Here is a 57,671-nt window from a genome sequence, read left to right as displayed (position 1 = left end):
CCTGACTTGTACCTAAACTTTTAATCGTGACTTTACCACCTGGTAAAATATCCAAATCACCAGTTTTGGCTTTATTCTCCCACAAATCATCCTCTAATTGAGTGAGAAAATAGGTTTTCCCCCCTTGTAATTCAATAATATAGTCATTGGTAGTGTCTGCATTGGCTATTAAAATCGCATCTCGTAATGATAATCCACCAGTAGTGGTTCCATCATTTTGATCGGCGGTCGTATTAACGGTCAAAATAATTGGTGCAGATTTTTCTACAGAAATATTATTTCCTGTGATTGTAATATTTGCGAAGTCATTTTCAGTTGTAATTCTTGCTACTTCTTGCGTTGTCAAATCTACTCTAAGAACTAATGCTGAGAAATATTCTCCCTCATCTCCAGGAGTATCATTCTGATTAACTTGAGCATCGACAGAATGCCCAATTTCTTCTAAAATCACCGCAACCAAAGCATCTAAACTAGCAGAAGCAAAAAAGCTTTCAGATAGATATAGCGTTTCTCACACCTGTGTGGCACAGTCAAACCTTTGCTGATTAAGCTTTTCACCATCGACAATGTACCTCTTGCGAACAGGAAACGCTATATATCTTATTGGTGCTAATCCCATAAGCGCCATTTGCACTACCTAAAACACTGCTGTTGACAACCTCAATCTCAGGAAGTTGACTAAAATTTCGACTTTGCCACTGCTGTCGTAATTCTGTCGCCTTAACCACATCATAACTTGTGCCAAAAGCGATAGCCAAATTCGCCCAAAAATCATCAGATTGAGCGAAATTGAACAAAACATCGTCAATAGGAGGAAAAATCGGCAACAGGGTAGAAGTCATGACATTAACTGCAAAGGTTTATTGCTAACAGTTTTAGCCCAACAATCCCCAATCTTTCAAGGGGGATATAACAAAAATTTACAGAAAACGGGTTTCTCAAAGAAAACGGGTTTTCTAAATAGTTTCTCGAAGAAACCCGTTTTCTAAAATCACAACTTAATCTAATTCATTTGCAGTTTGCAAAACCTCCTCATAAAGTTGATGACTGATGCGAAAATTTGCTTGGCTAATTAGAGACTCCATTATCGGTTTAACCTTAGCAATCAATCCTCTATTTTTAGCGATTAAAAGAACTCCTAGAACCCCCGTAATTGACAGCCCCAAACGCACAGCCTCCCTCCGTCCAAGACGCTCATCAATTAACAATTCATCTGCTTTTAATTCTAAGGCAAGAGCGATTGCTTCTGCTTCGCCAAGATCTAAATTATATTCATTCCTCAAACAAGCCACAAGTTCTAAATTAGTGGCTTGTTTAACCTGTATCCACTTCAGAGAAATTATCGCTTTAATGCGGATATCTTCCTCAGTTAAATTGGCTAATTCATTGGCAACTGCTTGGGGAATGACAACATTAGTATAAATATCTTTTAAGATTGACAGATAACCAACAAGAGCAAGACTGCTGAGAGGAGAAGTATCGCTAATAATAATCATAGCCAACCTTTCTCTTTTAAATGCTTAATATCTTGCTGAAACTCAGCAACATCATAGTGAATACAAATTCCTCGTTCAGAAAGCATCCGTTGAAACTTGATTTGATTAATACCTAATAACTCACTTGCTTTTCCTAAGCTAATCTTATCTTGTTGGAATAACATAACAACAATTTCCTTCAACAGTTCATCCTCTGATAAACCACTTGCTTTAATCACTTCTTGGGAAATAACTAGAGTCATATTTTCTCCGTATTTTGATAAGAATTATACAAATGCTATCCTATGTTTTGCGGTCTGTCAATTCCCTTTGGCAGACCTCACTTCTAACTGTTAACTGTTAACTGAAATTCCCTCTCCGAAGCAATCTTACCCCTTGTCATGGCGAAGATGCGATCGCTAACATAAACTAGGCAGTTAAAGTAATTAACCAATTGATTAAATCTTCAACCGTAGAGAAGTCGAATAAAGCTTCTCCTAATACTTCGACATCATCAATACTTAACTGCATGATTTTAGTTTCTAATGCAGGATTAATTTCCCCTAACTTGCGTTTAAGTTGGCGAATAATAAACGTCTTTTCGCGTTCGATACCTTGTTCAATACCTTGTTCGATACCTTGACGCATCCAACTGGTAGTAATTTGCATAACTCCCTCCTGTACGGGTTGACTAAATGTGCTAATCTCTTCTTGAAATTGTATCTCTTCGACCGGATTTAGATTGAGATAAGTATCAATAAATCCAGAAATTAATTGCATTCTCGCCGCATCTAACCGTAAAGTTATTAACAAGCGCAGACATTCCGCCTTAACTTTTGCTCGCTCTTTGTCGGCAATGTTCATCTTAGCCATCAAAGCCGAAGCAACTGGATTCGGCTGATTGAGAAAATCTCGCCAATTTAATCGATTTAATTGCACGACTTGATAGTTAAATTCTAATACCTTGAAATCGGGAAAATCGACTACATATTGACTAATTGCTTCTTTTTTTGGCTTTGAATAAGAAAAAATTACAATGGGATAAATCGGTAAGACAAATTTCTCATGAAAGCGAGCAAAATAAGTAAACATTCGCCGGTTAAACCACTGGCGGGAACTTTCCTGCGCCTCCAGATGAATCAGAAAAAAAGATTCTTTTCCGCGAAACTTAACTTGTGCGACTAAATCGCTTTCATGCCTTTCTCCTTCCGTGACATCGGTAAATACTTCTTTGTCTAAAAAAGTAATCGAGTCCCTATCTAAATAATCCATCACTTGAGGAAAAAACAACTCAACAAATTCGACAAAAAAGGTGGAGATTAACTCCTTAAATAAGCGATCATGGTCAATATTATTAGTCATGTAATATAATTTTAACGAATCTGAGCGGTGAATGACTACCAGAAAATAACAACTTTTTGATTCTAACAAGTTTAAGGTTACTTTGTCTCCTGATACTAAATCTGGTTATTAAAGACTGATTATTTATTCCCCTTTTTGCATGAGGCATGAGTAGAAAACGGGTTTCTCCGAGAAACCCGTTTTCTGTGCGTTACTCAGTAATTACTACCACAAGCTACCGTTTAGTTAATGTTAGTTTCGCTTCTTTGCGGGGGGTATGGGAGAATAAATAAAGGCAATCTCCTGACTTGAAAGAGGGTGTAGGGTGTGGGTTGTGGGGTGTAGGGAAGGAAACCTCTTTCATCTGTGGGGGTGAAAATTTTTTCATCGGGACTGAATACTGAATACTGAATACTGAATAAGTACCTAAGCAAAATTAATTACACATATCTAACCACCTCTTGCCTCTTGCCTCTTGCCTATCTTCACTAGGAAATTAATTTTGCACGACTACTTACTGACTCCTGACTCCTGATTACTGTTTACTGATAACTGATAACTGAAAAGTTTCGCTAATCTTTAGATAAATTGCCAGAAACATACCAAGTAAAACCACCGCCGATAACTGCCATAACTGCTAAAGCTAATAATACCGGTCGGAGTCCGAATTGAGTTTCGGCGATACCCGCCACGGCTAAGGGTAAAGAGAGGGCAATATTAACGGCATTATTTTCTAAACCAAAGACTTTACCGCGCATTTCGGGGGGTGTATCTGCCTGTAGGGTGGTTTGCATGGGAACCCCGACTAAAGCGGCAAAAATCCCTAATAAAGCGGTCATAGCGAAGGCTAAAATTAAACTCTTTGTGGCTAGAGATAAACCGATTAAAGCTGCCGCCATACCCAGGGAACCCCAGAGACTTAATTGGGTGTGGGAGAATTTTTGGCCCCAATAACCCAAAGTAATCGCACTAACTGCCATTCCTGCACCACAGGAGGCTAATAAAAAGCCGAATTGAGAGGCTTTTAACCCGGGTAGTTTTTCCGCCATACTGACGGCTAATACCGATAGAGCAGCAAAAATACAGAATAAGATGACTAATTGAATCAGGGCGTTACGAACTTTATGATTTTTGTTGAGGTAACGAATGCCGTCGCGGATATCTTCCCAAACATGGGGCTGTTCTGCGGTAGGAATGACATATTTTTCGTTAGTTCGCAGGATAATTAGAATTAAACCGGCAATTATATAAAAAGCACCGACAATCATCACTTTGCCAATATCAAATTGTCCGGCTCTCGTGCCGAAAATGCTATCGGCAAAAGCTAATACCGGTTCACCGATGGCAAAACCGATAATTAATACCGCCATGGTGGTTAAAGTGTTGAGGGAATTAGCGGGTAGAAGATGACGACGTTTTACCACTAATGGCAGGGTAGATTGTTCGGCGGGGGCAAAAAATTGGGTTAAGGTGGAGACAAGAAAAGTAATGACTAACAACAGGAAAAAACCGAAGGGTAAGTTAAATTCTCCTTGTAGCCGGTAATGCCAATTTCTTAAACCGTCAGGCAACCAACCGAGGGGAACGGCTAAAGTTTGCTCGCGCACTAACCATAATAATAGGGGTATGACGAGGACAAAAGCCCCGCGTAAAAGGTTAGAAATAACTAAAACTTGTTTTTTTAACCATCTATCAACATATACACCCGCCACCGAACCCACTAACACCGCCGGAATTGTATTAGCAATCATTATCGCTGATACCCAGCCACTAATCGATTGATCGGCTTTTTGGTAATGGGTGGCAATTAGGGAGATCATCAGGACTAAATAGAATTTATCCGCTAATTGGGAAAAAATTCCCCCCGCCCAGAGAATGAGAAAGCGCGGGTTTTTTAGCACTGGGGCAAAACCCTGACTAGGATTGGATTTGGGCGCACGTTTAGGCAAGCGGTTCATGGTTTCTGCGTCGGATTGCCTCGGTGAGGAATCGGAAGAATTAAAAACAGGAGTGGAGGAGTCGCTAGAATTAGCGTCGCTAGTTTCTGAGTCAAACAGTTGCATTATGATGATTTTTGCTATCTGTTTAAAATTCTAAGGGAGATAAACCCTCAACTAATGCCGAGGAGCGAAAAGTTTTTCCTAGATGATATTGAGTATAGCGGCGCAGCAGGCGATCGAGGTTAATCCAAGCTAGTTCTGAGGCAGGGTTTTCTGGTGGGGGAAAATCTGTTTTTCCTAGGCATTGCAGTAATTGCAGTTCTTGCAACGTCAGTTTACTATCGATTTTGGGCGGGTTGATTGTTTCTGTGAGGGCAGCTAGATCTATTATTCCCCCTGCCTCGAAACTAAATCCTAGGCAATTGTCCCCAATTAAAGCTTTTCCCGTCAACAGGCAGTTATGGACTTGCGGCACTAAGCCGGCAATTATTAAGAAATGAAAAATTGCTTGACAAAGATAGGGAAGTATGTATTGATTCTCGTCGAGGACTTCAATTCTGGCCAGATGGCCGCAGATTAATTCGTATAATTCCCTCTGGGGTTGTTCGCTCAGTGCGATCGCCAAAACCAGTTCGCAGAGGTATTGGCTAACGGTGAGTTTGGCGAGATTTTGACTTAATTTGGGATAAGATTCGATAGTTTCGGCTTGAACCACCTTATCTAGGGATTTTCCTGCGACTATTAACAGATTATTGACCACAAACAGTTCACTTCTACCCCGCAGGGAAGATTTATACTTGCGCGCACCGGGAGCGATGGCTCTAATTAAACCATATTCGGCGGTCAAAATAGTTAAGAGGCGATCGGCCTCTCCGAAGGCCATTCCTTGCAGATTGATTCCAGTAGCTTGATAGGTACGAGACATCATTTAATAATTAGGGTTTGCCGAACAAGTTTGTTGGTGGGGACAGGGTGCGGGGTGTGGGGTGTAGGGTGTAGGGTTTTACCGATTTTGAGGGGGTCAATTACCTAATTTTCAGGGAAAAAGTCCCTGAATTTTCCCCCCGATCACTCCCATACCTGGTACTTTTTGATTGACAAAAGGTCTAAAAGTCTTACCCAACAAGGTTTTTAGATTTTTTCGGCAACCCTAGCTAATTGTCTCCCCAAGAAGACTTGAGCTAATCACCAGGCAAAAGTGAATCAGTCAGGACTATGGGGGAGATGCTATGGAGGTTAGCGGACTCGAACCGCTGACATCCTGCTTGCAAAGCAGGCGCTCTACCAACTGAGCTAAACCCCCGATCTGGTTTTTAGGACACTTTCGTTATCATAACCTATAGTGAAAAATATTACAAGTTAATTTTCCCTTTGCTTGCCATGTCTTATCTAGTCGCCACTTTTTACCAGTTTGTGGCTTTGTCAGATTATCGTCAAAAACAGCCAGAAATACAAAAATACTGCCAAGAAAGAGGAATTAAAGGAACTATTCTTCTGGCAGCCGAGGGGATTAACGCAACGATCGCCGGGAACAGTCAAGCGATCGCCGAGGTGATTAGTTGGTTAAAAACCGATACTCGTTTAGCTAATCTAGAGGTGAAAGAGTCTGTTTGTGATTATTTGCCCTTTCAACGCTTAAAAATTCGCTTAAAAAAGGAAATTGTGACTTTCGGTCAACCCAAGGCTAATCCTCTCGAAAAAACAGGAATTCATCTCAAAACTGAAGAGTGGAACCAATTGCTGAAAGAGCCGGACGTGGTAGTTATCGATACTCGTAATAATTATGAAGTGGCACTCGGTACTTTTGCGGGAGCGCTTAACCCAGAAATCCAGCATTTTCGCCAATTTCCTGAGTATATTTACGACAATTTTGATCCTATTAACAATAAGAAAATAGCTCTTTTTTGTACGGGGGGAATTCGCTGTGAAAAGGCGGCAGCTTTTTTATTAAATCAAGGCTTTTCTCAAGTTTATCAGCTAGAGGGAGGTATTTTGAAATACTTAGAAGAAGTTAGTCCCGATCAGAGTCTTTGGCAAGGAGAATGTTTTGTTTTCGATCAAAGAGTGGCCCTAACAGCTAATTTAGAGGTAGGACATTATGAAATGTGTCCCGCTTGCGGTCATCCCATCGATGAAAAAGATAAACAATCCCCCAATTACCAAGCGGGAATATCTTGTCCCTATTGTAGTTGATTTTATCCTATCGTCCTGCTCCCATCTCCCTACTTTTCTAGGTTCTGGTTACTTTTTTTTGCGGATTTGTGTACCAGAAATCATGTCATGAAGGGCGCGTTTTTTCTTTGTCCAGGCTGCCAGTAAAAAGCCCAAATATAAGGGAGCAGTGGAGATAAATTTTAGTAAGTAGCGGCGATTGGCTCTCGCAAAAGATATGCGTCTTCCTTCGCTATCGGTGACGGATAAATCAAAAAACATTTTACCAATAGTGGCTTTAAAAAGATATTCTAAGAAAACATAATATAACCATTTAATCACTATTCCTAAACCGAGAGCAGTCAGGATGGCAATATGCTCGTGAGTAAAGTTAATTTTGGCTTGAATATTATAGATAATTGCCGCTATAAATAAAGCAAAACCAAAAATTGTTGTTCCAGCTGCACTTAATCCTGCTGCGTAGTAAACCCAGATTTCTTTGGCTATATCAAAATCAAGGTTTAAATCTTGAAAAGTTGACCATTGTTGTAAGCGAAAACAGATATAACCACCTAATAAAGCGGCGATAATAAGAACGATAAAAGAATCAATTAAAGAGGCTTTTAAACGGAGCCAAAACCCGGCATGACTGGGAGAAATTGCAGCGAGTAAAGAAATAAGTGCAGGATTGGGAATAGGAATAATTTTAGGTTTTTCAAGAGAAGAATTTTTAGTTTTTTTAGTTTTTTTAGTTTTTTTAGTTTGATGGGGATTGGCTTTAATATCAGTAATAATTTTTAGCAAAGTTTTGGTGTCTTTAGGTCGATCAATAGGTTTTTCTGCCATTAAATTATCGATAAAATCTGCTAATCGAGAAGGGATATTTGGGGCATATTTACGCCAGTTAAATTCATTGGTATTAATATTATAAATTTTCGGGTCACTGGGTTCTTTACCGGTTAACAAAAAGACGAAAGTTTTGCCCAAAGCATAAAAGTCTGACTGGGGGACAGAGTGACCGCGAGATTGTTCGGGAGGAGCATATCCGGGGGTATAAATTCCTGTATTTTTGCCTCCTGCTAGGACGGTTTTAGTGACTTGTCGCGCCGCTCCAAAATCAATTAAAACTAATTGACCATCGGGTTTTAAGATAATATTAGAGGGTTTGATGTCGCGATGATAGAATTTATGTTTATGAACTTCGTAGAGAATATTAGCTAACTGAGTTAACCAATCACAAGCGAGATTATAATCAATCGGTTTAAATCCTCTTTGTTTTTGATATTCTTCTAAGTCAATACCAGCAATTTTCTCCATAACTAAACAGTGTAAAGCAGTTTGACTCTCCCGGGGATGATAAATAAAATAGTTTTCTCCTTTGGGAATACCGGGGTGATTTAATTGTTTTAAAAGATTGGCTTCCTGTTGAAATAAATCAATAGCTTTACTGGAATCGTAGGTAAGAACTTTTAATACTTTGGGTATTTTATGTTCATCTATCACTTCATAGGTATTACCAAATCCACCTTTGGCACTCAATAAATTTGTGACTCGATATTTACCATTTAAAAGCAAGTCGGAACCACAGGATTGACAGTAACGACTCTCCGTGATACTTTTCGGTTTAGGACAATGAGGATTAATACAAAAACTCATGGATTTTATTGGTAGAGTACAAAATAAACTTGATGATTAAAATATCCCCTGATATATTTAAGGTTTATTGCCAAGAAAAAAGCCGCGCAATCCCAAAGTTACCACGGCACTTAAAAAAGCTACAATCATGGGGATAATCAGAGATTTAAACCCTTTCAAGTCCGCAATATCTTTAACTAGGATTGCATAACTATCTTCGACTTTTTCCAGTCGTTTATCCATCGCTTCGACTTTCTGATCAAGAGTTTTAATATCTCCTTTGATTTCTGTGACTTCCACCTTTAAATCATTAACATCTTTTTGGAGACTGTCAAATTTTTGATTAACATCTTTTTGGAGACTGTCAAATTTGTGATCCATATCTCTTTGGAGATTGTCGATTTTCTGATTAACATCTCTTTGGAGGGTGTCGATTTTACTCTCGATCCTTGTCAGGACAGATTCGAGAGAATAGGTAACGGTTTCGCTAGTTTGTGTCATAATTAAAACCCTCTGGTCGATATAGCCAAATATAATTAGGTTATGCTGAAACAGTTTTTCGTGGGGGTGGGGTGTCGGGTGTGGGGTTTTAGCCATTTTCAGGTGGTCAATTACCCAATGTTCAGGGAAAAAGTACCTGAATTTTCCCCCCTGATCACTCCAATGGCTGGCACTTTTTGAGGGCAAAAAAGCCTAAAGATATTATCCAACAAAGTTTTTAGATTTATTCAGCCAGCCCTAATTATTCCCCTATTGCCTATTGCTAGGAGCCAAGGACGATTTTGCTACCGGAAAATTTTCAATTGTGGCCAGAGATCGATCGTGGTAATTTAAGAAAGCGATCGGGGAACTCTAACAGGGAAGATCCCGACCCTAGCGAGGGAGTGCCTGTTTAACTGTCTGTCCTATGTACAAGTCTATTACTGTTTTAACGCTGCTGACGGGAATTATTGCCGTTGATGTGGTTTTTGCTCAATCCACTGTTAATCTTCCCATCACAGTTAAACGGGGAGAATCCTACGAAGGATTATTGACTAGAGCATCGCAATTAGCAGAGAAAACTATCATCAGTCGTTTTAATCAACAACAGGGTCTTAATAAAATTGATTTATTGATAACGGCCGAAAAATCAGGGGCGATCGCACCTCTCCTCTCGGTGAAGGTATCCCGTCAAGATTGGTTTGGCCATCCCAATATTCAACGCTGGGCTAATGTTTTTCCCTTTGGCAAAGCTCTCCTCGGTTTTAGCTCTCCCGCACCCGTCGTCACCCCGAAAAGTCCCCCCGCTGCCGTTAATCCCACGCCATCTCCAGCACCATCTCCCAGTGCTACCACTCCTCCTCCTCCTGCTGCTTTACCCTTCGAGGACGAGCCGAATAATGCTCCCCCAATCCCCATTCCTAACCAAAGATTAACCACTCCAGCTAATCGTTAATCGATAGGAAAAGGAGGGGCTTTCGGCAGATATATTGACTTTTAAGTGGCAAAACGGGGCTGAAACCAGTCTAGGGGAAAAATATCATCTTCTTGGGCGGTTTCTGTCCAACCGGTGACGCTCTCAAAACAAGTCCCCGTCAAGTTAGCACCCCTCAAGTCCGCTCCCTGTAGATTTACCTCTTGTAAACGCGCTCCCGCTAGATTAGCACCCGCTAAATTGGCCCCGCGTAAATCACTACCCGTCAGACGTGCCTCGCTAAAATTAGCCCTTTCTAAATTAGCCCCCTGAAAGTCCACCTCTTTAAGAAAAGAGCCGCTAAAATTGGCTTCCCTTGCGGAAATCTGACGACATTTAGCGCCACTTAGCCGCGCCTCTTGCAAATTAGCCCAATTGAGATTGACTTTATCTAGGGTTGCCTCCAAGAGATTAACTAAGTATAAATTCGCCCCGCATAAATTCGCCCCCCGGAGATTAGCATGGGAAAGATCCGCCCCACTTAATCGCGAGTTACGCAGGTTTGCCTGTACCATAAAGGCCCCAGTGAGATTAGCTTTGGTTAAGTCCGCTTCCACTAATTGCGCTTGACTTAATTTGGCATAGGTTAAATTCGCCCAATTCAAACTCGCTCCCCGCAGATTTGATTTAGTCAGAAAAGAGCGACTCAAATTAGTTCCGCACAAATTGGCCGCTGCAAAATTGACAGCGATCAGAGTCACTTGTTGTAGGTCTAGACTCATCAAGTCAATGGCTAAAAAATCCCGCTCTCCTTGTTCGTAGAGTCTTAGTAACTGATTAACTTTCATCTCCCTTCTTCTACTTTAAGATGGTGGTTAAGAAGTAATCAACACAAGCACCCAAAAACTTCGTCTGATAACTAACTCCGCTTTTAGATGAGAAATTTACGAGGCTCTCCTTTGAGTTTATGTAAAGTTTTTTATCGATTTTTTAAGGGAAGATAACCCGAACAGCAAGTTAATTTTCATCATAGTTAAGTAGCTTGGCTAAAACAGTTTGACTGGTTTTTCCAATTCTACCCCAGTCCATCGGGTAATTAGTATCTGAAACTACTCTTGTTAAAAAACTTATCTATTGTTTAAACTCGATTATATTTAGGGCTTGCGGCAAAAAGTTTGTTGGTGGGGTTAGGAGTCAGTAGCCGGTCGTCAGTAGCCGGTCGTCGGGAGTTTCAGGCTTTGTTGCCCTCTCTTGTTTGTACCAATTTATGTACTACAACAAGGATAATGCCAGGTTTTTGAAGGTCTTAATCCTATATTCTTGCACTAACATCGGATTTTAACAGGTCAAAAGTCTTATTTTAAAAGGGTTTTACCATTATTCAGCAAGCCCTATTTAACCCAGTCAATTCTCCCTATTTTCTCGGATCAGGGCGGTGGAGCCGAGAGGACTTTCAGGGTATTTTTACCCAAATCAATAGAGACGTTGTCTAGCAACGTCTCTACAAAAGTGGTATTTAATCAAGCTACTCAGAAACAGACAGAGGGGAAACCTTTTGGGCTTGAGCGAGATAGTACCATCCCGACGGGACAAATACCAGTGCGCTTAGGGTGGTTCCGATCACCCCAATGGAAATACAGAGAGCGAGGGGTTCCCAAAAAGCGCCGCCGTAGAGAAATAATGGCACAAATCCCGTCACGGTGGTTAAGGTAGTGGTGAGAATGTGACGGGTGGAAGCAATGACCACTTCCCGGATTGCCTTTCGTTGGCGTTGAAGATGGGGGGGTAAAGCTTGTAAAGCCGCTACCACGACAATAGAATCATTAACGGAAACCCCAACTAAGCCGATAGTGCCTAAAATCGACATGAATCCTAGGGGATATTCAAATAACCAGAGGGAAAATAAGGCTAGTCCAATTGAACTAATACCGACGACAGTAACTAGGGCAGCAAGACGGAAGGAGTTAAAAGAAAGAACAAGGGTTGATAGCATTAGAATCGCCAAGACTCCCACACTAGCAATTAGATTAGCCACAGCTGTATCTCTTTCTTCTTCCTCTCCGCCAAATTCGAGCCGATACCCTGGCGGAAGAGAAAATTTGCCCGATTCTAAGTTTTGGCGAAATTCGTCTAAAACCGTTGCAGCGATCGCATCAGCTTGAACATAGGCCTTCACCGTATTAATTCGCTTGCCATTTCGTCGAGGAATCGTGGCTAATTCGGGGAGAAAATCAAATTCTGCCACGGAGGAAAGGGAAATATTAGCCCGTTCAGCAGTGGCGGAATTACCGAGAATATTTAAAGAGGCAATTTGTGGCAGTTGCTCGCGATCGCGATTAGCGACTCGGACTCGTACGGGTAATTCTTCCGTTGCTTCTAAAATCGAGCCACCCACAGAACCTTCTAAAAGGTTATCCAATTGGCTGGCGATCGCCGCATTATCCAAACCAATTAGTCGAGCTTTTTCTTCATTAATTTTTAAGGCTAATTTAGCTTGAATTTCACTTAAATCAGCAACAGAATAGGTTATTTCGGGTATTTTTGCCAGTTCTTCCCGTAGGGACTCGCCAATTTTCCTTAACATCTCCAATTCTGAGCCATAAACCCTAATTTCGATCGGGGCGCCCACCGGTGGACCCTGTTCTAGGGGGCTAACTAATACCCTAGCCATCGGTAGAGCTTGACTTAATTGTTTTTGTAAGGTTTCGATCAATTGGGGTTCATCAGAAACTTGCCGAAGTTGAATCAATGCTTGGGCAAAATTAGGAGAGTCTTTGACGCCATCGGAGAGATTATAGTAGAAGGGGGGAGCATTACGCCCTAAAAACCAGTGAACTTCCGCAATTTCTCGATGATCTAGCAGTATTTTTTCAGCTTGAGCCACTTTTACCTGAGTTACTTCTAGGGTTGTGGTGGGGGCCAGTTCGATTTCTAGGGTTAACTGATCTCGTTCTGCCGGCGGAAAGAATTCTTCCGGGAGAGTGCTGGCGACAACAAAGCCAGTAATTGGGATAATCAAGCCAATAACCAGACCTAATACGGGAAAATAGAGAATTAACTTCAAAATTTGGCGATACAAACTCGTTAGGAGCGGTAAATTAATTCCCGTATCCCACCAATGGGTTTTTGTCTGATGCGAGCGATGAGTCAGTTGATATAAACGTAAACTGAGGACAGGAATAATCGTTAGGGACAAAATTAGAGAACTAACCAAGGCTAAGATCACTGTTTGGGCGATAGTACGCACGAATTCGCCAGTGCCTCCTTGCAAAAGAGCGATCGGCATAAAAGACAAAATCGTGGTTAGGGTAGAAGCTAAGAGGGGAATCCCTAACTGTTTAACGGTTTCAGCAACAATATGTTCGTGAGCTATTCCGGTCCGTAGTCCTTTTTGCAGTTCATCGACAATCACAATAGCGTTATCGATCAAAAGTCCCAAAGCAATAACAATTCCTGTCACCGACATTTGATGTAGGGGGATTTGCCAGAGATTCATACCGGCAAAGACCATCAGGATCGATAAGGGCAAGGATGCACTCACCACCAAGGCGGACTGCCATCCCATCATCACAAAAGCTGTCCCCATGACACAGAGTAACCCTAGGATCATGTTGCTGAATAATCCATCGAGTCGGTTAGCCACATAACGATTTTGGGCAAAAATTATCTTGAGGCTCACACCTTGGGGGAGAGAGGGTCGAAACAGGTCTAACTTGGCCTGGGCTGCCGTGGTCCATTCGTCTATGCGTTGCCCCGATTCCATCATAGCGGCCACCACAATAGCGGGTTTACCGTTAATAATGGTTAGTTCTGGTGGTGGTTCTTGAATTCCCTTGGTAACTAGGGCGATATCTCCTAAACGGGTAAATTGTCCCTCATTACTGTAACGAATCGGAATTGCTCGAATCCGAGAGAGTGATTCTAAACTGGTATCGACTTCCAATAATAAATTATTGCGATTACTGCGAAGTTGTCCGGCGGCGACCTTGGCATCACTGGTTTGAATTTGTTGGGCAACTTCGACGGCGGTTAGGCCCAGGGAGGATAATTTCACCGGATCGATTTCGACTAAAATTTCCTCGGCCGGAACCCCGACTAACTCGACCCTTTCGGTTCCCCAAAGGGCTTCTAATTCATCGAACAGTTCTTGGCCAAGTCGGCGTAAAATAGCGTAATTAGGAGCGGTATCTAGATCCCAAAGGATGGCAGTCAATAAACTAAAGGCTTTACTATATCCTTCTTCGTATAAGGGTCTTTGGGCTTCTGGGGGTAGTTCCGGGATGACATCGGTAATCCGATCGCGAATGCGTGACCAGACGGGATCCACATCAGTCACTTCATCTTTAAGTTCAATATTGACCGTGGAACGCCCTAATTCTGAGGAGGACTCAATCAGGCTAATTTCTTTGATGCTAGAGAGAGATTGTTCAATTTTTTCGGTCACTAGGGATTCGACCCGATAAGGACTGGCACCGGGTAAATTGGTGGTAATGGTGGCACCTCGATTAATTGTTTCGGGATCTTCCATGCGCGGCAAAATTTGAAAGGAAGACAATCCCCAGACAATAATCAGAATTAAGGTCAGAATTAGTAATCTAGGTTTACGTTCAAATAAGTTATTCATTGGAGATTATTAGGGATAATAAAGCTGATTAATGACCACTGACTACCAAATTTCCACCATTTGCCCGGGTACGATGCGGTGAACCCCTTCGACGATCACTCGATCACCGGAGGTGAGAGTCCCGCGCACCAACAAGCGATCGCCTTGAATCGCTAGAACTTCTAAATCTTGGCGTTTGACGGTAAACTGTCGAGGATTATCGGGATTAGCTTCTCCTAGAACATAGGAAGACCATAATCCTCTCGTGCCTTGTACTAAAGCTTCTGTGGGCAACCAATAGCCCGATTGTGGAACTGATTGAGATAATTCTAGGCTGACCACTTGCCCCGGAATCAGGCCCTGAGTCTGATTTAAACTTAAAATAACCGTGGCGGTACGGGTAGTTGGATCAATTTGGGGCAAGGTTGAAGTGACTTGTCCTGTTACTATTTTGTTACCAATTTTTAAACGATGTTTACTGCCAATTGGTAAGTTTTCGGACTGGTCAATGGGAACCCCTATACGCGCTTCCAGTTTATTACTTTCCACTAAACGAACGATCGGATTACTTGCAGAAACAACAGTGCCAATATTGACGTGAAGGAGGGCAATAGTGCCATCGTAGGGGGCTTGAAGTTGGCTTTTCTCAATCTCTAATTTAATATTCTTCAGTTGGGCATCAAATTGGTCAATAACGGCTTTTTGCAGAGAAATCAATTCGGGACGAGTACCGGCCTTGAGTTCATCTAATTGACTTTGGGCTTCATCAATTCTCGCTTGTTGTGCATTAACATCTGTTTGCACTTCTTCGAGTTGTTCTCTGGTAATTGCCCCTTCTTGATACAATCCTAGCCGTCTTTGGTATTTAGATTGGGCTAAAGCTAATTGTTCCCTGAGATCGCGGACTTTTGCTTGGGCTGCGGCGATACTTTCTTTCCTGGAACCAGCTTGTAATTCTTGCAGTTTAGCCGTGGCTTGCGATCGCTGGGCGATGAGTTCTTGTTTTTGTGCTTCTAAATTGCGTGTATCTAGAGTAGCAATTAAAGTACCTCGGCGTACCTCTTGACCCTCTTGAACCAATAAACTAATTAATTGTCCCGAACGCTCAAATCCTAGTTCACTTGTCCGTTTAGCCACAATATTACCCGTATAACGGCGCGGTTCTTGGTGATGGGTGACAGGACTTAAAGTTAAGGTTCGCACAGGTAAGGCTGCCGTCTTGCTCTTATCGATTGCTAACGAAGCGGTTTCTTCTGAGGTGGTGGATTCAGAGGTGTCTTCTAAGAGGACATTACGCAGGGTAGGATAGGCAAAAACCGAGGTGGCCGCTAGGATCCCAGTAATAATTAATCGCCAGGGCAATCGCAGTTTTTTGATAGCAGTTTCTTGCTGTTTGGTGATGGGATTGGGGGAAGTCATAATCCAGTTCCAAATGAGTAGGGTTTAGTCAAAAGTAATAACAGATTAGCGAGGAAAGAACTATTTTTTGATCGCATAAGGCCGGAGGACAAAAGCCGCTGCTAGGGATAATATACCGGCGCACAAAAAGGCAATTTGTACCCCCCAGGGGTTATCAGGAGTTTTCCCGAAAGAAAGGATTAATCCTGTTAGAAAAGACCCCGCACCTTGGCTAAATTGAATTAGGAGACCCCTAGTTCCAAAAAATATTGCTTCTCGTCCCATTCCCTGTTGCTCCGCATCTTGATCGATAATGTCCGATAACATGGCATTCGGCAGACTAAAAAAGCTGGCTAGGGCTAAATTAGCGATGATTGAAAGGATTAACCAAGGAATCAAAGAATCTTGCCACCAAAAGCGACCACAGGCCATGGCAATCATACCCAGGCCAACCCAGATTAAAGAACCTTGAAAAACCAGTTTTTTGCCATATTTTTGCGCTAAGGGTAAAACTAGGGTAAATCCAGCTAAGGCACTCCCCACGATAATAGTATTAATCACGGCGGCAAAACTTACCTCTCGTTTGAGGAGAGCAATTACTAAAAAAGTCGGAATCACCGAGATAATACTAATCACCATCCACGCCAAGATCATGGTGATCATATATATACAAAAAGTCCGATTGGTAAAAGCCGCCGTTAAGGTGGTTTTAAAGTTAGGATATTTCCCCTTAGAAGGACTATATTCTTCTTTTTCTAGCAAGGGCATAGCTAGAGTAATTAGCCCAATAAGACTAATAGCAATACCCATCCCATGAAAGCCATAACTATCAGTTAACCAAGGGGCAATAATCCCACCAATGGTGGCACCAACTAAACCAAAAATTCCGATTTGAGTTGATAATTTAACTCTTCCTTCTGGGCTTTTAGCGAGAGTGGGCAACCAGGCTAAATAGGGAACATGGTAGGATGCCATGCCCACATAAAACACCCAAAGCATGGTGACTAAATAAATGAAGTAAGTGGTTTGATTTAAGTTATTAGGGGGATTAAACAACAGGATAAAACCACCAATTAAAGGGACTAAACTGGCCAGTATAAATGGTCTTCTTTTGCCCCAAGGACTCCAAAAGCGATCGGAAAAATAACCGACTACTGGCTGCACAAAAGCCCCAGCAATACGGCTAATCATTATCGCTATCCCCACTAAAGCAGAGGGCAATAAAATGGATAAGTTATAGTCATTGGGAATGCCCGGGTCGTAGCGATAAATTAGCATGGTTAGAAGGGCATTATTAACGATAAAGTTACCAAACCAACCAGTGATATAAGGAAGATAATCTATTCGGAGATGTTGCCATTTGCTAGAAGTGCTAGAAGTCATTAGAATTGGGGGAGAGATGGGTAGTTAGCAGTAGATTGTTAGGCTTATTTAAAGAAATTCGTAGCGACCGGGTGAGAGAATGTGATTGGGATCCAAGCTGTCTTTAATTTTCTGGATTAAGCAACTATAATCGTCTTGGGCTACGGGTAAACTATTCATAGAGTGGGTACTAAGACGGTAGGGATAATAGCCTTGATTGATCAATTCTGCCAACATTTCATCGTGACAATTTAAGGCTTTTTGGTCTTCTCCTTCTAGCAATCGATCATAAAAAATGGCAGCATTGATGTTGATATTGCGCTCGGTAATACAGTTAATGCCGATATTAGGTTCATAACCATATTTTTTAGCGATGCTGCTGATAATATTGAGAGCATTTCTGAGATGATTTCCCAGAAAAGGAACAGCGGGAACACACCAAATCATGCCACAGGCATCCAGGTCTAAATTCAACTTATCGGTGGGAGGCGTTTTTTTGCGCCAATAGGCCATCTTCAGCACTTTTTCGGTAATCATTCCTCGTTGGGGATTTTTGTGATAAATTAAATCCACCTTGTCCTTAATTTCCACACCAGTAAATACTTTAAAAATGGGACTCATTTTGCTGGCCATTTTGAACTTATTTTCATCAAAAAACATAAGTTTATTGACAATTCCTTTCAAGGCTTTTTCAATTAGGTTTCTTTCGACTTTTCCCTGTTCTGGTGAAGCCGAATATAAAGCGCCTTCTCCTATCCAAACACCGCCGCCCCATTGATGACTTAATTGTTCTAACAAATCGGGGGGTAAAGGAGTTTTTTCTTGGCATTCCTGCCAGGGATATTGTTGTTGAATGGACAACATTCGGTAGTTATTATTGATGTGGAAGGTGGTTTTAATTACGCCTGCCATTTTCAGTTGACGTAGTTTATCGATCAATAACTCTAATTTATTTTCTTGATCGATGCTATAGAAAAAAGCCTGAAAATATTCAGGATAGGGCGTTAACCAAAAAGTCATTTTGGTGACGATTCCTAGGTTAGATTGGGTAAAAATTCCATCAAAATAGGGACCGACTCCCCAACGATTGACCGCCCCTATTTGGGAATTTTCAAAGCGATTAAATCCCGTATGAACACATTCACCGGTGGGCAAAACTACTTCCATTCCACAGACATGATTAAAGCGATCGCCCAAAGGTCCTTTGGCTTCACCTCGTTCGAGAATATTGCCAATAATACTAGAATCAGGAGTCGAACCGGTGACACTCATTAATAATTTATTGCCATTTTTTTGCAAAAAATCGTAGAGTTGTCGCTGAGTAACACCCGCTTCAATAGTTACATAAGCTAGGGTTTCATTGTAATCCAAAATCTGATTTAATCGACTCAAATCCATTAAAACCGAACCGGTGCGGCTAGGAACTCGCGAACCATAACCCCAATTTTTACCTGTACTAATAGGATAGACAGGGGTTTGATAGCGATTAGCAATTTTTAGAGATTCTTGGACTTCTTGACGATTACCCGGGCGAATAATTGCCGGAATTTTAGCATCGGTTTCGTAGGTAGCGGTCTCGGCTTCTAGGCGTTTTTTGTTATCGGTGCTGACATATTCGGAGCCTAATAAATTTTCCCATTCTTGTAGAGCGTTAGTTAAATTGTCGCTAATAATATTTTCGGAAACAATTAGAGAGTCCATAGTATTTTTTTTCTCCTTGAAATTCAGGTATGAGGGGTAATTAAAGGGCCCTAGGGAACCGGCCCTGCTATCCGTGGCAATTAACTTTTAAGCGGTTGCTGTTTGCGAGAGAAAATTGCGCTAAAACTAGGAATAAAACGGGGAGTATTGGCGAAAACTGCTTGATAATTGGTGTCTTGACTCAAAGCTTCTTCTTCAGCCGGAATGCGTTGGATTAATAACCAAGCATTCAGGAGACTAAAGACTATAGATGTCAGATAAGCGGTATGAAACAAGGGAACCACCGCTAATTCCGTGATCATGGCCCACCAGTTAGGATGACGGATATATTGATAAATGCCATTGTCGATCACGGGTGTCTGAGGAACCGTGACCACCTGATGAATCCAGCGATCGCCCAAGGCTTCAATGGAGGCATAGCGGAGCTTTTGAGCTAAAAAAGTAGTAATTAGGGAAAATAAAGCCAATGCTGGAATAAAAGGTCGATCGAGCAGATAAACTTCCCCGATCATGCAAAGCATCCAGCTAGATTGGAAAATCTTGACGAATCCCACATAATTAGAACTATGCAGTTTGCCACCTTCCGCTAAGACTTTGGCCATATTCTGTTTACTCAGACGAGTAACGCGCACTCGTTGGACAATAATGTAACTAATCAGGGCAATGAAAACTATTTGGCTTAACATCCTTAAATATCCTTAGAATTGAACTAAAATGGCTTCTTGAGCAAATCCAGGCCCCATGGAAATTATTAATCCGTAGGAACCCGTGGGAGGATGGGGACGGGAAAGGGTTTCATCGAGAATGCAGAGGATAGTAGCAGAGGCAATATTGCCAATTTCTGCCAAAATATCCCAACTAACCTGTAAAACATCCGGTTCTAAGTGAAATTCTTCAACTATTGCATCGAGAATCTTTGGACCTCCCGGATGCACCATCCAACAGACAATTTCCTCGAGGGAAACTCCTGTTTTTTCCAGTAAAGATGTCACCGCTTTTCTCACCCCACCCTTGACGTAATCAGAGACTTCTGGGCGAAGAATTTGGCGAAAACCGTAGTCTGTTAAAGGTAATGCCATTAAATGCTCTGTGTGGGGCATTAACAGCGATTGAGTGCCGATAATCTTCAGTTTTGCTTTACCTTGCTTGACTAAGGGATGTTCATCTCCCGCTAAGAGCACAGTACCGACTCCATCACCAAATAAAGCCGCTACCACAAGGGTCATAATGATATTGCTATATTGAGAGGGATCTTCGGGTAATTGTCCCAATAATTCCGTTAAATCGCTATGAATTGACCCTTGCCAAAGGCCAGAGGAGGGATCGGTGGTAAACAAGATCGCTGCTTCGGTGGGATGTCCTTGCAGATAATCGTTTACTCTGGCTAATCCTTGGGCGCCCCCCAAACAGCCGACACCCGATAACGCTTGCCGCTTGATATCGAGGGAAAAATCTAGACGATTGAGGAGTAAACTTTCTAGGGAAGGAACGGAAGGAAGAACAGTAACGGAGGTAACTAGGGAGATTTCTTTAGGAGAAAGAGCGGCTTTTTTGAGCAAATTAGTTACTGTCGATGTTACTAAATCCATAGTTAGATCGACCATTTGACGAAAGGGTTGGGCGATTCCGGGAGGATTATCGGCATCGAATTCATCTAGGGGAATAGTGAAGTATCGCCCTTGAATTTTGACATTACTGAAAAAACGATGAATTTGTTCTAAATCAAAAAAGGTTTGTTCCTGGAAGTCGAGTTGATTTTCTCGGCAATAATCTTGAAGAAGATTAGCACAATGATTTCTGATATTGACTTCTAGAACTTCTTGGGGATAGTAATGTTCTGGAAAACCAGTAGCTGTCTCAATAATGTAGGGCATTGGAGTTAAGAGAGAGGGATTTCAGGGGGTTAATTATGGTGGGAGATTTAAGCCAGTAATCGGCGAGCTAATCCTTGGGCTTCGCGTATATAACCCAATTTGTCAATCACTAAGGAGTGAGTACCGCTATGGTGTTTATTGTCGGCGCTTAAATTGGCACTAATTTGACGTTTTAGCTTTTCAAATTTATAGACAAACCGGGATTTTTTATCCTGAGCTTGTAGATAAGCGGCCACTAAATTACTTTGTTCTTCAAATACTCGCCAGTGGGTGCCAGTGGGATGAACCATTCCGATGACAAACAGGTTATTTTCCTCTGGGTGAAAAACATTCATATAGAGGTTAGGCTGGGTGGTTCCTTCTTGCCAATTTAAATCAGATTTGTCAATAAAAGAAAATTCAATTTTGTAACCAGTGGCGTAGATAATCAGATCAATTTCTTCTGTACTGCCATCGGCAAAAATAACTTTCTTTCCGTCTAATTGTTGAATATTAGGCTTATGGGTGACATCTCCATGCACATAATAACGATAGATTTGTTGGTCACTATTGGGAATAATTAGACCGTTACTTTTACAGTCTGTAGGAATATTGAGTTTTTTGAGATTAACTCCTTGTAAGAATAGAGCTATTGGTGATAATAAAGCCATCATTTTCATGTGTTCTTGGGCTGGAATTAGATTCATGATTGGCGTGTTAATCATCACCCATTCTGGGGGCAAACCGAACAAAAATTTCGGCATACAGAGAAAGCCACGACGGGTACTATGGAAAGTTTTACTGCCATTAATAGCCGCTTCGACGACTAAATCCATGGCTGATTGTCCCGCTCCAACTACTAGGACTTTTTTAGCATTTAGTTGAGCGGGATTATCATAATCTTTTGAATGGATAATTTCCCCGTCAAAATGCCCAGAAAATTGAGGAATATTCGGTTTACTATGATAACCACTAGCGATTAAAACCCCTCGGTATCGTCTGGTTTCTTGGTTGCTAAGGGTGACATCCCAAAAGTTACCCACCTTTTTTGCTTTCTCCACGCTGAGATTAAATTCCATGAAATCATAGAGATTAAAATGAGCGGCATAATTGCGAAGATATTCATAGACTAACCGATGATTGGGATAATCTGGGTAATCTTTTGGCATGGGAAAATCGGAAAAAGGTTGTGTGGTTTTATGACCAATCAGATGTGTATTTTTATACATTGGACTATCGGGACGATCATAAATCCAAATACCCCCAACATCCTGGGCAGATTCGATAACATTAAAGGGAATTTTGGCTTTGCTTAAGGCTCTAGCCGCCGCTAATCCTGCGGCACCAGCCCCAATAATACAGTATTGCTCTTTGTAATCTAAAGTCATGATTTTTCTCCCTTGAATAGTTGGTTGATTAGGCAGTCATTTGTTCAGGAAACTCTCGTAAACTTTGGCCAATTATTTTCATAATTTTCTCCGTATGTTGATTGATAAAGAAATGTCCTCCCGGTAAGGTATGCAGGACAAAATCTTGATTGGTTTGCAGTTGCCATTGTTGTAATTGATCGGCAGAAACCTTGGCATCGTTGTGGCCTCCAAAAACGGTAATAGGACAATTTAAGGGTTGACCTTGTTGATAAGAATAGGTCTCTAGGAGTTTGAAATCTGCTCGTAAAATTGGCAAAAAAGCCGCCATTAAATCGGGATTTTTGAGGAGAGTTTCTGGAGTTCCTTGAAAATGACCTAAAGCTGTTAAAAATTGCTCATCTCCCAGACGATGAATGGGTAAATCGGGATTGACAATTTGAGGCGCTCGAAATCCAGACATAAATAAATGTTGGGGTAGATTTTGCCGAGTTTTAGCTAATTCTCTGGTTAATTCAAAACTGATTAAAGAACCCATGCTATGACCAAAAAAAGCATAAGGTTGGTCTAAATAGGGAGTCAGAATCGGAATGAGACGATTAATCAGGGATTTTAGCGATGTAATCGCAGTTTCCTGAAGACGCGTTTCGCGTCCGGGTAGTTGAATCGCCCACAATTCCACTTGCTTGGGGCAGTAATTCAGCCAATTTTGGAATACGGAGGCACCCCCACCAGCGTAGGGAAAACAAAATAGACGAATGTGGGCGTTAGGATTAGCTTGTTTGCGAATTAGCCAAAGTTTCGGATCATTAGAGATATTTTCGGCTTTAGTCGTCTTGATTGGTTTTTTCTGTTTTGAGGGGAGAGGAGTTTTATTGCTAGTTGCAGGTTGGGAATTTTGGGTGATTAAGTTGAATATTTGCGGTAAAAACTGCTCAATACTCAATCCCGCTAGGTATTCTACGGGAACAATAATTTTTAAATCCTCCTCTAGTTGACGTCGTAATTGACTGGACATGAGAGAATCTAAGCCTAAACTAGAGAGCGGTTGCTTGCTATGTAGCTTAACCATGGATAAACCGGTAATCTGTTCTAAAACACCGATAATGTAGGTTTCTAGTTGTTTAAGCTGTTTCTCTGCGGGTGTGGCCAAAAGAGAGTCAAGGGTAATTAGATGACCAGAAGATGATGCGGTGGTGGTTTTGACAACTTCTGGCGGTTGCGGCGGTGTTTCTAGGAGATATTTCGACAATTTAGGCAATAATTGCGCTTCTTCTGGGGTCAAGTCGCCTGTTTTTAGCCAATAACTACTTCTTTCAAAGGTGTAGGTCGGTAAGATACAGGGTTTACTGTCTTGATTGGCCGTTATCTCTTGCCAATTCAGGGCGAATCCCCGCAGATAAAGCTGACTGACACTCTCGAGGATTTGTTGTCGGTCAGAGGTTTGACGACGCAAACTGGGCAACCAAAGACAAGGATAATTTTTATCCAGTAGGCTGCCCATGGCCGATAAAACGGGATGAGAGCCGCATTCGACAAATAGCTCATAACCGTTGTCCAGTAAGGTTTTTATCCCATCGGCAAAGCGAACAGAAGACCGGAGATGACGACACCAATAATCGGGAGTAGTGACCTCAAAATTGACTAACTTGCCATTAAGGTTAGAAATTAAGGCTCGTTGGGGGGGATGATAGGTGATAGTTTCAGCAATTTGTCGGAACTCGTCTAAAATCTCCTCCATCAGAGGGGAATGAAAAGCTTGAGAGACATTTAACGGGGTAATCTTCAGATTTTTGACCTGAAGCTGTTTTACCAGGGTTTCTATGGTCTCTGCAGCACCGGACAGGACAATATTATCCTGACCATTAATAGCGGCAATAGCTACCTGAGATTGATAGGGGGCAATTAAGGGACTAATTTCAGCTTCACTAGCCGAGATAACGACCATTGAACCACTTTTTCCCACAGAATCCATCAATTTAGCCCGATAGAAGACTAATTTTAAGGCATCTTCTAAACTAAAGACTCCAGCAACACAGGCGGCCACATATTCCCCTAAACTATGACCCATAACCCCATGGGGGCTAATTCCCCAGGATTCCCAGAGTTTAAAAAGGGCGTATTCGAGAGCAAATAGGGCAGGTTGGCTGTAAAAAGTTTGATTGAGATGATTTTCTTGGTCAATAATCTCCGTTAGGCAATAGTCCCCATATTGACGGAGAATCTCAGCACAGCGATCGAGTGTTTGACGAAATAGAGGATAGGATTGGTATAGTTCCCTTCCCATACCGGGGTATTGAGAACCCTGTCCTGGAAAGAGAAAGGCAATTTTTGCCCGATTTTTGCCATTAAATTCACTTTTTTGGCGAAAAGAACTGGGTTCACCTTGAACGAAAGCGGTTAATTTTTCTTGAAGTTGGCAGTGACTAGAGACAATACAGGTGAAACGATGGGGTAATTGGGAGCGACTGCGATTGCTAGTGGCACAAATGGAGCTTAAAGCAATATTTTTCGCATTTTCTAGGTAATTTGCGTATTTTTGGGCTAGTTTGATTAAAGCCGATTCGCTCTTGGCTGAGAGGGTGAACAGATAGGGCGATGAATCAGGTGCCGCAGTCGTTTGAGGTTCGTAAGGGTATTCTTCGAGAATAATATGGGCATTAGTGCCATTTAAGCCAAAAGAACTAACTCCAGCTAAACGAGAAGAATTTTCACTAACCCATTCACGGTTTTTAGTCGGAACTTTCAGCGGTTGATTTTCCCAGTCTAGATGGGGTGTCGGTTGCTGGAAGTGGAGATGGGGGGCAATTTGTCGATGTTGCAAGCATAAAATCACTTTCATCAGTCCAGCAATACCAGCGGCCGCTTCTAGATGGCCGATATTGGTTTTGACGGAACCAACCCAAACCGGTTGGGGATTTTTAGCAAAAACTGTCGATAATGCACCTAATTCAATGGGATCGCCCAAAGAAGTGCCAGTTCCATGGGCTTCAATATAGCTAATGTCCTCTGGCTTTACCTGAGCATTTTTTAAAGCTTGACGAATCAATTGTTCTTGACTAAGTTGATTGGGAACTGTTAAACCGCTACTCGTACCACCATGGTTAACGGCCGAACCTTTAATTAGTCCTAAAATCAAGTTATTATCCCGAATAGCCGCAGATAAAGACTTTAAAACTATAATACCGCCGCCTTCTCCCCGCACATAGCCATTTGCTGTTCTATCAAAGGTTTTACAACGACCGTCAGGAGACAACATCTGGGCGCGGGATTCCATGATAGTAACGAAGGGAGTTAACATTAGGTTGACTCCCCCGGCTAGGGCAACTTCACACTCGTTATTGCGTAAACTTTGGCAAGCTAAATGAACAGCGACTAAAGAGGAGGCACAAGCAGTATCAACCGTTAAAGTTGGGCCATGAAATCCAAAAAGATAGGATAAACGTCCCGAAGCTACACTTTTAGCATTTCCCGTTCCCGTATAGGCATCAATCAGAGCGGGATGATGGCTAAAATGGGAGTAATCTTGAGTCATCATGCCGATAAATACCCCCGTTTGACTTCCTCGCCGATTTAAGGGTGATATTCCCGCATTTTCCAGAGCTTCCCAGGCTAGTTCCAGCAGTAATCGCTGTTGCGGATCCATTTGTGCCACCTCCCGGGGAGAAAGACCAAAAAAATCAGCGTCAAATTGATCTATCGGTTGATTTAAGAAGCCACCGTGACGGGTATAGACTTTTCCCCTTGCATCGGGCTTAGGATCGTAATAATTGTCAATATTCCAGCGTTGCGGCGGAATTTCGCTGATGGCATCGGTTCCTGATTGCAATAATTCCCAAAAAGTTTCCGGGGAATTAGCTCCCTGGGGAAAGCGACAGGACATACCAATAATTGCAATTGGTTCATTTTTGGCTTTTTCTAGGGTATGTAGCTTAGTTTTTAAGACCTTAATTTGATTTAAGGCATCTTTTATTAAGCTCATTTGATCGGTTTTGGCAGGTATTTGTGTCATGGTAAACAGGTTATTTAGATAGGGTTTGAGGTCTGCTTTTCTAGCTTAAGGAATTTAACTCCTGTAGCAGTAAATCGGACAATTCTTCTAGGGATAAATCTTCTTCGTTGAGGGGATCAAGATTGTTATCTTGATTTAGTCCTATTGCTAAGGGTTTTAAACTAAAGTCAAGGTCAATAACTTCAGCTACTAGATAATCGACCAAACTGGTCACTGTTGGGTATTTAAAAGTGATAGTTGCCGCCAGAGATTTACCTAAATCCTTGGCTAAACGATTGCGTAATTCCACCGTCATTAAAGAATCCATTCCCAACTCAAAAAAACCTTGGTCAACTTGGGTAAATTCTCTAGCTGGAATACCGAGAATTTCCGCTACAATCCCTTGAACATGAGCAGTCAAAGCCGCAAAACGCTCCTCAATTGGTACTGTCCTTAAGACATTAATAAAATTATTGTCTGGGGTTAATTTTTGGGCTGAAAAACTCTGGAAATCTCGTAATAAAGGCGGAATTTTTTGATTCTCGAAACTGTTAAAAAAGCTATTCCAATTGAGAGAAGCGACAGTTACCTGTGTCCGAGAAGTCGTCAGCAATGTTTCGAGGAGATGTAAACATTTTTGGGGATCAAGAGGGGTAAAACCCTGTTTAATTAGCCTTTTTTTCGCTTTTTCGCCTAAATTTTCGGCCATACCACCCTCTGCCCAGGGACCCCAATTAACGGTCAGGGCCGGCAGTCCTTGCGCTTGACGATAATGGGCTAGACTATCTAAAAAGGCATTAGCACTAGCATAATTACTCTGTCCAGAAGACCCTAACACCGAGGCCATCGAGGAAAAATTAATAAACCAGTCTAAATCCACTTCTTGACTGAGGAGATGCAAATTCCAAGCGCCGAGTATTTTGGGGGAAAAGACGCGCTCAAATTTCTCCCAAGTCTGTTTGGATAAGCTGGCATCCTCTAACACCCCGGCCGTGTGAATAATGCCTTTTAAGGGGGGTAACTGTTGCTCGATTATCTCAAAAGCCCGACGCATTTGGCCAAAGTCGCTAACATCGGCGGCAAAAACTTCTACATTGGTTCCCTCTTGTCGCCATTGGTCTATAATTGGTTGGGTTTCTGGAGTTATTCCCCGGCGACTCAGTAAGACGAGGCATTTTGCTCCTTTTTTCCTTAACCAATTAGCCACTTGCTGCCCTAAGGCCCCTAGACCACCAGTAATAAGATAGGTGGCATTTTCGGCAATTTCTCGGTTTTTTAGCGACGATTTCGGGATAAATCGCCCTAAACGAGCCACATAGCTCCGGCCTTGCCGCCAAGCGATTTGATTTTCCTCCTCCGCACTTTGTAAAGATTGGAACACCTCTAGGGCTAAGGTGTGGCTATCCTGAAATTTATCTCCATCTAGACACAGACAGCGCAATTCTGGGTATTCTAGGGCAATAGTCCGTCCTAATCCCCAGAGGGAACTTTGGGCAAGGGCAATCACTGTGGGCTGAGAAGGAATGTATTGAGCCGATTGGGTGACAATATAGAGGCGAGGAGAGTAATTAACCTCTATTTTGCCTAGTTCTTGCACTATTTCCAGCAAAGTTCCACAAATTCGCTCCTGAGTGACGGCTAGGTTTTGATTATTTTCTAAAGCTTGGTCGTCATCGATTCCCCAGAGATAAATTAGACCTTGATAGGGTTTTTTGAGGAGATATTGCCAAGTCTGGCGATTGTTTTCGGTGATAAGTTGGCATCTATGCCCTTGTTGCGCCAATTTTTCGGCTAATTGTTGCCCCACTCCCTTTTTGTCAGCAAAAATTAACCAATCTCCTGTTTCTGTCCAATCCATTCCCGTCAAGTCCGTGGCTTGCCAAGTAATTTCGTATAAACTATCCTTGAGGTCGTTGGTCTGGGAAAAGAGGGTTTCTGGCCGGGCCTGTTGAAAGGTTAATCCGTCAATTTGGCTAATTAATTGACCCGATTCGCTGAAAATAGTCAAATCAGCGATTAAGATGCCGTTTTGCAAATTGCTATGGCTGAAGCGACCATGACAGTATATAGAGGTGTCCTTAACTCCCGAAAAGGTCAATCGGTCAATATTAGTGGGAAGATAGGTGCTATTCCCCGCGGGAAATAGTGCCGACATAGCGTGAAAGCAACCATCAAGTAAGACAGGATGTAGCTGGTAATCCACCGCTTGCGAGAGTAGATGGGAAGAAAGTTGAATTTTTGCGACAATTTCGGACTGATTGCGGTAAAGTTGCTGGATAACTCGAAAACTTTCCCCGTAGTTCACTCCTTTACTTACACAGTCCTGATAATGCTGTGCGATTTCGATTTTTTGGTGACAACGGTCCCGGATATCTGTCCAATTGCCGCTGGGTAAGTCCTGGTTTTCATTGGTTAAATTACCGGATAGATGCAGTAGGGAAACTTCCCCTTCCCCAAGACTGAGAATCTGAAATTGTCCCCCCGCTAGTAAGCTTAACTGTACCTTTTTACTCTGGTTTTCTGAGAAAATTAAGGGTCGATTCAGACTCAATTGGCCAATAGTAAACTGCTGATTGGGATATTGTTGACCGGCTGCCACTATAATCATCTCTAGATAGGCCGCGGCCGGGAAAACTACCTGGCCAAAAACTTGATGTTCTTGCAGATAGCTCGGAGAGCAGGGAGAAAGAGAGGATTGATAGTGAACATCCTTTGACCCCAATAGATGCAGCGGTTGCTGTAGGAGAGGGTGGAAAGCTGCTGCTGTCGGGGTTTTTAGCTGAGAATCAATGTAATCTAACCAATAGCGTTTTCTTTGGAAGGGATAGGTAGGTAAGGGGATTTTTTCGCGTAAATAATCCAGGTCGAATCCATTCCAGTCAATTTTGACCCCTTTTACATAAAGGGTCGCTAAACTTTGGAGTAGGGTTTCCCAATTCGACTGTTTTGGGGATAAACTAGCTAACCAGAGACCTCGGTCGGGGAGATTTTGCTGACCTAGGTTAATTAATGTGGTTTTTGCGCCAATTTCTAGGAATATTTCCGTATTTAACTCTCCTAATCTTTCTATACCCCGGGCAAACTCTACGGGAGACAGTAGATGATTAACCCAATATTGGGAAGTTGCTATCTCTGCATCGATAACATCCCCAGTCAAGTTAGAAATAAGGGGAAGACGTGGGGAATTATAGGTGATAGTTTCGGCAATCTTGGCAAATTCCCCCACCATACCCGTCATTAAGGGAGAATGGAAAGCATGGGAAACCCCTAAAGTCTGACTTTCAATGCCTCTCTGATTAAAGTTAGCGATTAAATGGTTAATAGCCTCAGTTTCGCCAGAAATGACTGTATTTTCTCGACTATTGACCGCAGCAATGGTACAGATGCCCCTAATCTTCCTCAGATGATTGGTCACGGTGTCGGAATCGGTAAAAATTGCCGCCATTATGCCGTTTTTCGGTAATGTCTGCATTAAGCGTCCCCGATGGGCAATTAACTTCAAACCGTCTTCTAAGCTAAAGACTCCCGCTAAACAAGCGGCCACATATTCCCCTAAACTATGACCGATGAGAGCATCGGGTTTCACTCCCCAAGATAACCAGAGCTGGGCGAGGGCATATTCCAGAGAAAATAGGGTAATTTGACTGTAAAAAGTCTGATTAATCAACTGACTGGTTTTTTCGTCCCCATATAACACTTGCAGTAAGGATTTCACCCCATAGCTCCGTAAAATTTCGTCACATTTCTCTAAAGTTTGGCGAAAAGTCGGTTGCGTTTCGTAGAGTTCCCTAGCCATTCCGGGATATTGTGAACCCTGTCCCGTACACATAAAAGCCAGTTTAGGGGCTTTTTTCGAGGTTAAAAGACTTTTTTGACCTGAAAAGCGATTTTCACCCCTAATAAAGTCTTTTAAAGCTTGCTCAAGCTGTTTTTGAGCCAGAAAGGGAATAGCTAAACGATGCTCAAAATGCGATCGCCCAGTATTAGCGGTGTAGGCCACATTTGCCATGACCGTCTGGGAATTTTGACCGAAAAAATCGTAGTAGCGTTGAGCTAATTCCCGTAAGGCCGGCTCACTTTTCGCCGAAAGGGTAATTAAATGACAAGGACGTTCTAAATGAGGTTTTTCGTCACCAAGCCGCTCAAAATTGCTTTCCTCAACGATTAAATGGACGTTAGTGCCACTCATCCCAAAAGCACTCACTCCAGCCCGTCGGACTCCTTCTCTGACCAACCAAGGGGTAAGAGTGGTGGGGATTTTGACCGGCAGTTTTTCCCAGGGAATATAGGGATTAGGGTTCTTAAAATGAAGATTAGGGGCGATTTGCTGATTTTGTAGCTGTAAAACTGTCTTAATTAACGCCGCAATTCCCGCAGCTCCTTCCAGATGCCCCATATTAGTTTTCACGGTTCCCAAAATCAGGGGATTATCTTGGCTATGACCCTGGCCATAAATTTTCCCTAAGGATAAAACCTCGATGGGATCTCCTAAAGATGTACCTGTACCGTGAACTTCGACGTATTGTAGATCTTTAGGTTGAATTTTCGCTCTTTCGAGGGCTTGTCTGAGTAAAGCTTCCTGTGCCTGACCATTGGGGGCGGTTAAGCCATTACTTTTTCCATCGTGATTGACAGCCGAACCGCGAATTTGGGCGAAAATAAGATTGCCATCTCGGAGAGCATCACTGAGACGTTTTAAGACCACGACACCGCAACCTTCGCCGCGACCATAACCATCGGCCGAAGCATCAAAGGTTTTACTGCGACCCTGGGGAGAAACGGCTTTTAATTTACAATTACTAATCGCAGTGGCCGGGGTTAACATCAGATTCACACCCCCCGCTAAAGCGAGATTACATTCTTGGCCGCGCAGACTTTGACAGGCCAAATGTACTGCCAAGAGGGAGGAGGAACAGGCCGTATCAATTTGCAGAGTCGGACCGTGAAACCCAAATAGATAAGAGATTCTGCCGACGGCAATAGCGCGACTGGTTCCTAAACTGTTGTAAGCATCAATGTGATTGACTACGCCTTGATGAAAACACAATTGGGCATAATCATCGCGAAAAATGCCCATAAATACGCCAGTTTGACTATTAATCAAACTTTCTGGCGCAATAGCCGCATTTTCTAGGGATTCCCAACAGACTTCTAACAGTAACCGTTGTTGCGGATCCATGGCGGCGGCTTCCCGAGGTGAGATGCCGAAGAAAGCTGGGTCAAATTCGTCAACTTTGTCTAAAAATGCCCCTTCCCGACTATACATTTTCCCCGGAACATCGGCATCGTGGTGATAATAATCGGCAATATTCCAACGTTCTAGAGGAATTTCCGTTACTGCATCGATGCCATTAACCAATAACTGCCAATAACTCTCGGAATCATTGACTCCTGCGGGAAAACGACAGCCAATACCCACAATAGCGATGGGTTCGGTTTGCGCTTTGACCATTGCATCGAGGTGTTTGTATTGTTCTAAAAAAGCTTGTTTTTGTTGATTCATATTCCTAACAACTCTTGTCTTGTTATGTCACGTCACTTTCATCTCAGGTTATGCTTGGGAAAAAGTCACGGATAAGCAGGAAAAACCTTGATACTGTCGGGATGGGAAAATTTAGTGGCATAGTCACAATTGTCCCCGTGACTCTGAGGTGGGGGATAGGTCAAGGGAAATTAGCTATCCTATCCCCACCAGCGATTAACTAAAGAAGGCAGAGATTTCTTCTTCGGATATTTGGGGTAAAACTGCTAAAATTTCGCTTTTTTCTCGATTATTTGCCGATTCAGCCGCCGTATTGCTTTGATTAATCTGGTTAGCTAAATATTCTGCCAAACTATCAATAGTGGGATAATTCCAAACAATGGTGGCTTCGACGGGGATTCCCGACCAATCGGCAATATCTTGGGCTAATTCCACGGCAAAAATTGAATCTAAGCCAAAATCAGCAAAAGACTGGCTGGTTTGGATAGTGGCTGGATTGACCTTTAATTTCTGGTGTAACCAATTACCTAACCACGTTTCCACCTTTTCGGGAGTTTGTTGGCTAAGAAGGGACTTTTTCGGACTAGAGGGGCTATTTACTCCGTCTTGCCGCGGTTGACTAGCAATTTCGACCAGAGAAGTTTCAGCTTGAGGATGAGTCTGTTTAGCTTCTGGTTCCAACATCAATAACTCGTCGAGTTGATAATCGGAACCCTCTAGACGTTGTTCGATATCATCAATAGATTGAGTATAATCGAGGATACGATCGCGGATAGTTGCCACCGAAGAAGCAAAGTTTTCTTCGGGTGTTCCCCGGAGAGCTTTCTGCACAGATAAATCAAACTGCAATTGACTCCAAGCTAGGGCATGACTGTACTTTTCCCCGGGGTGAATTTGGGCCATTTTCGCTGTTGTTGCTACTAAAGCGGCGTAACAACCCAATTCTCCGATTAAAGAATAAGCCCAAGCTAAGGCGGCAGAACGATCACCCCAGAGATTAGACTGGAGACAACGCTGATTAATAGATTGGGCAGTGGTGTGGAGTTGCAGGGCAATCTCGGGCGCTTCCAGAACTTTTGTCAGAAATTCGCCTAATTTGTCCGTATGGGTGATACTTTTGCCCAAAAAGATTTTCAAACTTTCGTTAGGACCTTCGCCAATTCGTAAAACTCTGGCATCCCGGAGAATTTGCGGGGCAAGATTAGTTTCCATGTAACCTCTACCCCCGAGCATCTGAACGAGACTATCGGCCGCTTCCCAGAGGTAATCAGCCCCCGTAATCTTGGCAATAACGGCCATTTCCCTGGGAACGGCAACTTTTTGGTCTAAGGCGGTGGTGATACACTTTAAGAGACTGGACAAGGCCACCGTAGCCCCAGTTAAATGGTCAAAACGGGCTAAAGTAATCGGACTTTCTAGCAATTTACCGGTAGCGATCGAACGACGACTGGCATAACGTAACATTAATTGTAGACAGCGTTTCATGCCGCCAACTCCCATCATGCCAATCCCTAAACGGGCATAAAGTAAAGCATCGTCGGCGGGTTCAGTGCCATTGCCCAATTCTCCCAGCAATTGCTCTTTAGTGACTAAAACATCCTCAAAATAGATGGCATTTTGCATAATTCCCCGTAATCCCATAGTTAGGGATTCAGGTCCCAAACGCAGACCGGGGGTGCCTTGACGGACAAGAAAACCTGTCAAACCGTTATTCCCCGGTTCTTCGGAATCAAGCAAACGGACAAAAACATTAATCATTCCGGCCCAAGCGGAACCATTCCAACGCTTAAGTCCGCGAATTCGCCATTTATCTCGACCATCCGGCACTGCAACGGTACTAATTGCCCCGATATTCGCTCCTGCTTCCGGTTCCGTCATGCCAAAGGAGGATAATTGTCTTCCTGTCGCTAAAAGAGGTAATAATTCTTGCTTGAGGGAAATAGTCCCGTAGTTGAGCAGCGGACGGATACCTAAGCTGTTATTGAGACTGACCATCGTCGCCAAGGTTAAATCAATGGCGGCTAATTGTTCCATCACCTGCAAAAAATTGCGATTATTAAGGGCTATTCCCCCGTATTCTTCGGGAATCTGCATTCCCATCAGTCCTTGATTGCCAAAATCCATGACAATATAGGGCGGCACACAACGACGGTCATCAATCAGATGGGAATTAATGCGAGTTTTGGCGTAATCTCGCAACCAAGTCAAGATTTGCTCGGTTTTTTCTTGACTAGCGGTTGTGGGGTCAGCTTGGTGACTGCTGAGGGGGGGGGTTAGCGTCGGCATAGGAGATGAAATTAGTGGAAGTTGCTGGTTTAAATACTGTTGACGGCAAGCGTGGCGTTGAATTTTGCCGCTAGAAGTTTTGGACAGAGATGCGGGTTTGATAAAAGCGATATCATAAACTTGCAATTCGTGTTCTTGAAAAACCGCTCGACGAACTGCTTCTAGGGCTTTTTGCTGGTTAAAACGGCGAATTGCCGTTCTTTCTACCTCTTGAACCAGGACTAACTTTTCTTCTGCCTCGATTTCTACGGTAAAGGCGGCAGTTCCACTGGGGCAAAAGTCGGGATAGCATTGTTCTACGGTCTGTTCGATATCCTGGGGATAGTAGTTACCGCCGCGAATAATCATCAGGTCTTTCAAGCGTCCAGTGATGTATAGTTGACCCTGATGAATAAAACCTAAATCCCCTGTACGCAAATAAAAACCCTGTCCGGTATCGGCGATAACTGCTTGAAAAGTTTTTTCTGTAGCTTCGGGATGTTGCCAATAGCCCTGGGCAACGGTTTTGCCTTTCACCCAAATTTCTCCCACCTGCTGGGAGGGACAGCGTTGACAGGTTTCAGGATTAACAATGGCAATTTCTGTGTCGATTTCTGTTTGTCCACAACTGACTAAGGATTGAGAATTTGGGCTTTTTTCCGTAAAAACGATTTGATGACGGTTTAAAGCGGCTTTTTCAACCCAGCAGATTTGAGGAACTTGATTTTTCCTAACAGCAGCAACTTTTAAGGTGGCCTCGGCTAAACCATAACCCGGACAAAAAGCGGCAAACTCAAAACCACAGGGGGCAAATTTACGAGCAAATTCGCTTAAAATTTCCATTCTGACGGTTTCTGCGCCATTTAAAGCCACTTTCCAACTGCTTAAGTCTAAATCCGTCAGCTGCTCCTCTTTAATCTTGTCAAGACAACGTTTATAGGCAAAATTAGGGGCGGCAGTGTGGGTGGCCCTGTATTTGCTGATGGCATTTAACCAACCGAAAGGACGTTGTAAAAAGGAAACCGGAGACATTAGATAACAGGGAAATCCTCGATAAAAAGGCAGTAAAATGCCATAAATTAGCCCCATATCATGAAAAGTTGGCAACCATGTCACCATAACGCTCTTTTCATCGTGTTCCCAACCTAAATCTAAATCTCGGAGGTTGGTCAAAAGATTCTCGTGATTGACCATCACTCCTTTGGGAGTCCCCGTGGAACCAGAGGTGTATTGTAAAAAGGCTAAGGTCTCTGCTTTTATCTGAGTGGGGTGGTCTTCGGCTAAACTTTTGCCGATTAAGCTATCCGTAGCTAGAAAGGGAATATCTCTGTCTAGTTGCCTTTTTAATTGGTCTAATTCCGATTGTGTGCTTAAAAGTAAGCTTGCTTGCGAATTATTAATAATAGAAGTTAAGCGAGCCATCTTTTGGTTTTTCTTGGGCAAATTAACTGGAATTGCCACTACTCCTGCTAATAAACAGCCGAAAAACCCAGTAATAAACTCTAATCCCGAAGGGTATGCCAATAAAACTCGTTCCCCCGGTAATAGAATGGATTGGAGACTATTGGCAATCGCTTGCGCTTCCAGAAATAATTCCCCGTAGGTAAGGCGTTTTTCTTCGGTTTCGCCATCGACTAAAAAGGTATAAGCAGTTTTGTGGGGTTGGTATTGGGCGCGATAACGAATAATATCGACTAAACTGCTTATTTCTGACAAATTAAGCTTAGTATCTAAACAAAGAGTCATTTTTTTACTCCCTATTATTAAATGGAATCGAAGACAAAGATTTAATCCTCTCGCACCGGGAAAAGTTTCTGGTGACGGGGGGCGACGGTCACTCTAGGGGTGATTTGGGCTTAAATTAAAGGTTTCTCCGTAAATTTCGCCATAGCAGAGCTTCTGAGTCCCAAAACGTCCCCCATACTCGCTCAAGGGTTCATCAGCGTATCCCAAGGCTAACAGACAACAGACATCGACCGTATCGGGAATTTGGAAATACTCGCGCAAGGGTTTAGCCACAAATCCTTCTAGGGGACAACTATCCACCCCCAAGCTTTGCGCCGCTATCATGAGATAAGTAACCGCAATCATAACTTGTCGGTTGCTCCAAGCTTCTGGAGACTGATAACAGGGTTTAAATTGGAAAAAAGGCGGAATGGCCATGTGCATGAACTTGGCCCGTTTTTCGGAAATCGTCCCCTCTTGCTTTCCTAACTCAATCACTTGATTAATGTAACCACGATGGTTAACTTGGCGATCGCCACAACAGATTAAAACCACGGGTGCATCGACCAATTTATCTTGTTCAAAGCCGAATTCTCGCAATTTTGCCTTATTTTCTGGTTCTCTAACCACAATAAATCGCCATGGTTGCAAATTATAACTAGAGGGTGCTTGGAATCCTAAACGAAAAATTTCGGCTAAAATTTCTTCGGGAATGGCATCGGTGCGAAATTTACGAGTAGAGCGTCTTTTTTGAAATATTTCAGCAATATTCATCATCTAACCCCTTTTATAAGACGTTTTCAACGGTTTAACCTAAAAAACTTTCGGGAATCGCTGGTCCCCATTGATAGAGAATATCTAACCCACCCGCATGAAGTTCTGGCTCGGTGGTTTGCTCGAAAAGGTCTCCATCGGTAAAATGTTCAATGAGGCTACCAAAAGGATCTTGCCAATAGTCAAACACTTGACTTCCCAACAAATGGCGACCAATACCCCACACAGGAGTCCATCCTTTTTCTCGCAACCAATCGTGGCCGATTTTAATAGAGTCAAAATCTTGTACCTCGAAGGCAGTATGATGGACTTTGGGGTGAGAACCTTGCAACATGGCGATGGTGTGATGATCAACCCATTCGTCTCCCCGTTGACAACGAAGAAAACCCCCGACTCGTAAACTGGGATGGCCGTAATAAATTAAATCTGTTGCTTTTAAGCCAAAAGTCTGCTGATACCAGTGATAGCTTTCCTCAAAGTCTTTGACATCAATAGCTAGATGACCTAGACGTAAAATAGGTGCGGGTTCTTTTTTCGGCCTTTGGGTGCGACCTAAACGGGTTTTCCGACTAGCGTGATTCCATTCTAGGGGTTCAGGAATCGGCAAAGGTTCCACTTCCTCGATACCATAGACCAATTCTAGGTTAAAACCGTTGGGGTCAATAATTTTGATGCGCTGACCACCGCCGGGGGTGAACAGGGTTTCCACGGTCGAAGCGGAGGCTAAAGTGGCTAGTTCATGTAAGACGGATTCTGATGTCGCTTCTAGGGCAAAACTGACAAATTTAGCTTCTTTTCCCCATTCTACGACATAGACAAACTGTTTTTTGCCTCTAGCTCGCATATACAAGGCTGTATCGGTTTTAACTGCGGTAATCAGGCCAAAATCCCTCAAAAAACGTTCGCACAGGTCTAAATCCGGATGTTGATAGGTAACGTAGGCAATATCAGCAATTTTAGTCATAGTCGGTCATCCAGTAGAGTTGTCTAATTCGGCACAAAATAGCCAGACAGATATCGGTCAAAGTGCTGCCATAGCAAGGGTAAAAAGACTATTAAGAAAATCTGAACCTTGTTGTGGTTGATTATGGCATTGTGAGTACACCCACAGTCAAAGGCGAATTTTTCTTGCCCTCAATTGCTATCCCAGACTGGAGTTTGAGTAACTTGGGGGTGGAGAAAAACCTTGGGGAACTTCGGGGTTTTGCGGAAAATTTTTTTGAGAGATGTGGTCAAGGTTGTCTAGAGTACCTCGTTAAATTGGACTTATTGAGAAAATATTCACACTAATTGAGAATCAACAAAGGTTTCATCAGGGTTTCAGGCGGTGCAATGCTGAAGTAAATCTATTTTTTGAGGTACCCTCTAGAAAAATCCGCTATCGTTCGAGTAAGCAAGTCAGAGAATATTGGGATCAGTGGCAGCGGCAAGGATTATTTCTGTTTCCACTGCCCAAATACCCCTCTGAAATCAATCTTGTTGCACCTGAATGGCATCAATTGAAAACTCGCGAACTGACAGGTCAAATTTTTCTCGAACGGTTGGATTTAGCGCACGCTGTTAAACAGGGGAGCGAAGCTTGCACTCAAAAAGGAGGATAGGAAACTCACTGTTTTAAGTTTATTCCGTAACCAAATCATTACTTAAATTTTTCAATTACCAGCAAAGTCCTTAATTACTAAACTTGAGATAATGTCTAGAAAAGTTACCTATGGGGATATTCCCAGGCAAAGAACCAAATATCTACTTAATGCTCTGTTAAAGTTTGCTAACTACGAGGTGGATAATTGTGAAAATCTGGCTATTAAATTTAGCTGGATTAATGAGAAAAAATTGAAAATTCAAGCCGAACTTAATGCTTTAGAAATGCTGACCGAAAAATGTGGTCAAAAGCTGGAGTTATGGCAAATTCGGGATGCTTTGACGGAATATCTTAACGAAAAGTTTTTAGGTATTTTGGAAGATCATCGTCTCAATAATCAAGGAAAAATTCGTACTTTTCAAATTACTTTTTGGCAACGGGGTCATGATATTTTAACTAACCTAAGGAGCTTTGATCAAGAGTGGGCAAACAAAAGTAAACATCAATCTCCCGCAATTGCTGCTATTTTCTCCTCTTTAGATGAGGAAAAACAACAGGATTATCAGACCTATATTAAGGATTATGTAAAACGTCCACCTCTGGAGGAAAATTGTCTCAAAGTTCTTCAGCAAGAACAATCGTTGCTAAGAATTCGCGCACCTCATAATAGTGGCAAAACCCGTTTAGTTAATTGGTTAGTCCATCATCTCAAACAAGATAATTATCAACCAGTTATCATTGATTGTGAGGAGGAAAAAGCTACTATTGCCCTTAGTTGTGAAGACTTGCTGCTGTCGATTTGTCGTACCATTACCCAAGAATTAAAGATTAACGAATTTCTTCTCGATAAATTTTGGTCTCGTCCCGGAACTCCTGCCCACAAAACTCGACGATATTTAGAGGAATATGTTCTCCAACCCAGTGCTAATCCTCTGGTTTTTGTCTTTGAAAAATTTGATACAATTTTGGAAACTGAAACAATCGGTAATGAAATTTGTGGTATTCTCAGAAGTTGGCATGAAAGACGTTCCCAACCTTGGCGGAAACTGCGCTTAATTATTATTCATTCAACGGAATTTTATAGCAACTACGATTTTTATGCCTCTCCCTTAATTGGTGTAGGTTATGTGGCTAGTTTATCGGATTTTAATGCGGAACAAGTTCTCACTTTCGCTCAAGTTAATGGCATTAATTGGACGTTATCAGATGTTCACAAGGTCATGAACTTAGTGGGAGGTAATCCTTATTTAATTAAGTTAATCTTGGTAAAATTGCAAGAAGGGAATTCTCTAGAAAAGGTTCTAGATGATGCCTTGCAGGGACGAGAGCCATTTCAAAGTCATTTTTTCCTACTGATGAGATATCTGAAAAGTAATGCTAACCTACGGAATATTTTTAGGCAAATTCTTCAGAAAAAAGCTCTGACTCCGGCTCAAATGAAAGGAGAATCTGTCCAATTTTTGGAACGATTGGGACTGATCCACAAAAGTTATGATACCCTAGAGGTGCGTTGCAATTTGTATCAAGTATATTTTGACGACTTGCTTGATTAGTCTCGTTGAGATTCCAATTGAAACTGAATTGAGTTTTCAAGTTTTGCTTCTAACTTACTCTTAACCCTGACAGTAATTGGTTCTCGATTAGATTCGGATTCATTATCTACAAACCTGAGAGAATTGCCTGAGGTCAAACTGGCCGAAAGATTGAGGTTTTCTAAATATTCTTGTATCAACTCTGAAGAAATTTTATTCTGGGATTGCAAGGCTCTAATAGCAGCTATAAATGATTGGGCCGCATCATAACTGGTAGCGGTTCGCCAACTAATATCTTCTTTCCATAAAGCTTGAGCATCTCTGACAAAATTTTGGGACTTAATTAGATGGGAAAACCAAGGCACAGCCAAAACTAAATTATCAATAAATTTACCGCTATCAACCAACATTTCATGTTCATACATGGAATGACTCCCTAAAAGAACTAGCTTATTTTTCAGTTCTGGAGTGGTGCTGGTATTCAACTGTTCAAGAGTATGGGATAATTCTACTACCACAGAAGCTGATTCCAAACTGGGAAATAAGACAATTCCTCTAACTTGATCTTGGGAAAATGCTTTGAAAACTTCTGCGTCAATATCTAGGGAAGATGATAAATCAATTACTTTAGTGATTTTACCGCCTTTTTTTTGGAAAGCTTGATGAAACTCTTGAGTAAGTTCTTGGCTATCAATCTGGTTAGAATTATTAAAAATAATTACTTTATCTAGATCATGTTTGCTGGCATAATTAGCTAAAGTCTCACCAATTTTTTCATTGGTGATAACGGTTCTAAAAAAGTATTCACTCTCAATTACATCCGAGGAACTTGTCGAAGAAATTAAAGTAATTTTGGCTCTTTCATAGATAGGTAAAGCTGCTAAGGTGGCTTCACTAGAATAATGTCCAATTACTCCAATAACTTTGGGGTCTTTAACGATTTCCTTGGCGACTATCTTAGCAACTTTTTCATCATTATTATCATTGGCAATAACGATATTTAAAAATAAATTATTCGCACTTGTCGGTAATTGGCTATTAAATAAATATTGTGCTTGAGCAATCCCTTTAAGGATTTCTTGGGAAATTTCATTTTTTTTGCCACTGGGAATAACCACCGCCAAAGTCACATAATTATTACTTAAATAAGCGATAACATTATTATAATAAATCAAGGTTTCTGCATCTTCAGGATGAGCGAGATAGGCTTTTTTGAATAACTGTTTAGCTTCCAAATAATTAGCATTTTTAAAAGCCAAAATACCCCGATCTTTATAAAAATTTTCCTGTTTAATAAGTAGCTTTTTTTCGCCTTGGCTAAATAGTTCAGGCTCCTTAGTATAGGGGATTTTATAAAAGTAAGGTAACAGCCATGACTGGTAGAATCCCAACCCAAGTAACCCTGTAACAATGCTAGTAAATATTCCCGATGCTAACATAAATAAACGAGATTGTTTTTGACGAGTAATGCTTTCAGATGCGGCTAAAAAACGATAATCGATACTATCTAATTCTTTATCTTCTTGCCATTTTTTAGATTCCTCTAACTTTTTACCTGTCAGTAAACAATTTGTATCGGTAAAATTTGAGTCTTCCCACTTAGCAATTTCCGATTGATAAGGACGACTAGCTGCTAATACATTATATAACCATTTTTGATTAAAAATTGCCTGATAAATAGCATTAGCCACTCTAAGATAGCCCTGATTATCGACGATAACTAATCCAGATAGTAATAATTCATCATGTTCTGGTGTGTTACTCGCTTTCACCAATTTACCTTTTAAAACATTAGCATAAACCCTTAGTAAATACCCTTGATCAGGATGATAAATAAGTCGCTCTCTTATACTTGATAAAAAAGCAGGTTCATCTTGTTTTTCCCAGTTATCAATAATGTGTTTATAAACAAAATCTCGCATCCAAGCTGATAAGAGAGACCGAGGTATTTGAACTTTAAACTTGGCCATTAAATAACACAATTTTTGAGTTAGAAAAGGTTGACCATTAGTCCAGCTAAAAATTTCTTGTAGAATTTCTTGAGGGGACACACCCAACCCTTCTAGTCCTTGCATCAAGGGTTGACAGTTATCTTCTAACGACAGTCCATTTAATTCAATTGCTTTACCAATATTGAAAGGAGTTCTTTGACTATCCTGAATTAATTGATTGGGGGTAGCCGTGCCAATTAAAACAAATGAAATACGATTAAAATCTGAATTAATAACTCGCTTTTCATGACAAGACCTAAGGTAAGCAAAAAAGTCATCAGTAGCAAAAGGTAGTTTTCTAACCACATCAATTTCATCAATAAAAATAACAATGCTGGTTGAAATTTTTCTCAATAAAATTTCTTTAATAAATTGTCTAAGTAACCCAACATTAGAAACAGATTGACTGGCGATCCAGGATTCTAAATCCGTCATGTTTAGTTTTAATTGTTCGGCAATTTCAATAATTAAGGAATGATACCAGCTAGATTGATCTACTGATGTCCCCAATTCATTTAAGTCTATACGGGAACAGGCTACTCCTTGGACTTCAATTTGAGTTTGGATGCGTACCGTCAAACTCGACTTGCCCATTTTGCGAGAATTGAAAATATAACAATACTGACTGTTCATCAGAGCTTGGTACAGTTCCAGATCAGCCCTTCTATCCACATAGCTTGGATCGGAAGGAGATAAGGTACTAGAAAACTTATAAACATTCTCGGCGGTTCCGTTTTCTTGCATATTTCGATATTTTATTGACCAGATAACCAAAACTTGGGTAAGTAATACCAGTTTGAACTACAGTAACCCTGGTGATAAATCCAGAAAAAACCTCGCTCACTAATAGCCGATTATTGGTAAGCTAGTTCTACTCTGAATGAGATTGGCATATTTTCTTAGGGTAAACTCATCTAAAATGACAGGGTAAGAGCATCTCAATCAGGCTTGACAGAAAGCCTTGAGAACAGTCACAATCTCGTTATTGTTCATGGCTGCTTGTTTCCTTTTTTGGCTTCCCCTTGCAGTGAACCTGCTGGAGTCAACAGCCAGCTGTGAACCTGTGGGAGTCCCCACCCTCAGCAACGGGTTCGGAGGAGACTGAAAAGTCTCCTATCCCCTAATTCCCTACTCTAAAGCGTAGATACGACCATCCATGAGCAGACGGGTGATCCCTTTAGCTTCCAGTTGAGCGTGAGCTTTTTCGATCAGGCGACCGTCGGGAACTTTAATCACTTTTTCCTTGCGCTTGGAGAAACGACGAGCGATGCGATGACTTTCAAAGATGGGGAGGGTGCGCTGCTGGATTTCCTGAGGGGGAACCTTACCCAATTCGGCAAAATCCTTGAGGGGACGGGTGATTAATTCGGCAGCGCGATCAATGACCAAGTAACAGGTTTTGGGAAAAGCCGCCGCCGATAGGGGTAATATCTGTAATTGGGCTGTTTTAACGATAGTCGGGCCTAAATAGCTCCCCGCTAGTTCCTCCTCCTCCTCGTCTTCATCTTCATCTTCATCCTCCTCTTCATCCCAATCCTCGTCAAGCTCATCTTCCTCCTCCTCTTCCTCGATAGCTTCGACGAAAAACTCGGTTAAATTAGCGTCTTCTAGTGGTTTATCGCCATTAATTTCTATATCTTCCGAATGATCTGCTTCTGGCGGGTAAGAGGTATCCATTAACAGGGTTAATTGTTCCACAGAAGCGATCGGTTGCTGAAAAGCCTGCTCATCCTTAGCTGCGATGTGGGCTGCCCGAAAACTAATCACCTCGATCGCTTTTTCCGATAAATCCGCTGCTGCTCCCTCCGCCTCGAGGCCACGAGGATTACGGGCCAAGCGTTTTTTCTGGATTAATTGCTCGTATTCCTCGCTAGAAAAAGAATTTTTGAGAAAACGACTGACCGTAGAACTACTCACGCCATAACGCTCGGCTAAGGTGGAAGTGGTGGCCTCCGTTTCCCGATAAAGCTTAAGAATTTCTTTTTTCGTGGCATCAGTCAGTTTTCTTGCACTCATATTACTTATATAGTTATTTTTTAAGCGATAGGATCTTGCCGATGGCTAGTCAGGGGAAACTGTTGTCCTTGAGCGGATGTACTCTTAATCATAAAACGCTCTAGCCAATTAAAACTAAGCAATTCGTTTTCTAGTCCCTGTTCTAGTCTATCCTTGACTTCTGTTTCTCACCACTACTCAAGATTAAAAAATTGACGATGATATCAAGTGCTGCTAGTCAAAAAGCCTTATTAGTTCTAGCCGATGGTACGGTTTACGAGGGTTATTCCTTCGGGTCCCAGGGAACCACCGTCGGCGAAGTTGTCTTTAACACGGGGATGACTGGTTATCAGGAAGTCCTCACCGATCCCAGTTATGCCGGTCAAATCGTCACTTTTACCTATCCGGAATTGGGAAATACGGGGGTTAACCCCGAGGATGAGGAGTCAATTCGTCCCCAGGTGAAAGGAGCGATCGCAAAAAATATCTGCCACCGGCCCAGTAATTGGCGTTCTACCCAATCCCTACCGGATTATCTGGCCGATCATCATGTTATTGGCATCTATGGCATCGATACCCGGTCTCTGACCCGCAAAATTCGCTCTGTTGGGGCGATGAATGGGGCAATTTCTACGGAAATACTCGATTATCACGATTTACTGCGGCTGGTGCAGGCGGCCCCCAGTATGGCGGGGTTAAATCTAGTTAAGGAAGTTACCACCAAGGAAGTGTACGAATGGACGACTCCCACCCCGTCCGCCTGGGAATTTGCGCCAATTGATAGCGATCAAGAACCGTTAACGGTGGTGGCGATCGATTTTGGCATCAAACGCAATATTCTCCGGCGTTTAGCCAGCTACGGTTGTCGGGTGATCGTGGTTCCCGCCGACACTCCCCCGGAAAAAATCGCCGCCTATAATCCCGATGGTATTTTCTTTTCTAACGGACCGGGAGATCCGGCGGCTGTCACCGAAGGTATTGCCCTAGCCAAGCAACTTTTACAAGGGGAAAAACCCACTTTTGGCATCTGTATGGGTCATCAAATTTTGGGGCTATCCCTAGGAGCAGAAACCTTTAAACTGAAATTTGGTCATCGCGGGTTAAATCAACCCTGTGGACTGCGGCAACAGGTGGAAATTACCAGTCAGAATCACGGTTTTGCGGTGCAGGAAGCCTCTTTAAATCCGCAAGTGGAGATTACCCATCTCAACCTCAATGATCGCACCGTAGCGGGTTTAAAACACAGGTCTTTGCCCTTTTTCTCGGTACAATACCACCCCGAAGCCAGTCCCGGCCCCCACGATGCCGATTATCTGTTTGCCAAATTTGTCGATTTAATGCGGCAAGCAAAAAAGGATCGGTCGTAAATTTTTAGGATATACTAGGGTTTTGATTTTTACGGCTCTAGAGCTAGGAGGGGATTATTCCGGAAGCAATTAACTTGACCGTCAGCTTGCGAGGCACGCGTGAGGTCAGAGATAAGTACCAAATTTTCCGTTTGACGGGTCTTTTAGATGCCTTTTCCGAACCGACTTTTTGTAAGGTGATCGAAGGCTATGTGGAGGAAGGTCCCAAGGATGTGATTATTAGCCTCGCTCAGATTGATTTTATCGATAGCTCCGGTTTAGGGGCTTTAGTAAAATTGGTAAAAAAGGCCAAAACCGAAGGGGGCAGTTTACAAATTGTTACCAATCCCCGGGTAACTCAAACTGTAAAACTGGTGCGATTGGAGAAGTTTTTTTCCCTGCAACCCACCCTGGAAGCGGCGATCAAATATCTGGAAAAAGCGTAAATCGTGGAATCTCCTCTCGAAAAAATTCGCTTACAGCTAAGTGGCGAGGGGTCACAACTCCTAGAGGGTCTTGACCGATTATCGCCTGCTTCTCTGGCCTATCTAGGGGATGCTGTTTATGAATTATACATCCGCACCTATTATTTACTGCCGCCCCAGCGTCTGGGAGACTATCACGCTCAGGTGGTGGGCAAAGTCAGGGCCGAACAACAGGCTTTAGATTTAGCACAACTGCAGCCCTATCTGACGGACCAAGAAAAAGAAATTCTGCGCCGGGGACGCAATGCGGTCACGGGAAAACGCCGTCGTCTGACAGCCCAAGTCTATCAGCAGGCCAGCAGTTTAGAAACCCTGTTCGGCTATCTTTATCTGCAAGACCCCTCAAGATTACATCAACTATTAGAAAAACTAGAATTATAGCCCTCAGGGACGATTCCCGACTTTACTCTTAATCCATCCAATCATGAGCGATCGACCATTTCGTGGCAAGTCCGATAATAGTAATTTTCGCCGGCCCTCGCGGCCGAAAACCGGGCCAATTCTGGCTAAATCCCCGGCAGTAACTCCAGAAAACCAAGAAGCTGATGATCTGCTCTACGGTCGCCGGGTGGTTTTAACGGCCATGGAGGAGGAGCGCCAACTTAATCGGATTTGGGTGGTCAATCGACTCCGTTACGATCCCCGTTATCATACCCTCTTAGAAAAAGCCAAGGCCAACGGCACGGTAATTGATGAGGTGGACGATCTGCGTCTCGATCAGATTACCAATAAGGCCAATCATCAGGGGATTGCCGCCCAGATGTCTCCCTATGAGTATATCGAATTAGCCGATCTGATCGAGAAAGCTAAGGGCAGAAGTCGCCACCCCGTCATCGTCATCGCTGAAGGTATTACGGATCCCCATAACCTTGGGGCAATTATTCGCACCGCCGAAGCCATGGGTTGTCAGGGGGTAGTTATTCCCCAACGTCGCGCCGCCGGGGTGACATCGACGGTGATGAAAGTGGCGGCGGGGGCCTTGGAATATTTACCTGTGGCCAGGGTGGTTAATCTCAATCGTGCTTTAGAGGAATTAAAAGCGGCGGGTTTTTGGCTCTACGGCACGGCGGCAAAAAGTGGTAAATCCTTACACACAATTAATTTAACGGGTGCGATAGGATTGGTGCTAGGTTCGGAGGGAGAGGGTTTGAGTCTGTTGACCCAAAAGTCCTGCGATGAGTTGGTATCTATCCCCTTGGCAGGCAAAACCCCCAGTCTCAATGCTTCGGTGGCGGCGGCTATGGCTCTTTATGAAGTTTACCGTCAACGCTGGCAAAATTCCCCCGACTGAAAATCTGTATTTTTCGACACTCCCAATAGCCAAAAGGAGAAAGTATAAATAAAATAGGAAGGAAGTTTGCGAAATGTAAACGAACGTAACAAAACCACCAGAGTAGATTTAGATGGGGAACGAAATGAAAGAATTTTTGATTAGCTTACTGGAAATGTTCGGATTAGCCTACTGGGTCGAGATTAAAACCGACTATCCCAGATGTACTTATTATTTCGGTCCTTTTCTCGCTAAAGACGAGGCTGTGGTCGCTCAAGCTGGTTACGAAGAAGATTTGAAAACAGAAGGAGCGCAGGGAATTAAATTACATATAAAACGTTGTAAACCCGAAGATTTAACTATTTTTGAGGAAAAAGAAGAAAGCAAGCTCCTGAATACCCTAAAGGTATTACGCAGTCAAGCTTCTTAACAATTTTCAGTGATCAGTAATCAGTGATCAGTAATCAGCTTCTGAAGGCAACAGGCAACAGGCAAAAGGCAAAAGGCTCCAAGAAAGGATTCGGCGATTCTCCTACCGAAAAAGAAGGCTAGAAACTAAGTAGAGCTTGCTGAATAAATGTGAAATATAGACGAGGTAAGGGTTTTAGGGTTCTGTTTCGCTCCCACAGGTGCAAGATTTTGAGAGAATCGTGGTTCAAAACCTGGCCTCTTCATCGGCCCGCGTCCTGTAGGGGCGAAGCATTCGGGCAATAACCTATCGGTGAAACCCTAGATATTCTATCCGAATGCTTCGCCCCTACTTTTTGCCGCAAACCCTAAATATCAATGGGAGCGATTTAAAAAACAGCTATATTCTGCTTCTGTCAGCCTTCCCGCTTCGTAGAGAGTATCGGTAATTTCTGCTAGGGTTAAAACCGAATAAGCTTGATAACCATGGCTACGAAGTTTCTCTTTAACAGGGCCACCATGGTCGATAAAAACCACGATATCATTAACTAATAATCCCGCCGATTTAATCTTTGCTGCCCCCTCGATCGCACTTTTGCCAGAAATTAAAATATCGTCCACCACTACCACGGTTTCCCCCACTTGAAAATTACCTTCAATTACTCTTCTTGTGCCGTGAGCTTTTACTTCTTTGCGGGGGAAAATCATCGGATGATTTAATAATAAAGATAAACCCGTGGCTGTAGGTAAAGAGCCGTAGGGGATACCAGCAATGCGGTCAAATGTCAAGGTTTTTAATATTTCTCCATAGGCTTCAATTACCTGCTGAAAAATATTAGGATTAGAGATAATTTTTCTCAGATCAATATAATAGGAAAAAGTTTCTCCCGATGCTTGCACATAATCGCCAAACAGCAAGCAACCAATATCAAATAATTGTAGAATTAAATCCTGATGAGGATGTTGTTTTAAAAGACAAACGTTAGCAGTCCAAGTATCATCTCCGCTCGATTCTTGCTGGTGATTTTGTTTAATTTTGTTGACTTCCTCTCGTAAATCCTTGACTTTTGTTCCCAAATCTGGTTGAGATAAAAAGTCTTGGGGTACAGGAATTAATAAACCCTCGCCATGACTATTTAAACCCACAGTAATTAACTCGGAGAATTTACTTTTGTCTTCCCAAATACTGCGTAATAAAATCAATCTTTCGGGGGCAAAATTGCGAATCTTTTTCAAAATCTCCGGTTGAGTGGTTCCCACTTCTAAAAACACCTGTTCGGGAGTTCCCCAGGTACAAGCTTCTTTGACGACTTGCAGATAAAAAGGATTGTCGCGACTGGGGAATTCTTGCAGATTAATCGCGCCTTGATTGGAAGTATGACAGAGGATAAAAGCGCCATGCTCGGGATAAACTAAAAAAGGAGCAACGTGATCCTGTCCGGAGTAGGGATTGAGAGTAACCGCGTCCACCTGCCAAGTTTTAAAGATAGTCTCGGCTAAAATACTGCTAGTATTAATATCGCCGTGTTTAGCATCCAAAATTACCGGGATATGATCGGGAATTGCCGTTAAAATTCGCTGTAATAATTCTAACCCGGCTGCTCCCAAAGCTTGATAAAAGCCTAAAGTTGGCTTGTAGGCACAGACAAAAGGGGCAGTTTCATCGATAATAAACTTGAGCCACTGTTCTAAATTAACGATTAATTCTCCCGGGGTGGAGGGCATCATTTCGGGGTTAGCATCTAAACCGAGGACAAGTAGAGTCTGGTTTTGACTAATGGCGTGGTTTAACTTTTGAAAAAAATTCATCGGTTCCTAATCTCAGGATTCTGGATTAGTTTCTAATTCTACACTGTTTTGCCAAAAAATAGGCTGTAAAATTGTCTCGTGCAGACTTTTTCTTGTGTCAGCGTCAAGGAATTTCTTTTGTAGCGGTTGCCATTCTTGCCATTTTTGGTGACGGATATTTTGGAAAATTTCTAGTAAGGTGGGCATTTCCTTGGCAAGACAATTAGGGAAAATTTGGCTAAGAAAATCCGAGAGAACACAACAATCCTGCATTTCTCCGAGAATACTTTGAAGGGTTTTAATATCTTCTAGGTACTCTTGATATTTGTCGCTATAAAACTGAGTGAATAACTCCATATTATAGCGGGAACGCTTGGCTTCTTTACGGAGATCGTGCAGTAATAATCCTTCTTTTTCCAATAAGTCATCAATTTCTTGACTAGAAAACTCTCTTACTTTTTGATTTTCCTCTAAATTTACCCCAATTAACCAGCCTTCATGGAGTAAAAAGCGACTCGCTTGCGGTAATAATAAGTCTGGTAAAACTGTGGCAATATCTAATTTTCCAATCGGTTGATAGGTGGGATTATCCAACCAACTGGCAAAATCTGCCTTAAAATTGAGAAATTTATCGGACTTTAAGAGTTTTTCTACCTTAGCAAAAGCCTTCTCCCTTCGGTGTTCGAGAACTTGTAAAACTTTCTTCAGTAAATCCTGTTCTTTCGGTGGTAAAATTGGCTGATAATGGCCGACAAAAGCCGATTTTAACACATCTAAATCCCGCAATTCTCCTAAAATTCTGCCCAGATTACCCACCCGTTTTTGATCGGCAGATTTCGGCATGGTTAAAGCGGGGGCAAAACCGGTTAAGGTACTGCGAAGACGGCGCATTCCCACACGAATTTGATGTAATTCTTCCGTATCCTGATCGAGTAAAACCCCAGCTTCGTGTTTAAGAACTTTATGAAAATGTTTATCAATGCCGATATGGGCCCAATCGGCAACAGTTTTAGCCCGAGGATTAAATTTGTTAGTCATTTGTCTTTAGCAAGGAAATAATGTCAAGATGGTGATAGAATCTTTAAATAAAGACTGGAACTAATAGATCCCATTCATTCTATACAATAGGATGAAGCAGCCGCTTTAAGAGAAGTTTATGGATAGTTTTTGGCTAGATTATGCTAAGGAAATCGCTTTTCGCACCGGAGAACATCTTTTCTTGACGGGAATAGCCATGGCTATGGGTAGCTTAATCGGGATTCCTCTAGGTATTTTAATTAGTCGTCAAGCTATTCTCGCTCAACCAATTATAGCGATCGTTAACACCCTACAGACTATCCCCAGTTTAGCCCTATTTGGTTTTTTAATTTCCGTGCCTTTTTTGGGAGGAATCGGCAAAATTCCCGCTATTGTTGCCCTAACTCTCTATACTTTACTGCCAATTGTTTTAAATACCTATCTGGGCATCAAAAAAGTTGATCCCGAATTAAAATTAGCCGGGTTATCCCTAGGCATGACCGACGGTCAAATCCTGCGCTATATCGAATTACCCCTGGCCAGGGCGACAATTTTGGCAGGAGTGAGAATTGCGACGGTGATTGCTATCGGTGTGGCTACGATCGCAGCTGCCATCGGTGGCGGTGGTTTGGGAGTGTTTATTTTTCGCGGTATTGCCACGGTCAACAATCAGTTAATTTTGGCGGGGGCAATTCCTGCCGCTTTTTTAGCCCTTGTTGCCGATTGGAGTCTCGGTTGGTTAGAAAAGACCTTTTCCCCTTCGCAACGCCCGAAAAAGCCCTCTAAATGGCAATGGGGCTTAGGTTTAATTGGGTTGGCCCTGCTATCTTTCCTCTTGACTCAAATTTTCCATTCATCCCCCGGCACAGTGGTGATCGGTTCCAAAAATTTTACTGAACAGGTGATTTTAGGGGAAATTTTGGCACAGGAAATCGAAAAAGAGACGAATTTAGGGGTCGAACGTCAATTTAATCTCGGTGGTACTCTGATCTGTCATGAAGCGGTGAAAGCGGGTAAAATCGACGGTTATGTGGAGTATTCTGGCACGGCTTTCACGGGAATTTTGCAAGAAAAACCCCTTAACGATGCCCGATTAGTCTCTGAAAAGCTGCAAGAGATTTATCCAGAAAAATTTAATCTAGAAGTGTTTCCCAGTTTAGGATTCGAGAATAATTTCGCCATTGTTATCCGGGGAGAAACCGCCAGTCAATACAATCTTAAAACTCTCTCGCAAGCGGCTAAATATACACCCAATTGGCAAGCGGGTTTTGGTTATGAATTTTTGGAAAGGGAAGACGGTTACAAGGGATTAGCGAAGACCTACGGCCTAACTTTTGCCGGACCCCCGAAAGTGATGGATTTAGGGTTAATGTACCGCGCTTTAGCCGAAAAACAAGTGGATTTAGTGGCGGGAAATTCCACCGATGGCTTAATTCCCGTGCTAGATTTAGTCATCCTAGAAGATGATCAACGCTATTTTCCTCCCTACGAAGCGGTACCGATTTTTAACCGGGATAGTTTGCGAAAATATCCGCAATTGCGACAGGTTTTAGCGAAACTCACCGGCAAAATTACCTCCACAGCTATGCAGAAATTAAACTATCAGGTGGATGGAGGCGATCGCAGGGTGGAGGAAGTGGTTAAAGAATTTCTAGTCTCCCTCTCTTAACCATTTAGTCACTCCCCCGGGTTGATCGATTAAACTAATGCCTTGGGCTTTTAATTGTGCGCGAATGCGATCGCTTTCGGCGTAATTTTTCGCTTTTTTTGCCTCTGTCCGTTGTTGGATCAGATTTTCGATATCCGCTGCACTAATTCCCTCAGAAACAGGGTTTTCCCTCTGGTCGGCGGCAATTTCTAGGCCCAAAACCCTAGACAATTTCACCAAAGTATGCCATTTTACCGCTAATTGGGCCAGATTGCTGTCTGTCTTACCCGCATGGGTTAAATTATTACCTTCCTTGCGTAATTCCTTAGCGATTTCAAATAACACCGCTAAACCACCGGCAAAGTTAAAATCGTGATTTACCGCCTCTTGAAAGCGATTTTCTAGCTCTTGGTCAGTAATTCCAGGATTATCTTGCTGAAGATGCTTATAACCAAAGGATAAACCCTCTTGTAAAGTATGCCAGCCATTAGTGGCCGCCAGCAATCCCTCATCGGAAAAATCGATCGGTTTGCGGTATTGGGCGCCTAAAATTAATAATCTCACGGCTAAGGGGTCATATTTTGCCAATAACTCGCGAATAGTGATGAAATTACCGAGGGATTTCGACATTTTTTCCCCTGCCACCTTGACCATGCCATTATGTAACCAATAGTGGGCCAGAGGTTTACCGGTAGCCGCTTCACTTTGGGCGATTTCGTTTTCGTGGTGGGGAAAAATTAGATCACTTCCCCCCACATGAATATCGATAGTTTCTCCCAATTGTTCTTTGACCATGGCCGAACATTCAATATGCCACCCCGGACGACCTTGACCCCAGGGAGAATCCCAACTAGGTTCCCCCGATTTTGCCCCCTTCCAGAGGGCAAAATCAAAGGGGTCTTGTTTCTTAACTGCTTCCGGGTCGTCGGTTTCTACCCGGCCGCTGGCGCCGGCTTGCAGATCATCCAGTTTTCGCCCTGATAGTTTGCCATAATCGGAAAAACGACGGACGGAATAGTAAACATCGCCATCGCTGGGGTAAGCATAGCCTTTTTGTTCTAATTCATGGACTAGGCGCTTGATACCGTCGAGGGTATGAGTTGCCCGGGGATAAGCGTCCGCCGGTCTGACTCCTAATTTTGCCATATCTTCAAAGTAGGCCTCGATAAATCTCTCGGCCACGGCTGCCATGGTGGTATGTTCATTTTTAGCCCGATTGAGAATTTTATCGTCAATATCGGTGAAATTCTGAATATAGCGCACTTTATAACCGAGATACTCTAAATAACGCCGCACCACATCCCAAACCACACAGGTACGCGCATGACCCAAATGGCAATAATCATAGACGGTAATGCCGCAGCAATACATGGAGACAATGCCGGGGATGAGGGGGGTAAAGGGTTCTTCGCGACGACTGAGGGTGTTGTAGAGGATTAAGGTCATGGAGGGGGAATTTTTTTCTGGGGAAAAAGGCTAGTCCAATTTTATAGCAGTTATCAGTGATCAGTTATCAGTAATCAGTTATCAGTAATCAGCTTTTTTCTCCCTATCTCCCCTGCTCCCTTCTCCTGTCTCGGAGTCTCCTGTCTCGGAGTCTCCTGACTCCTGACATCTAAAATCCACTTTACCCCATGGAGCGATCGAGATTAGAACTGGGAAATATAAAATTAACTTTTTTGTCTTTCTCCCAATTTACCCTATGGTTAGCAGTGCCGCTCGTCCAAGACCTTCCTTAAAAACCCTCTGGCAAAAGATAGAATCTTCTCCCTTGCCAGAAACCGAGGAATCGATTATTTTAAGAATTCTGGTGCAAGCTTTAGTAATCGTCGGTATTATCGCCACCGATGTGGCTACTGATAGTTATACCAGTATTTGGGCCGTTCCTCTCAGTATTATCGGCGGAATCTGGAGTTGGCGACGCAGGAAAAAGCGCAATATCGGGGCAAAATTCTGTATAGCGATCGGAATGTTGGTAGTGTTGGCGCTATTCTTGGGTAATATCGTTGCGATGCAGGATAGTCGCATTGCTCTAACACAATTATTAATTCAATTGCAAATTCTCCATAGTTTTGACCTGCCCCGACGCAAAGACTTAGGTTATTCTATGGTAATCGGTTTAATTCTCTTGGGAGTCGCTGGGACAATCTCTCAAACCCTTGCTTTTGCGCCTTGGTTAATCCTCTTTCTGCTTTTATCCCTACCTACCCTAGTTTTAGACTATCGTTCTCGTTTAGGTTTAGATAATCTCAATCAGAGTCTCCCTTTCTTGGCAAAGAAACCCCCCCGTCTAGCTACAAAAAAATTAGTTTCCCCGCCAAATTCTCCCCTTTCTCCCAAACGTTTCGGGATTTTCTTTCTGACCATTCTCCTCTTGGGATTGACAATTTTTGCCCTGATGCCGCGTTTTCCGGGTTATCAAATTCAATCTTTTCCCGTCAATAGTCCAGGAGGTATGGAAAATCAGGATTTTGAACAGGGAGACAGACAAATCGTTAACCCCGGCTATGTGCGCGAGGGTGAAACGGGGAATGGTGGCGTAAATGGCGGTAATAGTCCCACTACAGGGTCAGGACAGCTAGATCCTACCTTTTATTACGGTTTTAACCCCCAAATCAACCAAAATTTGCGGGGAAGTATGACTCCCCAGACAGTCATGCGGGTACGTTCTCAAGCCCCCGGATTCTGGCGCGCCATGGCCTTTGATCGCTATACTGGTCAAGGGTGGCAAATCTCGCGAGATCAAGAAGTAGAGGATTTAAATCGCAGTAGTTGGTCCTATCGCTTTTTTGTGCCGCTACCTGCAACCCAAGCAAAAACCCATCAGGTAGTCCAAACTTACAGCATTGTCTCCAGTTTACCGAATATTATCCCCGCTCTTACTTCGCCTCAGTTTCTCTTTTTTCCTACCCGACAGGTATCTTTTGACCGAGAAAATAGCTTAAGGTCGCCGGGGGGATTAGCAGAAGGGCTAACTTATACTGTAATCTCACAAGTGCCGGAACGCAATCGCAGCCAACTGCGATCGGCCCCAGAAACTTACCCGAAGGCTATTCTCAAGTATTATTTACAAATTCCTGCCGAAATTGCCCCGAAAGTCCGCCGAAAAACCGAGGAATTGCTGGCAAAATCTCCCACACCGTTAACCTCTCCCTACGAGAAGGCCCTATATTTGGCCCAAGCATTAAAGCAAAACTATGAATTAAAAACCGATTTGCCCTTTTTAGCCGAAAATGAGGATTTAGTCTCGGCCTTTTTGTTTCGTTTTCAGGGGGGTTACGCCGATCATTTTTCCAGCGTGTTAACGATTATGTTACGCTCGATCGGTATTCCTGCCCGATTAGCCACCGGTTTTGCCCCTGGCCAGTTTAATCCTTTCACTGGCTTTTATGTTGTCCAAAATACGGACGCTTACGCCATCACAGAGGTGTTTTTTCCAGGTTACGGTTGGTACAATTTCGATCCTATCCCGGGCCACGAATTAATTCCCCCATCCTTTGAGGAAGTGGAACCTTTTAGCGTCCTCAAGCAATTTTGGCAATGGGTAGCCGGATGGTTGCCCTCTCCAGTAACGGGTTTTCTCGGTCTGATTTGGGAAAATGTTATCGTTACTATCGGTCAGTTATTGGCCTGGTTATGGCGCTTTATTTCCGGCAGTCTTTTAGGGGGAATTCTCGGCGGTTTAGTGGGGGTTGTCTTCGCTTACGCTGGTTGGTTAGGATGGCGACAGTTCCATCGTTGGCGTAGGAGTCGCCGGTTAGCAAAACTACCACCAATCGAGCGTTTATACCAGCAAATGTTAGGAATCTTAACAGAAGCTGGTTATGGTAAACATCCCGCTCAAACCCCTTTAGAATACGCCACCGCCGCCCGCAGCGTCCAACCGCCGCCAGTGGCGAATATTATCGAGGAGATTGCTTGCGCCTACGTTGATTGGCGTTACGGCGGGAAATCGGCTAATATCGAGAGATTACGCCAACGTTTTCGAGAGTTGCCCAAGCTGGTGAAAAAGTGAGCTTGAGCCTATAGTTAGGGTTTGCCGAAAAAGTTTTTCAGCAAATCCTAGATTTAACGATGTCTTAACGCTATTCATAATGTGTCCACATCCGCAGGATTTTAACTATACCCTCAGATTGAATAACTTCGTACACAAGACGATGCTGAATGCTTATTCGCCGAGAGTACACACCATTCAAATCTCCCACTAACTTTTCCTAAGGCGGGGGATTTTGGAATGGATTGACCTGAAGAATGTCAAGTAACATCTGCGCTTTATTTTTTAAATGACTAGAATTAAGCTTCTTAGCGTCTTTCTGCGCCTGTTTGGTGTAAACCAATTTCCACCTCACCATTCTAGCTCCTCAGCACATTCTTCAACCGGCGTTGCCAGTCCCTCCCGAATTGATTCTCGCATCCCCGGAATTGAGAGGAGATATAACGTTTCTTGTACCGATTTCCAATCCCCTTCAGATAGCAAAACTGCATTACCATCGCATCCCTCAATAATAATGGGTTCGTGGGAAACAGTCACTGAATCAATCAAATCCTGCAACTTTTGTTGAGCCTCATTAACTGGGATCATAAATCCTCTTAATTGTTTTCTACCAGCGCCGAAAGAAAATCTTCTGATAATCCTAGCGCCAATTACCCAAACCTGACTCCATTCGTAACTATCTCGGCGCTTACCCTAACGGCACTGGTAAGGCGATATTCTGACTTTATTCCAAACGACAAGTTTAAACAAATCTAAGCGCTTTCCTCACTAGATAATCGTCCTTCAATCGGTTCGTATTCATCTTCCAAGAGCCAGAGTTGAGCCTCTTCATAATCTGGAAACGCCTTGACGAGACGGTACTTTTCAGCAGGATCAAAAACATAACACCCCCTCGCCTTATCGATCAACACTAGCAGGATATAGGGAGGGGACTGCTTAGACTTCAACGTCTCTAATAATTGCTGGAATCGGCAGGCCGTCTTCCGCTAAAGCCGCAATATAACCGGCAATCGCCTCTTTTATATTAATCAAGGCTTCTTCTTTCGTTTTTCCCTGACTAACACAGCCTTTGAGACTTGGACACTCCACAATCCAATAGCCATCTTCGTCTCGATATACAATGACTTGCCTCATTTTCCCACTCGCTCTTTAAGAAGTGTTAATAATTACCCCTAATCATAGCAAGCAACTCAGCGAAATTTATTTACCGTTCCCACATTAGCCTTCCCCCCAACGTCATCTTTAGATTTAGCCCCGGCGCTGGAGAATACTTACACTAGCGGCGTTGGTTTTTCGCAACCAAAGTAAATTACATATCTTAAATTGAGAGTAACTAAACTTGACAATCGGTTTAACAATGCGCTAGAGTAACTGAAACTTCTAGACTGTAACGCTGGCGGAAGGGAGGCTATTAATTTCGACTAAATTTCTTTACTACTAAACTAAGAAAATATAATTATGACAAACTATCAAACAGAAATCCGAATTAAAGTTCCTTTAGATGTTGCTGAAACTTATTGGAATGCAACGGAAGAGGATCGTCAAAAAATAGCAGGAAAAATCGCTTTTTATGTTCAATCTTCAAATTTATCTAGAAAAGAATCTCTGGAGAAATTATATAAAACTATGGATACTATTGGACAAAAAGCACAAGAGAAAGGATTAACCCCTGAAATTTTAGAATCTCTCTTAAATGAAGATGACTAAACGCTTTGTTCTCGATACCAATGTTATTATCAGTTAATATCGAGAGATTACGCCAACGTTTTCGAGAGTTGCTCAAGCTAGTGAAAAAGTGAGCTTGAGAGCAGTTATCTTAATGGTGAGGTAGGAAGTTTTCGTTTTGGGGGGTCGATCGCCGGTCGTCCATAGCAAATTAGGTTACACTTCATCTTGATGAGAAAGGCTATAAACAAGACTATGTTAAGAAATGTAACCAAGGCCGAAACCCTTACTGTTGCCTTGTCTGCACAGTTAACTGTACTTTTGTCCGACTACCGATAATTCTCAGCCAGTAATTTAAGTAGGGAGGCACAATTATTTGTAGGATGGGTTAGCGGTAGCGTAACATGAGCGGGCGTTGGGTTTCATGCTTCAACCCAACCTTGTATATTGAGAGAAGTGGTAGACCGTCCCAACCTTGGTCAGAAAAGACCGCT

Annotated in this window: 41 protein-coding genes, 1 tRNA gene and 1 pseudogene; 11 read left to right on the top strand and 32 right to left on the bottom strand. The window is 42.7% G+C overall.

Translation table 11 applies throughout. The features are described 5' to 3' along the window. Positions 1-554 precede the first annotated feature (554 nt). The 8 genes from O9300_RS04085 to O9300_RS04050 all read right to left on the bottom strand — a co-directional run bounded on the left by O9300_RS04085 (position 555) and on the right by O9300_RS04050 (position 6,059). On the bottom strand, positions 555-842 hold the full coding sequence (locus tag O9300_RS04085; protein WP_287970201.1) for a hypothetical protein: 288 nt from the start codon (positions 840-842) through the stop codon (positions 555-557). 156 nt (positions 843-998) lie between these two features. Then, the gene (locus O9300_RS04080) at positions 999-1,496 is read right to left on the bottom strand and encodes a PIN domain-containing protein (RefSeq protein ID WP_079205556.1); all 498 of its coding nucleotides are present in this window, start codon (positions 1,494-1,496) and stop codon (positions 999-1,001) included. Beyond that, positions 1,493-1,738, bottom strand: coding sequence for a UPF0175 family protein (locus O9300_RS04075; protein WP_002739258.1), 246 nt, complete (start codon positions 1,736-1,738; stop codon positions 1,493-1,495). The genes O9300_RS04080 and O9300_RS04075 overlap by 4 nt, the downstream gene beginning before the upstream one ends. 166 nt (positions 1,739-1,904) lie before the next feature. Next, positions 1,905-2,837, bottom strand: coding sequence for a DUF4351 domain-containing protein (locus tag O9300_RS04070; protein WP_287970199.1), 933 nt, complete (start codon positions 2,835-2,837; stop codon positions 1,905-1,907). Between the two features lie 214 nt (positions 2,838-3,051). Further along, a complete protein-coding gene (locus O9300_RS04065) occupies positions 3,052-3,204 on the bottom strand; it encodes a hypothetical protein (RefSeq protein WP_287970197.1) in 153 nt (50 codons plus the stop codon). A gap of 184 nt (positions 3,205-3,388) precedes the next feature. After that, positions 3,389-4,879, bottom strand: a complete 1,491-nt coding sequence (locus O9300_RS04060) for an MFS transporter (RefSeq protein ID WP_190723618.1) — start codon at positions 4,877-4,879, stop codon at positions 3,389-3,391. Between the two features lie 22 nt (positions 4,880-4,901). Further along, complete coding sequence (recO, locus tag O9300_RS04055; protein WP_287970194.1) at positions 4,902-5,684, bottom strand: DNA repair protein RecO; 783 nt, start codon at positions 5,682-5,684, stop codon at positions 4,902-4,904. A gap of 302 nt (positions 5,685-5,986) precedes the next feature. Beyond that, positions 5,987-6,059: transfer RNA gene (locus O9300_RS04050), tRNA-Ala, on the bottom strand. Positions 6,060-6,136: 77 nt separating this feature from the next. Here O9300_RS04050 and trhO point away from each other — a divergent pair. After that, entirely contained in the window at positions 6,137-6,949 is an 813-nt protein-coding gene (trhO, locus tag O9300_RS04045; RefSeq protein WP_287970193.1) for an oxygen-dependent tRNA uridine(34) hydroxylase TrhO, read from the top strand. A gap of 48 nt (positions 6,950-6,997) precedes the next feature. Here the strand turns inward: trhO and O9300_RS04040 are convergent, their stop codons facing one another. Continuing rightward, a complete protein-coding gene (locus O9300_RS04040; RefSeq protein ID WP_287970192.1) occupies positions 6,998-8,563 on the bottom strand; it encodes a protein kinase domain-containing protein in 1,566 nt (521 codons plus the stop codon). Between the two features lie 57 nt (positions 8,564-8,620). Beyond that, complete coding sequence (locus O9300_RS04035) at positions 8,621-9,046, bottom strand: polyhedral envelope domain-containing protein (protein WP_287970209.1); 426 nt, start codon at positions 9,044-9,046, stop codon at positions 8,621-8,623. Positions 9,047-9,449: 403 nt separating this feature from the next. On the opposite strand from O9300_RS04035, the gene O9300_RS04030 reads away from it, so the two are divergent. After that, complete coding sequence (locus O9300_RS04030; protein WP_287730007.1) at positions 9,450-9,977, top strand: hypothetical protein; 528 nt, start codon at positions 9,450-9,452, stop codon at positions 9,975-9,977. 41 nt (positions 9,978-10,018) lie between these two features. Here O9300_RS04030 and O9300_RS04025 read toward each other — a convergent pair whose 3' ends face one another. The 13 genes from O9300_RS04025 to O9300_RS03965 all read right to left on the bottom strand — a co-directional run bounded on the left by O9300_RS04025 (position 10,019) and on the right by O9300_RS03965 (position 37,420). Beyond that, the gene (locus O9300_RS04025) at positions 10,019-10,783 is read right to left on the bottom strand and encodes a pentapeptide repeat-containing protein (protein ID WP_287970190.1); all 765 of its coding nucleotides are present in this window, start codon (positions 10,781-10,783) and stop codon (positions 10,019-10,021) included. 677 nt (positions 10,784-11,460) lie between these two features. Next, complete coding sequence (locus tag O9300_RS04020) at positions 11,461-14,559, bottom strand: efflux RND transporter permease subunit (RefSeq protein ID WP_287970189.1); 3,099 nt, start codon at positions 14,557-14,559, stop codon at positions 11,461-11,463. A gap of 42 nt (positions 14,560-14,601) precedes the next feature. Next, positions 14,602-15,957, bottom strand: coding sequence for an efflux RND transporter periplasmic adaptor subunit (locus tag O9300_RS04015; protein ID WP_190723612.1), 1,356 nt, complete (start codon positions 15,955-15,957; stop codon positions 14,602-14,604). Between the two features lie 60 nt (positions 15,958-16,017). Next, on the bottom strand, positions 16,018-17,319 hold the full coding sequence (locus O9300_RS04010; protein ID WP_287737395.1) for an MFS transporter: 1,302 nt from the start codon (positions 17,317-17,319) through the stop codon (positions 16,018-16,020). Positions 17,320-17,367: 48 nt separating this feature from the next. After that, positions 17,368-18,999 (bottom strand): FAD-binding oxidoreductase, encoded by a 1,632-nt coding sequence (locus tag O9300_RS04005; protein WP_287970187.1) that lies wholly within the window; start codon positions 18,997-18,999, stop codon positions 17,368-17,370. Positions 19,000-19,079: 80 nt separating this feature from the next. Further along, positions 19,080-19,685 (bottom strand): isoprenylcysteine carboxyl methyltransferase family protein, encoded by a 606-nt coding sequence (locus O9300_RS04000; RefSeq protein WP_002731647.1) that lies wholly within the window; start codon positions 19,683-19,685, stop codon positions 19,080-19,082. Positions 19,686-19,697: 12 nt separating this feature from the next. After that, a complete protein-coding gene (locus O9300_RS03995) occupies positions 19,698-20,873 on the bottom strand; it encodes a type III polyketide synthase (protein WP_287970186.1) in 1,176 nt (391 codons plus the stop codon). A gap of 47 nt (positions 20,874-20,920) precedes the next feature. Further along, complete coding sequence (locus O9300_RS03990) at positions 20,921-22,240, bottom strand: flavin-containing monooxygenase (RefSeq protein ID WP_287970185.1); 1,320 nt, start codon at positions 22,238-22,240, stop codon at positions 20,921-20,923. 28 nt (positions 22,241-22,268) lie between these two features. Continuing rightward, complete coding sequence (locus O9300_RS03985) at positions 22,269-26,231, bottom strand: beta-ketoacyl synthase N-terminal-like domain-containing protein (RefSeq protein ID WP_287970184.1); 3,963 nt, start codon at positions 26,229-26,231, stop codon at positions 22,269-22,271. 40 nt (positions 26,232-26,271) lie between these two features. Continuing rightward, a complete protein-coding gene (locus O9300_RS03980; RefSeq protein WP_287970182.1) occupies positions 26,272-31,713 on the bottom strand; it encodes a type I polyketide synthase in 5,442 nt (1,813 codons plus the stop codon). Between the two features lie 195 nt (positions 31,714-31,908). Beyond that, positions 31,909-35,703: an AMP-binding protein gene (locus O9300_RS03975; RefSeq protein ID WP_287970180.1), complete on the bottom strand. Its 3,795-nt coding sequence runs from the start codon at positions 35,701-35,703 to the stop codon at positions 31,909-31,911. Between the two features lie 93 nt (positions 35,704-35,796). Then, positions 35,797-36,456, bottom strand: coding sequence for a nitroreductase family protein (locus O9300_RS03970; protein WP_002741314.1), 660 nt, complete (start codon positions 36,454-36,456; stop codon positions 35,797-35,799). A gap of 34 nt (positions 36,457-36,490) precedes the next feature. Then, positions 36,491-37,420: a VOC family protein gene (locus O9300_RS03965; protein ID WP_002776853.1), complete on the bottom strand. Its 930-nt coding sequence runs from the start codon at positions 37,418-37,420 to the stop codon at positions 36,491-36,493. Between the two features lie 728 nt (positions 37,421-38,148). Here O9300_RS03965 and O9300_RS03960 point away from each other — a divergent pair. Beyond that, positions 38,149-39,591 carry an AAA-like domain-containing protein gene (locus tag O9300_RS03960; RefSeq protein ID WP_287970179.1) on the top strand — a complete coding sequence of 481 codons (1,443 nt, stop codon included), beginning with the start codon at positions 38,149-38,151 and terminating at the stop codon, positions 39,589-39,591. Here the strand turns inward: O9300_RS03960 and O9300_RS03955 are convergent. Further along, positions 39,588-42,305 carry an AAA-like domain-containing protein gene (locus O9300_RS03955; protein WP_287970177.1) on the bottom strand — a complete coding sequence of 906 codons (2,718 nt, stop codon included), beginning with the start codon at positions 42,303-42,305 and terminating at the stop codon, positions 39,588-39,590. The genes O9300_RS03960 and O9300_RS03955 overlap by 4 nt on opposite strands. 384 nt (positions 42,306-42,689) lie before the next feature. Beyond that, positions 42,690-43,577, bottom strand: a complete 888-nt coding sequence (locus O9300_RS03950) for a helix-turn-helix domain-containing protein (protein ID WP_287970175.1) — start codon at positions 43,575-43,577, stop codon at positions 42,690-42,692. A gap of 197 nt (positions 43,578-43,774) precedes the next feature. Here O9300_RS03950 and carA point away from each other — a divergent pair, with 197 nt between their 5' ends. From carA to O9300_RS03925, 5 genes are all read left to right on the top strand, one after another. Further along, the gene (gene carA, locus O9300_RS03945) at positions 43,775-44,923 is read left to right on the top strand and encodes a glutamine-hydrolyzing carbamoyl-phosphate synthase small subunit (protein ID WP_287970170.1); all 1,149 of its coding nucleotides are present in this window, start codon (positions 43,775-43,777) and stop codon (positions 44,921-44,923) included. A gap of 74 nt (positions 44,924-44,997) precedes the next feature. After that, a complete protein-coding gene (locus tag O9300_RS03940) occupies positions 44,998-45,348 on the top strand; it encodes an STAS domain-containing protein (RefSeq protein ID WP_002763884.1) in 351 nt (116 codons plus the stop codon). Between the two features lie 3 nt (positions 45,349-45,351). Further along, positions 45,352-45,768 carry a Mini-ribonuclease 3 gene (locus tag O9300_RS03935; RefSeq protein ID WP_002763883.1) on the top strand — a complete coding sequence of 139 codons (417 nt, stop codon included), beginning with the start codon at positions 45,352-45,354 and terminating at the stop codon, positions 45,766-45,768. A gap of 43 nt (positions 45,769-45,811) precedes the next feature. After that, positions 45,812-46,678, top strand: coding sequence for a 23S rRNA (guanosine(2251)-2'-O)-methyltransferase RlmB (gene rlmB / locus O9300_RS03930; protein ID WP_287970168.1), 867 nt, complete (start codon positions 45,812-45,814; stop codon positions 46,676-46,678). A gap of 112 nt (positions 46,679-46,790) precedes the next feature. Then, positions 46,791-47,087, top strand: coding sequence for a DUF1816 domain-containing protein (locus O9300_RS03925; RefSeq protein ID WP_147069117.1), 297 nt, complete (start codon positions 46,791-46,793; stop codon positions 47,085-47,087). 353 nt (positions 47,088-47,440) lie between these two features. Here O9300_RS03925 and O9300_RS03920 read toward each other — a convergent pair whose 3' ends face one another. Together O9300_RS03920 and O9300_RS03915 are read right to left on the bottom strand one after the other, a co-directional pair. After that, the gene (locus tag O9300_RS03920) at positions 47,441-48,874 is read right to left on the bottom strand and encodes a bifunctional orotidine-5'-phosphate decarboxylase/orotate phosphoribosyltransferase (RefSeq protein ID WP_287970166.1); all 1,434 of its coding nucleotides are present in this window, start codon (positions 48,872-48,874) and stop codon (positions 47,441-47,443) included. Between the two features lie 12 nt (positions 48,875-48,886). Beyond that, a complete protein-coding gene (locus tag O9300_RS03915) occupies positions 48,887-49,891 on the bottom strand; it encodes a CHAD domain-containing protein (protein ID WP_287970164.1) in 1,005 nt (334 codons plus the stop codon). Between the two features lie 118 nt (positions 49,892-50,009). On the opposite strand from O9300_RS03915, the gene O9300_RS03910 reads away from it, so the two are divergent. Further along, complete coding sequence (locus O9300_RS03910; protein WP_287970162.1) at positions 50,010-51,539, top strand: glycine betaine ABC transporter substrate-binding protein; 1,530 nt, start codon at positions 50,010-50,012, stop codon at positions 51,537-51,539. Here the strand turns inward: O9300_RS03910 and cysS are convergent. Then, complete coding sequence (cysS, locus tag O9300_RS03905; protein WP_287970160.1) at positions 51,522-52,964, bottom strand: cysteine--tRNA ligase; 1,443 nt, start codon at positions 52,962-52,964, stop codon at positions 51,522-51,524. The two genes, O9300_RS03910 and cysS, sit on opposite strands and share 18 nt — an antisense overlap. 256 nt (positions 52,965-53,220) lie before the next feature. Between cysS and O9300_RS03900 the strand changes: the two genes are divergently transcribed. Next, positions 53,221-55,533: a transglutaminase TgpA family protein gene (locus O9300_RS03900; protein ID WP_287970158.1), complete on the top strand. Its 2,313-nt coding sequence runs from the start codon at positions 53,221-53,223 to the stop codon at positions 55,531-55,533. A gap of 70 nt (positions 55,534-55,603) precedes the next feature. Here the strand turns inward: O9300_RS03900 and O9300_RS03895 are convergent. The 4 genes and pseudogenes from O9300_RS03895 to O9300_RS03880 all read right to left on the bottom strand — a co-directional run bounded on the left by O9300_RS03895 (position 55,604) and on the right by O9300_RS03880 (position 56,646). Then, positions 55,604-55,870: pseudogene (locus tag O9300_RS03895) on the bottom strand (Txe/YoeB family addiction module toxin). Continuing rightward, the gene (locus tag O9300_RS03890; protein WP_002762994.1) at positions 55,864-56,100 is read right to left on the bottom strand and encodes a type II toxin-antitoxin system Phd/YefM family antitoxin; all 237 of its coding nucleotides are present in this window, start codon (positions 56,098-56,100) and stop codon (positions 55,864-55,866) included. Before O9300_RS03890 ends, O9300_RS03895 begins: the two are co-directional and overlap by 7 nt. Positions 56,101-56,264: 164 nt before the next feature. Next, positions 56,265-56,423, bottom strand: a complete 159-nt coding sequence (locus tag O9300_RS03885) for a hypothetical protein (RefSeq protein ID WP_287970156.1) — start codon at positions 56,421-56,423, stop codon at positions 56,265-56,267. A gap of 25 nt (positions 56,424-56,448) precedes the next feature. Continuing rightward, positions 56,449-56,646, bottom strand: a complete 198-nt coding sequence (locus O9300_RS03880) for a type II toxin-antitoxin system HicB family antitoxin (protein WP_002762992.1) — start codon at positions 56,644-56,646, stop codon at positions 56,449-56,451. Between the two features lie 324 nt (positions 56,647-56,970). Between O9300_RS03880 and O9300_RS03875 the strand changes: the two genes are divergently transcribed. Beyond that, positions 56,971-57,219, top strand: coding sequence for a hypothetical protein (locus O9300_RS03875; protein WP_287970154.1), 249 nt, complete (start codon positions 56,971-56,973; stop codon positions 57,217-57,219). The last annotated feature ends 452 nt before the right edge of the window (positions 57,220-57,671 follow it).

This window comes from Microcystis sp. LE19-195.1E, from assembly GCF_027532095.1.
Classification (GTDB): domain Bacteria; phylum Cyanobacteriota; class Cyanobacteriia; order Cyanobacteriales; family Microcystaceae; genus Microcystis; species Microcystis aeruginosa.
This window is presented reverse-complemented; position numbering and strand designations above follow the sequence as displayed.

What these genes read in the sequence shown, in the direction of transcription:
- recO (WP_287970194.1), bottom strand. Translation starts at nt 5,684, where the DNA reads ATGATGTCTCGTACCTATCAAGCTACTGGAATCAATCTGCAAGGAATG.
- O9300_RS04000 (WP_002731647.1), bottom strand. Translation starts at nt 19,685, where the DNA reads ATGTTAAGCCAAATAGTTTTCATTGCCCTGATTAGTTACATTATTGTC.
- O9300_RS03985 (WP_287970184.1), bottom strand. Translation starts at nt 26,231, where the DNA reads ATGACACAAATACCTGCCAAAACCGATCAAATGAGCTTAATAAAAGAT.
- O9300_RS03990 (WP_287970185.1), bottom strand. Translation starts at nt 22,240, where the DNA reads ATGACTTTAGATTACAAAGAGCAATACTGTATTATTGGGGCTGGTGCC.
- O9300_RS04015 (WP_190723612.1), bottom strand. Translation starts at nt 15,957, where the DNA reads ATGACTTCCCCCAATCCCATCACCAAACAGCAAGAAACTGCTATCAAA.
- O9300_RS03960 (WP_287970179.1), top strand. Translation starts at nt 38,149, where the DNA reads ATGTCTAGAAAAGTTACCTATGGGGATATTCCCAGGCAAAGAACCAAA.
- O9300_RS04010 (WP_287737395.1), bottom strand. Translation starts at nt 17,319, where the DNA reads ATGACTTCTAGCACTTCTAGCAAATGGCAACATCTCCGAATAGATTAT.
- O9300_RS03910 (WP_287970162.1), top strand. Translation starts at nt 50,010, where the DNA reads ATGGATAGTTTTTGGCTAGATTATGCTAAGGAAATCGCTTTTCGCACC.
- O9300_RS03950 (WP_287970175.1), bottom strand. Translation starts at nt 43,577, where the DNA reads ATGAGTGCAAGAAAACTGACTGATGCCACGAAAAAAGAAATTCTTAAG.
- O9300_RS03955 (WP_287970177.1), bottom strand. Translation starts at nt 42,305, where the DNA reads ATGCAAGAAAACGGAACCGCCGAGAATGTTTATAAGTTTTCTAGTACC.
- O9300_RS04085 (WP_287970201.1), bottom strand. Translation starts at nt 842, where the DNA reads ATGACTTCTACCCTGTTGCCGATTTTTCCTCCTATTGACGATGTTTTG.
- O9300_RS04040 (WP_287970192.1), bottom strand. Translation starts at nt 8,563, where the DNA reads ATGAGTTTTTGTATTAATCCTCATTGTCCTAAACCGAAAAGTATCACG.
- carA (WP_287970170.1), top strand. Translation starts at nt 43,775, where the DNA reads ATGATATCAAGTGCTGCTAGTCAAAAAGCCTTATTAGTTCTAGCCGAT.
- trhO (WP_287970193.1), top strand. Translation starts at nt 6,137, where the DNA reads ATGTCTTATCTAGTCGCCACTTTTTACCAGTTTGTGGCTTTGTCAGAT.
- O9300_RS04080 (WP_079205556.1), bottom strand. Translation starts at nt 1,496, where the DNA reads ATGATTATTATTAGCGATACTTCTCCTCTCAGCAGTCTTGCTCTTGTT.
- O9300_RS03875 (WP_287970154.1), top strand. Translation starts at nt 56,971, where the DNA reads ATGACAAACTATCAAACAGAAATCCGAATTAAAGTTCCTTTAGATGTT.
- O9300_RS03920 (WP_287970166.1), bottom strand. Translation starts at nt 48,874, where the DNA reads ATGAATTTTTTTCAAAAGTTAAACCACGCCATTAGTCAAAACCAGACT.
- O9300_RS04025 (WP_287970190.1), bottom strand. Translation starts at nt 10,783, where the DNA reads ATGAAAGTTAATCAGTTACTAAGACTCTACGAACAAGGAGAGCGGGAT.
- O9300_RS03980 (WP_287970182.1), bottom strand. Translation starts at nt 31,713, where the DNA reads ATGAATCAACAAAAACAAGCTTTTTTAGAACAATACAAACACCTCGAT.
- O9300_RS04075 (WP_002739258.1), bottom strand. Translation starts at nt 1,738, where the DNA reads ATGACTCTAGTTATTTCCCAAGAAGTGATTAAAGCAAGTGGTTTATCA.
- O9300_RS04070 (WP_287970199.1), bottom strand. Translation starts at nt 2,837, where the DNA reads ATGACTAATAATATTGACCATGATCGCTTATTTAAGGAGTTAATCTCC.
- O9300_RS04030 (WP_287730007.1), top strand. Translation starts at nt 9,450, where the DNA reads ATGTACAAGTCTATTACTGTTTTAACGCTGCTGACGGGAATTATTGCC.
- O9300_RS03880 (WP_002762992.1), bottom strand. Translation starts at nt 56,646, where the DNA reads ATGAGGCAAGTCATTGTATATCGAGACGAAGATGGCTATTGGATTGTG.
- O9300_RS03890 (WP_002762994.1), bottom strand. Translation starts at nt 56,100, where the DNA reads ATGATCCCAGTTAATGAGGCTCAACAAAAGTTGCAGGATTTGATTGAT.
- O9300_RS03925 (WP_147069117.1), top strand. Translation starts at nt 46,791, where the DNA reads ATGGGGAACGAAATGAAAGAATTTTTGATTAGCTTACTGGAAATGTTC.
- cysS (WP_287970160.1), bottom strand. Translation starts at nt 52,964, where the DNA reads ATGACCTTAATCCTCTACAACACCCTCAGTCGTCGCGAAGAACCCTTT.
- O9300_RS03995 (WP_287970186.1), bottom strand. Translation starts at nt 20,873, where the DNA reads ATGCCCTACATTATTGAGACAGCTACTGGTTTTCCAGAACATTACTAT.
- rlmB (WP_287970168.1), top strand. Translation starts at nt 45,812, where the DNA reads ATGAGCGATCGACCATTTCGTGGCAAGTCCGATAATAGTAATTTTCGC.
- O9300_RS03965 (WP_002776853.1), bottom strand. Translation starts at nt 37,420, where the DNA reads ATGACTAAAATTGCTGATATTGCCTACGTTACCTATCAACATCCGGAT.
- O9300_RS03915 (WP_287970164.1), bottom strand. Translation starts at nt 49,891, where the DNA reads ATGACTAACAAATTTAATCCTCGGGCTAAAACTGTTGCCGATTGGGCC.
- O9300_RS04060 (WP_190723618.1), bottom strand. Translation starts at nt 4,879, where the DNA reads ATGCAACTGTTTGACTCAGAAACTAGCGACGCTAATTCTAGCGACTCC.
- O9300_RS04065 (WP_287970197.1), bottom strand. Translation starts at nt 3,204, where the DNA reads ATGAAAAAATTTTCACCCCCACAGATGAAAGAGGTTTCCTTCCCTACA.
- O9300_RS03975 (WP_287970180.1), bottom strand. Translation starts at nt 35,703, where the DNA reads ATGACTCTTTGTTTAGATACTAAGCTTAATTTGTCAGAAATAAGCAGT.
- O9300_RS03900 (WP_287970158.1), top strand. Translation starts at nt 53,221, where the DNA reads ATGGTTAGCAGTGCCGCTCGTCCAAGACCTTCCTTAAAAACCCTCTGG.
- O9300_RS04020 (WP_287970189.1), bottom strand. Translation starts at nt 14,559, where the DNA reads ATGAATAACTTATTTGAACGTAAACCTAGATTACTAATTCTGACCTTA.
- O9300_RS04005 (WP_287970187.1), bottom strand. Translation starts at nt 18,999, where the DNA reads ATGGACTCTCTAATTGTTTCCGAAAATATTATTAGCGACAATTTAACT.
- O9300_RS03970 (WP_002741314.1), bottom strand. Translation starts at nt 36,456, where the DNA reads ATGAATATTGCTGAAATATTTCAAAAAAGACGCTCTACTCGTAAATTT.